Source organism: Butyricicoccus sp. AF18-9LB, from assembly GCF_027684505.1.
In the GTDB taxonomy this organism is placed as follows: domain Bacteria; phylum Bacillota; class Clostridia; order Oscillospirales; family Butyricicoccaceae; genus Agathobaculum; species Agathobaculum butyriciproducens.
The window spans coordinates 1-42,461 of record NZ_JAQCWA010000022.1 but is presented as its reverse complement, the minus strand read 5'-3'; the positions used below and the strand labels follow the sequence as shown (position 1 = coordinate 42,461).

The window sequence follows — 42,461 nt, the reverse complement described above, 5'->3', positions numbered from 1 at the left end:
TAACCGCAGGGTCGTTGGTTCGAGTCCAACTTGAGGAGCCATTCAGACAATGCTTTGCCGTCACTTTATCGTGACGGCAGGGTAAAGTCGATTCCCTATATGGGCCTTTAGCTCAGTTGGTTAGAGCAACCGGCTCATAACCGGTCGGTCCCGGGTTCAAGTCCCCGAAGGCCCACCAAATTAAGTTAATATGGCCCGGTAGCTCAGTTGGTTAGAGCGCTAGCCTGTCACGCTAGAGGCCGTGGGTTCAAGTCCCATCCGGGTCGCCAAAAAACGGTACCGTAATCGTGCCGTTTTTTCTTTCGCTGCTATAGCTCAGTCGGTAGAGTGCATCCTTGGTAAGGATGAGGTCACCAGTTCAAATCTGGTTAGCAGCTCCATACAAACGTCTGATCATTTGATCAGGCGTTTTTCTTTTACTGCAAAACGCGATCTTTGTCGAGAAATGACGATAGAAAACTATTTTCACCTCTTGCTAGTCGATTTTTGAAATGATAGAATATCTGTAGGGAGATGTCGATATGTCTCTGTATAAATTTTATCGAGCGATAGATGGAGATTTTGAAGCAGCCTGCCGTCGCTTTTACAACGAGAATATGCTACAGAAATTCCTGATCCGATTTTTGGACGAGCCCTGCTGCGCGGAATTGAACGATGCCCTGGGTCGGCACGATCGCGATGCGGCAATCAAAGCGGTACACACGCTGACCGGACAGGCACGCAGCTTTGGCTTTATACGGCTGGAAAAGAAGAGCGCAGCACTGTTGCAAGCGCTGCGCGGCAATCGGGATGAGGAAATCACGGAACTGCGATACGAAGTCACGGCCGAATACATCGGCATTGTGCAGGCAATTCGCTCTCTGGCCTCTGAGCTGGGCATTTTTATGTAAGCTGCGTGTTAAACGCCCAATGCGTCCTCAATCACATCGATCAAATGGATGGGCGACACCTGAAGCGTATTCAGGCGTTCTGTAAAGGCGCGTGCTTCCGGCTCACCGATGAACACATCGGGGACGAAGCAGGTTTGTCCGTGCTGTGGATCGTGAGCACTGATACCGAAAGATATATAAGCTCCGGTCTCAGGCGAATAGTGATTTTTTTTGATTACTTTGTAGACAAACATGATGCTTCCTCCGTCGATATTTGCTGATGTTCCCACTTCATTTGGGAACATGTTTATTTTATCAGAAGAATCACGCGGTTTTTGCTATTCTGTGAAATTGGAACAGAATCTTGTGAAATCGGCAGAACATGTTTAGAAACCGTTAAGAAATTCGACAAAAACTGACGAGAAAGGACTGTCAATAACCATGCTGCGGGTCGCAATTTGTGATGATTCGGCGTTAGAACGGGATATCCTTGCGGATTTTCTCAGTCATTACTGCAATGCACATGCGATTGACTATTCCTGCAAAATGTACGACAGCGGTGAACCGCTCTATTATGAGCTTGGGGACGGCGGATGGTTTGATATTATTCTGCTGGATATTCTGATGGACCCGCCGCTCGGCATTGATGTAGCACGCCGTCTGCGTGAGATCGGATACAAGGGCACGATCGTATTTTGTACCGCTGCGCTGGATTTTGCACCGGACAGCTTTGAAGTCGGTGCATCCGGTTATCTGCTCAAGCCATATACCCCGGAGACGTTCGAGCGAACCATGCACCGCGTACTGTCCGATATCGTCGAGAATACATACGCGATCAAGAATCGTTTGCAGGTGCTACACATTCCGCGCGAAGAGATTATGTATGTGGAAAGCCATAACTCACAGTGCATTCTGCATCAGGCGGGCGAAAAGACATACACAATATATAAAAAACTCAGCGAGATTGAGCAGGAACTGACGGCTCCGTGTTTTCTGCGGTGCCACCAGAGCTTCCTTGTGAATATGAACTACGTCAAAGCTGTGGATAAGGACTTTATCCTTACAAACGACGATGTGGTGCTCATTCGCAAGAAAAATCTGAAGGAATTGCGGCAAGTCTATTTTGATTACTGCAAACAGATTCATAATAGATATTGAGGATAATCTGTATTAGGCAAAGTTAAAACACGGATTATTTGAAAAACGAAAAGCGTCCCATTGGGACGCTTTTCGTTTTTGGGGAAGGAGAAAGAAAACTTCATTTTCCATTCTCAATTCTCCATTTTCAATTATCCCAAAGCTGTATCCAACACCATCATCACCAGAAAACCCGCCATCACACCAAGCGTGCCCGGATGTGAATGCTCGCCGAGATGTGCCTCGGGAATCAGCTCCTCGACCACGACGTACAGCATCGCGCCTGCGGCAGCGGACAGCAGCCACGGCATGAACGGTGTCAGCGCGGACGCGCACAGCACGACAAGCACGCCGAAAATCGGCTCAACGATGCCGGACAGCGAACCGTAAACGAATGAGCGTGCGCGGCTCAGCCCCTCCTGATGGAGCGGAAGCGCGACTGCGGCTCCCTCCGGGAAATTTTGAATGCCGATGCCGATGGCAAGCGCGCCTGCCGCTGCAAACAATCCTGCGTTGCCGGTGTGCTGCGCGGCGCGAGCGAATGACAGACCGACAGCCATGCCTTCCGGAATGTTGTGCAGCGTCACTGCAAGAACAAGCAGCGTGGTTCGCCGAAAGGAGGATGGCAGACCTTCGGCCTGCTCTGCGCCGCTGTGCAGGTGTGGCATTAATCCGTCCAGCGCAAGCATAAGCACCAGACCGAGGATAAAGCCGCCTGCAGCGGGTATCCAGCCCGGCTGGCCGTTCTGCGCGGCCTCGTCAATCGCGGGAATGAGCAGACTCCAGATGGACGCGGCGATCATCACACCGGACGCGAATCCGAGGAAAATCTGCTGCATCAGAGCGCTGGACTGTCGTTTCATAAAGAATACCATGGCGGCGCCGAGCGTGGTCATCAGGAAGGTGAAGCCTGTGCCTGCGGCCGCCCAAAGCAATGTCTGCTGTATCATACGCACCTCTCTTTTTAGTTGGTTAGTTATTGCTAACTATGAGCATAGCACCGAACACACTTTCTGTCAATAGGGGACTTGACAGAAATGATATAATATTAGTATACAATCTTATGAGAATAAAACAGGAGGGTTCCACTATGGCGGTATCCCGTGAAAAAGTGTTATATTTCGAGCCGCAGCCGAGCGAACAGACTGCGGCGCTCAAGACCGTGCTCGTTCGCATGGGCGTGCGGATTCAGAACGTCGAAGCGGTCTCTGCCGGTCAGACTGTCGGCTTTCTGCTGAACCGCAAGGGCTTTGAGCCGACTGACGCGACTGCAGATGCGCCTTCCGCACCGATGATGGTGCTGGACGGCTTTACTGAAAAGAGACTGGACATTCTGCTCCGTGAAATGAAGGCGCATGGTGTTTCTGTGCCGTACAAGGCCATGGTCACCGAGCACAATATCGGCTGGACGCTGAGCGACCTGTTTACCGAGCTGGTGCGCGAGCATGAGGCTATGCACCAATGATCGAGCGCGTACTGAACGATTTCGACGTTGACCAGATCGCAAACTCCGGTCAGTGCTTCCGCTTCCACAGGGTTGGGGATAAGTCGTACGATTTGATTGCGGGCACACACCTGCTGAATATTCAGCAGAACGGCCGGACCGTACGGTTCGACTGCGATGAAGACGAGTTTAACGCCATCTGGCGGCCGTATTTCGATCTGGATACGGACTACGGTCGCTGCAAAGCCGCAGTTGCCAAACGCGACATCTATCTGCAGAACGCCGTTGCATACGGCGGCGGACTGCGTATTCTGCGGCAGGATCTGTGGGAAACTATTCTATGCTTTATCATCTCGCAGCAGAACAATATCGCGCGGATTACCAAGTGTGTCGAAAATTTGTGTTCCCTTTTCGGGGAAACCTGTTATAATAAGAGTGAACAGGTATACAATAGCATTCCCACGGCAGAGCGTCTGGCGGCGTGCACGCCCGAGGACCTTGCGCCGGTGCGCCTCGGCTACCGCGCCAAATACATTTGCGCCGCGGCACGGCAGGTCGCGTCCGGTGAGGTCGATCTGGAAGCTATCCGGCACATGGATTACGCCCGCGCCAAAGCCGAGCTGCTGCGCCTGACCGGTGTCGGCATCAAGGTTGCGGAGTGTATCTGTCTGTTTGCGCTGCATCACATCGACGCATTTCCGGTCGATACGCATATCCGGCAAATGCTGGACACACACTATCCGAAAGGGTTTCCGCTGAAACGATATAAAGGCTTTGCGGGTGTCATGCAGCAGTATGCATTTTATTATGAATTATCACTGAAAGGTTAAGGAGTGTTTAATATGGCAGTAGTAACCATTACGAAGGAAAATTTCGAGAACGAAGTGCTGAAGTCGGACAAGCCGGTCCTGCTGGACTTCTGGGCAACGTGGTGCGGTCCCTGCCGCATGGTTTCACCGATTGTGGACGAGATCGCAAACGAGCGTGACGATATCAAGGTCGGTAAGATCAATGTAGACGAGCAGGGTGAGTTGTCCATGCAGTTCCGCATTGTCTCCATCCCGACCCTGATCGTGATGAAGAACGGCGAGGTTGCCAATAAGGCTGTCGGCGCTATGCCGAAGGAAGAAATCCTGAATCTGCTTGGCTAAAATCAAAACCGAATCAAAAGAGCTGACTCCGTTGGAGCCAGCTCTTTGCTTTGCGTCTAAAAGGTTTGTATTGAGCCGGTTTTCTTTTCTTTCGTGCGACAGCTTTTGTTTACCGTTTTGCGGTTTTGTGCTATACTAAAAATACTACCGCCAATATTGCTGATATAATATAATGGTAAGGTATGATTTGGCAAGAGGATATATGTTTGGAGGAGCTTGCGTGAATCGCATTTCTGATAGTATGTTTCACTCCCGCAGCACTGCATGCAAGAAGCCGTATGGCGCGGTACCGGCAGGGCAGGCGGTCGAGTTTTCTGTTTATCCGCAGCGGGCACAGGGCGCGCTGCATGTTACCCTTTGGATTGAGGAAGACGGCTGTCAGGCCGAATCTCATCCGCTGCACTGGTGCGGCTATCAAGGCTCACATGATCGGTATACGGTAACCTATACGCCGCCGCATCCCGGTCTGTACTGGTATTATTTTTCGGTGGAGCTGGCGGATGGTCTGCACTACTGTGCACGCGGCTACGGCGGTCAGGCGGAGCTGCTCGAGGCGGTCGGCGATAAGTACCAGCTGACCGTGTACGACGGCGAGTACCATACGCCGCGCTGGTTCGGTGAGGGCATCACCTACAACATTTTTCCGGACCGGTTCTGCCGCGACAAGGCGCCCGAGCAGCCGGAGAGTGAAGGCGTGGTCGAGCGTGTGCTGCACCAGAACTGGGACGATATTCCGGTCTATCTGCCGGATGAGCACGGCGAAATCCTCAACAACGACTTTTTCGGCGGCACGCTGCGCGGCGTATACGCCAAGCTGGATTATCTGGAGAGCCTGCACGTTACCACCATTTATTTCAATCCGATCTTTCAGGCGTATTCCAATCACCGCTACGATACCGGCGATTACAAGCGCATCGACCCACTGCTCGGCTGTGAGGAGGACTTCCGGGCGCTGTGCAGCGAGGCCGCCAGACGCGGCATGCGCGTTGTACTGGATGGCGTATTCAATCACACCGGCTATGACAGCCGTTACTTCAACGCTCGCGGTCACTACGACAGCGTAGGCGCGTTCCAGTCCAAGGAATCGCCGTATTTCAGCTGGTTCGACTTTCATAACTGGCCGAACGAGTACGGCTCGTGGTGGGGCATCTACACGCTCCCGCAGGTCAATGAGACCGACGGCAGTTATCAGAATTACATCATCGAGGACGAGGACAGCGTGGTCCGCCACTGGCTGCGGCTGGGCGCGTCCGGCTGGCGGCTGGATGTTGCCGACGAGCTGCCGGACAGCTTCATCCAGAAGCTGAACGCTGCCGCCCGCAGGGAGAAATCCGATGCGTTCATCATCGGTGAGGTGTGGGAGGATGCGTCCAACAAAATCTCGTACTCCGAGCGCCGACGCTATTTCCAGGGCGGCGAACTGGATTCGGTTATGAACTACCCGCTGCGAGACGCTATTTTCGGCTTTTTGAACGGCGGCACGGCCGAGCATTTCGCGGAGAGCATGGAGTGCATCCGCGAAAACTACCCGCGGGACGTGTTCTACAACCTAATGAACGTTGTAGGTACGCATGACACCGCGCGTGCGCTCACCCTTCTCGGCGTAACCGAGAACGAGTGGAAGCTGGACAGAAACGGCCGCGCACACTATCAGCTGCCGCCGGACCGTCTGGAAATCGCCTTGCGCCGCCTGCGGATGGCGGCGGTCATCCAGTTCACCATGCCGGGTTCGCCGACCATTTACTACGGTGATGAGGCAGGTCAGCAGGGCTTCGAGGACCCGTTCAACCGCCGGACCTACCCGTGGGGACACGAAAACCAGGAGCTGCTTGCGTTCTATCGTAAGCTGTGCGAAATCCGTGCCGAGGAACAGACGCTTGCGGACGGCGACCTGCAGTTCAGCGACACGACAGCCGGCGCACTGCTGCGCTATGAGCGCACGAGCGGTGACTCGCGTCTGGTGATTGCGGTCAACCGCGGACACCAGCATGTGGAAACAAAAATTGATGCGCTGTATGCGCTCGACCTGCTCAGCGGCGAGGGCTTCGCGTACGCCGACCCGGACGGTCTGATCGTATCCGTCCCGCCGGAGACCGCCTATATCCTGCGCTGTGTAAATGCAGCCGATTAAGGAGGATTTTCTATGGATATGACAGAAAAACAGCTTTCCAGCGAATATAAGTTCAGAGGCAGGATCATGACCGCTCGTGTGGACGAGGTATCGCTGCCGAACGGCAAGACCGCGCCGCGAGAGGTCTGTGAGCACGTCGGCGGTGTCGGCGTGCTGCCGATCGACAAGGACGGCAACGTTATTCTTGTGCGGCAGTTCCGCTATGCGTTCGATACCGAGCTGCTCGAAATGCCCGCCGGCAAGATGGATCACGGTCCGGAGGACGCCGAGGAATGCGGCATCCGCGAGCTGAAGGAGGAGACCGGCTGTACCGCCGGACGCATCGTGCCGCTCGGCGCAATCTATCCGTCTCCCGGCTTTCTGACCGAGGTGACCTACCTGTTTGCCGCGCTTGACCTGACCGAAGGCGAAATGCAGCCGGATGAGGACGAATTTGTCGAGGTCGTGCGACTGCCGATCGCAGAGGTAGAGAAAATGATCGAGCGGGACGAGATCCGCGATGCAAAAACGGTGGCGGCTATGTATAGAGCAAAGCTGAAAAATCTTTACTAAGATAAGAGTGGAGATTGGAGAGTGCAGAGGAGGAAAGGGTTTGGATAAGAAAAAAATCCTTGTGGTTGAGGACGAAAAGGCCATTTCAGACATTCTGGTATTCAATTTACAGCGTGAGGGCTACGACACACTCGCGGCGTATGACGGCGCGGAAGGTCTGCGCTGCGCGCTTGAGGAAGCGCCCGACCTGATTCTGCTGGACGTGATGCTGCCCGAGATGGACGGCTTCGAGGTCTGCAGGCGGGTGCGCACGGAAAAGGACACACCGATCATCATGCTGACCGCCCGTGAGGAAGAGACCGACAAGGTCATGGGTCTCGAACTGGGTGCAGACGATTATATCACCAAGCCGTTCTCTATGCGTGAGCTGATGGCGCGCGTCAAGGCGAACATGCGCCGTACCTACGCAGGAGAGGACAGGGAAAAGGCGGAAGCGCCGTCCGGCGGCGGTCTGCGTGTATCCAAGGACAACGGCATGGTGTACAAAAACGGCCATCCGCTCGAGCTTTCCGCGCGGGAATTTGATATTCTGTGCTTTCTGTCCGCTGCTCCGGGACGGGTTTTCTCCCGTGAGGAGCTGATGGAGCAGGTCTGGGGCTATGACTACTACGGCGACCTGCGTGCGGTGGACGTGGCGATCCGCCGTCTGCGCGAGAAGATCGAGGATGAACCGGCAAGTCCCAGATACATCATCACAAAAAGAGGCATGGGATATTACTTTGCTGACGGGGAGTAAGCTATGTTCCGTTCACTACACAGAAAACTGGTGCTGATTCTGGTGCTGCTGATCGTATCCGTTATGGCGGTGGTCGGCACGTTTCTGATCAACAGTATCAACACCTTCTATCTGAACAGCTTTTATGAGCAGATGCAGGCGGTGTTCACGACCGACACCATCCGCTCCATGCAGGAGGCGGCTGCCGAACCCGGCACGGATGGTCTGAAAACTATCATAGATGCACACAAGAGCCGACTCGGCATTGACGATTACCGCAACTATGCCATTCTCGACAGTGAGGGCGGCTTCCTGGACGGCTCCAACCCGAATGTATCCGTCACCCGCACGAGCAACGTCATTGCCGCAATGGCAGGAGAGACCGGAACGCGCTCGGCGGTGTCCGACAGCATTATGGACATTGCGGTGCCGCTGGACAAGAACGGCGACGGTGCGGTGGACTACATCGTGTATATCGCGGACAACAAGCGGGAGATTTCCGACCTGTCGTGGCGGTTCTTCCAGATTGTCATGCAGGCGATGATGTTCGGTCTGCTGGCGGCTATCCTGCTGTCCTTCCTGCTCAGCAAGACCATCACCACGCCGATTGAGCGCATCACCGAGGGTGCGCGGTCGATCGCGGAAGGCAACTTTGATCAGGACCTCGGTGTGCAGTCGTCGGATGAGATCGGCGAGCTGACCCGTTCGTTCAATTACATGGCGCACCGTTTGAAAAACACGGTTGGCGAGGTGCAGGGCGAGCGCGACAAGCTGAACACGCTGTTCCTGCACATGACCGACGGCGTAGCCGCCTTTACGACCGACGGCACGCTCATCCACATGAATCCGGCAACCGAAAATCTGCTGGGTGTGCGTGTGGAGCAGAAGCTGAGCTTTGATGAGATGTTCGCCGATCTGGACATGCCGGATACGGACGAAACCGTCTCGCGCAGCTTCCTTACGAACGAGATTACGCGATTTGGGCGCGTGCTGTCCGTCACGCTGGCGCCTTACGGCGCACTGGACGGCGAGGGCGGTGTCATCGCGGTCATTCACGATGTCACCGAGCAGCGCCGTCTGGATGACGCACGCCGCGAGTTTGTGGCAAACGTGTCGCACGAGCTGCGCACGCCGCTGACGAATATCCGCTCGTACACTGAAACGCTGCTCGATGCCGCCGGAGAGCTGCCGCTTGACACGGAAAAGCAGTTTCTGGGCGTTATTTCGAGCGAGAGCGAGCGCATGGCGCGTATTGTCACCGATCTGCTGACACTTTCCAAGCTGGATTACGGACGGATGGAGCTGCGTATGACGCGGTTCTCGGTGTCCGATCTGCTGAAAAAGGTGACGAATGCCATGAAGCTGACCGCCGAGGACAGCGGTCACATGATCCTCGTTGAGACCGAGCCGAACCTGCCGCCGATGGTCGGCGACAGGGAACGCATCGAGCAGGTTGTGGTAAATATTCTGTCCAACGCGGTCAAGTACACGCCTTCGGGCGGCAGGATCCGTCTGGCGGCAAAGCGCGCAGGCGCAAACCATGTGCGCATCACAGTTGAGGACAATGGTGTCGGCATTCCGGCGGACGATGTGCCGCGCCTGTTTGAGCGATTCTACCGCGTGGACAAGGCACGCTCGCGTGCCGCAGGCGGCACCGGACTGGGTCTGGCGATCGCCAAGGAGATCGTTGAGCAGCACGAGGGCAAGATCGCTCTGACCAGTGAATACGGCAAGGGCACGACCGTGACGATCACGCTTCCGACCGACCTCAAGCCGCACGGCAGGGAGGATAAGGTATGAGAGGTGCGAAACGCTCAGCGAAGAACACCGCAAAGAATATCTCGCTTTTGGTGCTGTGCGGACTGATGGGCGTGCTGTGCGAGGTCAACTGGCTGATGGGCCTGAACATTGCGCAAATGCCCGCAGACAGCGCACTTCGCCGTCTGCACGACCGCTTTGTAGGCGGTGCGGTGGGCTATGAGATACGGTCCTCCGGTGTTTCGGCGGCAGATCCGGCGCAGATGGCGCTGACTGTTGCCGGCAAGCTGTACGGCGTGCAGTACAATCTGACCGATATCGACGCCGGCATCACGGCAACGCGCTCGCTGTGGTCGCAGGCGCTCACAGGTGAGGGACTGCGGCCGGCTGATGAGAGTGAGCTGTGCACGGCGCTGCGGTCGGGCAGTTGTGCGCTGCTGCGCTACCACGGTGCGATCCCGATGCAGTCTATTGAGGGCTGGCTGGGCGGCTCGTGGAAGGATAACGACCGCCTGCAGGTTGAAACACTGGTGTATGCCGCCGGTGTGCAGCGGCTGTTTGTCCGCATGGCAGACGGCAGGCTGTATGCTGCAAATGCAGCGGTCTCGCAGAATGCACTCGAGGAGGCACAGAAGAATTTCCGCGGTCTGTCGTGCAGCTTTGCGGGAGATGCGTATGCGGTCTATCCGGAAACGCTGCTGTTTGACAGCGAGGCGCTGTCGCTTCCGGTGCTGAAACCGGCGCAGATCAACCTGTTTGCCGCACAGAGCGGCACCGGACTGGAGGATTTGCTCGGTGCATTCGGCTACACGGCCTACACGGATTTTTACAATGAGCAGGACGGAACTGTCCGCGTGTTCCTCGATGATACGAGCACGCTGCGGCTGAATGCGTCCGGTCTGGTGCAGTACGCGTCCACGGACGGCTCGGCAACGGTGAGCGCTTATGACGAAAGCGATATCACGGATGCGGCGGCGCTGGATGCACAACTGGACTGCGCCCGACTGATTCTTGATGCGGCGCAGCGAGCGGGCGATACGGATACGCATGCGTCGCTGTACGCGGTGGAGCGCAGCGAAGATCAAACCACGCTGATTTTTCTGCAGATGTACAGCGGCGTGCCGGTGCTTGGTGACGCGGACTTTGCTACCTTCGTATTCAACGGCAGTGCGCTGCGCACGGCAACGATTCGGCTGCAGAAATTTCAGCCGACCGGCGGCAAACGCACGGTCATGCCCGCAAAACAGGCGACAGCCGGAGCCTCCGGCGCGGAACGCGGTCTGATGGCAGCCTACCGGGCACAGGACGGACAGTATGTACCGAGCCGGTTCTATCTGAAAAATGCGGCAGAGTGACCGCAGAAGGGAGATGAGAGCGCTTGCAATGGGATAAAGTCAAAAATATACTGATCGCAATACTGCTTACAATCAACCTGTTTCTGCTGGGCAATCTGGCGGTACGCGGCTGGCAAAGCCACCGGAGAACGAGTGAGCTTGAGGCCAATCTGCGCACGCTGGTGAGCGCCAGAGGAATGCAGCTGGATACGGCGTTCTCGTTTCCGGAGGACATCACGCTGCCCGAGCTGTCGCTCGACCGCAGCCGCGCAGATGAGGAAAAGATCGCAGCCGCCATGCTGGGCGAACACGCTGAACGCACCGAGCAGGAGGACGGCACGGTGCGCTTTGAGAGCGACAGGGGCACGCTCGAGTGGCAGGCGGACGGCAATGTGCAGGCGGACTATACGCTGACTGAATCTGCGCCGACTTCCGCATCGGAAGCGCTCGAGCAGGCGCGCCGACTGTGCAGCCGGTGGGGCTTTCAGGCCGAGCAGGCCAACTGGACGGCGAATGACATGGCAGTTACGCTGACCGGCTCGGTCGCCGGACTGCCGGTGCACAACCGGCGGCTGACACTGGACTTTTCCGCCGGCGACGGCACAGTGTCGCTCGTCGGACTGTGGAGCCTTGGTACGCCGTATACCACTGCGAACGGCATCAGCATTACCTGCAGCGCAGCGGATGCTCTGCTGCAGTTTGCCGCAGAAAGCGGTGAAACCGGTACGATCGAGTCGATGACGGCCGGTTATCGTATGCAAACCGACAGCAGCCGCCGTATTCGTCTTACACCTACTTGGAAGATTGACACCGAAACAGGCGAATATTTGGTGGATTGTGACAAAAAGACGATTATCGGTGAAGAAAACTGAAAAACTGCTTTTCTTTATCTGAAATTGTGGTAAAATGTATTAGTGAGATTTTACGCGAATGGGTTTAGCCGCTGTCGGAGCTGCCTGCAAAGAGGATCGGCACGGACAGTCATTCGCTGACATAAGATACAGTATTCGGAGAAAAACGCGGAGATTTCCGCGCCAAGGCTTAGTGAGGAGTAGGTAGATTGACAAAGTATGTAATCAACGGCGGCAAGACGCTGAATGGTGAGGTGACCATCTCCGGCGCAAAGAATGCAGCGGTCGCAATCGTTCCGGCGGCTCTGCTGGCAGATGGCCCGGTTCGTCTTGAAAACGTGCCCAAGATCATTGATGTAACGCTGCAGATGGAGATCATGCGTGAGCTGGGCGCGCAGATCCGCCAGATCAACGCCACTACGGTGGAAATCCAGAATACGCAGAACCCGAGTCTCAAGCCGCACGAGCTGGAGCGCAAGCTGCGCGCATCCTACTATCTGCTCGGCGTGCTGCTCGGCAAGTACGGCTTTGCCGAGGTAGCAATGCCCGGCGGCTGCAACTTCGGCGGCGTCCGTCCGATCGACCAGCACATCAAGGGTTTTGAAGCTCTGGGCGCAAAGGTAACGCTGCCCAAGGGCGGTTACATCCGGGTCGAGGCACCCGAGGACGGTCTGCACGGCGCACATATTTATTTTGACGTTGTTACGGTCGGCGCGACCATGAACATCATGCTCGCAGCCGTTCTGGCCAAGGGTCAGACGATTATGGAGAACTGCGCGAAGGAGCCGCACATTGTCGATCTGGCGAACTTCCTGAATGCAATGGGCGCGGATGTTAAGGGCGCCGGCACCGATGTGATCAAGATCCGCGGTGTAGAGAGCCTGCACGGCGGCAGTTATTCCATCATTCCGGATCAGATCGAGGCGGGCACCTTCATGGCAGCCGTTGCAGCCTGCGGCGGTTCGGTTCTGGTGAAGAATGTTATTCCGCGTCATCTGGAGTGCATCACCGCAAAGCTGCGCGAGATGAGCGTTGAGGTCACCGAGTTTGACGATGCGGTGCTCGTTCGCCGCGAGGGCAAGCTGACCAAGACTAACATCAAGACCCTGCCGTACCCGGGCTTCCCGACCGACATGCAGCCGCAGATGACGACGGCGCTGTGTCTGGCAGAGGGCACCAGCATCATCACCGAGGGGATCTGGGGCAGCCGCTACCGCTATACCGAGGAGCTGACCCGCATGGGTGCGAACATTCATGTGGACGGTGCGATCGCGGTTGTTGAGGGTGTCAGGGAGCTGAATGGTGCTCCGGTCCGTGCACACGACCTGCGTGCAGGCGCGGCGATGGTCATCGCCGGTCTGGCAGCCAAGGGTGTTACCGAGGTCGAGCAGGTGCAGAACATCGAGCGCGGCTATGAGACGCTCGTAGAGAAGTTTGTTGCTCTGGGTGCGGATATGTATCGCTCCGAGATTCCGGAAAGCGCCGAGAACAAGTAATTTCTAATTGTAATGAGGAAAAAAGGCGGAGGGAGCATCCTTTCGCCTTTTTTGCAGAATATAAGGCAGATGAGCAGAATGAAAGCAGAGTGTATGGTTCGGCGTGCGTCTGATGCGGACATGGATGCGGTTCTCGCTTTTGCCGCGCAGATTTTCGCGGACGAGCAGGACATTCCGAAGGAGCTGAACTTCATTCCGGCGGATAAGCAGCCGCAGTGGTGGTGCATGGAGCATGACGGCGAACTCGTCGGCACAGCGGCCATCTACCGCGAGGGCGGGCAGTGTCACATGGGCCGTATCACGGTCGCGCGCGGGCTGCGCGGACAGCACAAGGGAACCTTTCTGCTGAAATGTGTGCTGGAAGATGTTTTTGCACAGGATGTGGATAACATTTTCCTCGAAGCGAGAGACGCAACGGTGCACATTCTTACCGGATTCGGCGCAGAGATTGCCGGGGAACCGTTCGCATTCTACTGCGGAAACGTCACACCGATGATTCTAACACGAACTGCCTTTCTGCAGCACACAAACGGATGAAAACAACTGCTGAAGGAGTACCATGGCAGAGCATTATTATTACAGTATCGCCAGCGGTTCGAGCGGCAACTGCGGCTTATATATGGCGGACGGCACCGCGATCCTGATCGATCTCGGTGTGTCGCTGCGCAGGATTACGACTGCGCTGAAGGCACTGTCGCTCACGCTGGAGGATATTTCGGCGGTGGTGCTGACGCATGAGCACATCGATCATGTGAAGGGACTGCCGATGTTTCTTAAAAAAGCGAAGGCGCCGGTGTTTGCTACTCGCGGCACAGCCGAGGCTTTCGAGGAAAAGAATCCGGAGTACGCCGACCGTCTGAACGTATTCGACAGCGGCGAGCGCTTCTGGGTCAGGGATGTGGACGTTGTGCCGTTCCCGACGCCGCATGACGCGGCAGAGAGCACGGGCTACATATTCGAGCACGGCGGCAGCCGGTTCGGCTTTGCCACCGACCTCGGCTTTGTGCCGCGCGATGCGGCCGAGCTTATGCGCGGCTGCGAAATGGTCGTGCTGGAGAGCAACCACGATCCGCATATGCTGCAGGCCGGTCCGTACCCGTATTCGCTCAAGATGCGCGTTGCCGGACCGAGCGGGCACCTGTCCAATCCGGACTGCGCCGTATTTGCAGCGGATCTGGTGAAAAGCGGCACGCGAACGCTTGTGCTGGCGCACCTGAGTGAGAAAAACAACATGCCGGAGCTGGCGCGGCAGCAAACGCTGTCGGCGCTGCGCGGACTGCCCGCGTGCGAGGTGCTCGTTGCGCCGAAGGAGCACATGGAGCATCCGGTATCATTTGGGGAGGAAAGGCTATGCTCTCTGTCCGGCTGATCTGCGTCGGAAAGCTCGGAGAAAAATTCTGGGCAGACGCTGTAAAGGAATATACCAAGCGCCTCGGCGCATATTGTAAATTAGAGATCATCGAGCTGCCCGAGCAGCGTCTGCCGCAGACGCCCTCTGAGGGCGAGATCGCGCAGGCGCTCGAAAAGGAAGCCGCGCTCATCGAGAGCAAGCTGCTGCCCGGCGCGTCTGTGATTGCGATGTGTGTCGAAGGCAAGCCGATGTCCTCTGAGCAGCTGGCGGACTATTTCGGCAAGCTGACCGTATCGGGGACAAGCAAGATCTGCGTACTCATTGGCGGCTCGTGCGGCCTGTCCGAGCGTGTGAAAAAGAAGGCGGCGCTGCGGCTGTCCATGTCACCGATGACGTTTCCGCATCATTTGGCAAGAGTGATGGTGCTCGAGCAGATTTATCGCGCGCTCAATATCGCGGCAGGCGGCAAGTACCACAAGTGAGAAGAGGGACAGCATGACAAAAGAACAGCTCGCGGCGATCGCCGTGGTGCTGCTGCTCGGCGTAGTCTTTTTTGCGCGGCTGTACCGTCGGCAGCAGGAACCGCCGAAAGAGCCGCCAAAGCCGAAACCGCTGCCGAAAACCGGTAAAATGCGCTGTCCGATGTGCGGCGCGGAAGCAAAAGTCACGGGCAAACAGTGGGAGTGTCCGTGGTGCGGTGACTCCGGCTGGCTCAAATAAAGTTTGGGTATAAAAACAACTCGGTTAAATGTGGCTAACATCAAGAAAAACCATTTACTTTATTCATAAGATTTTGTAAAATGTAATATAGATGAGAACGCGGTTATTCGCACGGGACAAATGCGAAGCCGCGATGAGGGAAATTATATTTCAGGAGGGGCGTCCCATGATTATCACGATAACGCTTAACGCTGCACTGGACCGTACGCAGCGTATCGAGCACCCGCTGCAGGTGGGCAAGCTTAATCGCGCGGTGTCCAGTCATCTGGAACCGGGCGGCAAGGGCATCAACGTGTCGCGCGCGATCAAGGCGTTGGGCGGCAGCAGTATTGCGCTTGGCTTCAGTGCAGGCACGAACGGCCGCATTATGAAGGACATGCTGACAGCAGCGGACATTCACCACGATTTTGTTGATATTGCGGGACAGCTCCGTATCAATACACAGATCATTGATGCGCAGGGCGGCCATACCGAGGTAAATGAGCCGGGCAACAAGCTGGATGATTCGGATTTCCTGCGTTTGCTCGACCGCATGGAGAACTATCTGGACGAGGGCAATATCTTCGTTCTGGCGGGTTCTACGCCGCCGGAGTTCCCGCTGAAGAACTACCGTAAGCTGTGCAAGACCATCAAGAAGCACGGCTGCAAGCTGATCATCGACGCACAGGGCGAGCTGCTGCTGGAGGCACTGGGGTGTGAGCCGGACTTTGTAAAGCCGAACATCTTCGAGCTGGCTGAGGCTGTCGGCGACAAGCCGTCCGCCGATCCCGAGGTCGTTGTACATTCCGCACGCAAGATGCTGGATATGGGCGCAAAGGCTGTCTGCGTTTCCATGGGTCAGGAGGGCGCTCTGCTCACCGCAAAGGACGAGCCGGAGTCGCTGTACGTTACCACCAACCCGAAGATCTATGACGAAGGTGCGGTCGGTACCGGCGATGCAATGGTCGGCGCGATTGCAAACGCTATGCACGCGGGCATGAAGTTTGACGAGGTGGCACGCTACGCTGTTGCGATGGGCCGTGCATGTGCCCGTCTGGCCGGCACCGAGATGGCCTCTCTCAAGAAGGTTTACGAGGTGTACGAGACCACACAGGTTTACGTTCTCTGAGCTGTCGCGGAATCACGGTTCCGCCGACAAGCAGGAACGGACCGCAGGCCGTTCCAAAGTCGTCCGAAAGTTCCTGTATAGAAACTTTCTTCCTCTTAAAGTCAAAAAAGAGTGATATATGCTCCCTCTTTTTGGCATTTGCAATGCAAATGCTATTTTATACGCGCTGCCGCGCGGGACGATGAAATCTGGTAGTTAGTTGAGAAATGGAGAGAACAACAGATTGTTGTTCTCTCTTTTACGCTTTTCGCAATTACTTTAAGGAGTTAACAAATATGGATAAAAAACAATTACAGCAGCGCGTCACGGAGCAGCGCCGCCGCGTACGCCGCAGACTGACCATTCGCGGCGTACTGTCGCTTCTGGTCGTGCTGACATTCATCCGCTGTGCGTTCATGCAGCGGTATGAGAATATGTTCGTGTGCGTGCTGTCGCTTGTGCTGCTGGCGATGCCGACGCTGATTGAAAAACAGCTGGCCATCGACATCCCGCCGATGATGGAAGCTATCATCTACTGCTTCATCTATGCCGCCGAGATCCTGGGTGAGATCAATTCGTTCTACACCATCATTCCCGGATGGGACACCATGCTGCACACGATAAACGGATTTCTGGTCGCGGCGGTCGGCTTCTGTCTGGTTGACCTGTTTAACCGAAGCGAACGATTTACCTTCAAGCTGTCGCCGCTGTTCCTGGCTATCGTGGCGTTCTGCTTCTCCATGACGGTCGGCGTGCTGTGGGAATTTTTCGAGTTCACCGCCGATCAGGTGATGCACACGGACATGCAGAAGGACTATGTCGTGCACGAGATCAACACGGTGTCGCTCAACCCGGACGGCCTGAATGTGCCGGTGCATGTGCAGATTGAGTCGGTCAGCGTTAACGGTGAGGACTGGACGGAGCAGCTTGGCGGCTATCTGGATATTGGCCTGATCGACACGATGAAGGATCTGCAGGTCAACTGCATCGGTGCGATCGCGTTTTCCATCATCGGCTTCTTCTACGTCAAGCACCGCGGCAAGGGCAAGCTGGCGGCAGCGCTCATTCCGGTCGTGCTCGATCCCGAAAAAGAAAAAAGTAAAAAAGATGAGCGAAACAGGGAACCAAATGACGAGTGATTCCGTCTAATTCAATACTATCCCCGAAAACGATCTGAAGGAGAGTATGGAAGTATGATGAAAAAACGAATGACCGCAGGTGCGCTTGCGGCTTTGATGGCGGCAACTCTGCCGATTTCCGCGTGCGCGGCTCAGAATTCGGCACCGCAGCCGCAGCTGAATACCGCAGAGCATATGCAGTATATGAACGGCTACACGGACGGCACCTTCCGTCCGGATGCATCCATCACCCGTGCAGAGGCGAGCAAGCTGCTGGCCTCTCTGCTGGTGAACAAGGTCAAGAATGAGGACCATCTGTTTAATGACGTTTCGGTTTCCGCGTGGTATGCGGATGCTGTTCGTCAAATGACCGGTTTCGGTCTGGTGAACGGTTATACGGACGGCACGTTCAAGCCGAACGCTAAGATTACCCGTGCGGAGTTTGTAGCGATTCTGTCGCGCTTCCCGCACACCGACATCGGCACGGACAAGTCGTTCGCTGATGTACCCAAGACCAACTGGGCGTACAATGCGGTGCAGACTGCTCTGGCGCAGGGCTGGATTTCGGCAGGCACGAATTTCCGCCCGAATGCGCCGATTACCCGTGCGGAGACGGTAACTATCCTCAACCGTGTGCTCGGCCGTCAGGCGGATGAGTTTACGATCAATACGAGTGAGGGCATCCGTATTATGCCGGACGTGCCGAACACGCACTGGGCATACTGGGATATGCTTGAGGCAACTACCGACCATAAGTTTAACAAGTCGAGCGGCACCGAACAGTGGACCTCATTCGATAAGGAGACCACCGATTTGACGCCGGGCTGGCATAACATTGGCGGCAAGCTGTTCCATGTCAATGAGGACAAGCAGTTTGACCATGACAAGTTCATCGGCTCGCTCGAGCTTGACCACAACGGCTACTACATCACCGGCTCGACCGAACTGGACGCGCTGCTGGCTTCGGCAGTAAAGAGTGTTGTCAAGGACAGCATGACCCAGCAGCAGAAGCTGCGTGCGGTGTATGATTACGCGAAGAATACGTTCGGTTACCTCGGCATCGGCGCGGCTGACACTTCGAAGAGCGACTGGGCGCTGACCTCCGCGACCGATATGCTTAAGACCCACAAGGGCAACTGCTACTCGTGGGCGGCAGGCTTTACTTATCTCGCCCGTCAGGTCGGCTTTGATGCACAGGCGATTCCGGGCACCGGCGTTTCGCCCAAGGGCAGTGAGTCGGTTCACGCGTGGACCGAGATTACCATCGACGGCACGGCTTACACCTTCGACCCGCAGATCGAAAGCGTGTATAAGAAGCGCTACAACGAGAATTACGACCTGTTCATGAAGAAGTACGGCGAGGCTGTCTGGGGCTATAAAAAGCCGGAGGTGAGCGAGCCGGAGCAGCCGGAGACCGTCAAGGTGGACGAGAAGCTTTCTGCGCTGGTGAGCAAGATTTACGGTGCGCATCCGTTCGGCGGCATGGGCGTTGCTGAGGAGGCGCTCTACAACGGCATGGGTGAGGACGGCATGAGCCGCGGTCTGTTCTGGTACCTTGGCACGGATGATATCAAGTTTGAGGCAGGCGTGGCCTCCGAGTCTATGATTACCTCGCAGGCACATTCCATCGTTGTTCTGCGCTTTGCGGATGAAAAGCAGGCGGCAGACGCGGCGGCTAAACTCAAGACCACGGTTGACCCGCGCAAGTGGATCTGCGTAGGCGTGGATGAGGCCAAGGTTGTCGCTAAGGGCAAGATGGTCTGCGTTGTGATGGACGACGAAAACGGCGATTACTACATCAATAATTTCAAGGCGAATGCCTGAAACTGACCTTGTGAAACTTGTTTGAACTGACACTTTCCCAAAGCCACGATATCGCATACAATAGTCTTACAGACAGAATTACTGGAAAAGAAGGTATGCGATATGACAGGAAAAAACATCAGAAAGCTTGTGCTGGCAGCACTGCTGGCGGCACTGACGGCAGTTGCTACGATGATCATCCGCATTCCAACACCGACACAGGGTTATATTCATCTCGGTGACGGCATGGTGCTGATCTGCGGCATTCTGCTCGGTCCCGGTCTGGGCGCACTGGCAGCCGGTATCGGCTCGATGATGGCAGATCTTATCGGCGGCTACATGGCATGGGTGCCCGGTACGTTTGCCATCAAGGCGCTGACCGCTCTGCTCGGCGGCTGGCTGTACCACCGCATGGCAGGCAAGGGCATGAATACGATTACCCGTGTGGTTCTGTGCGGCATTCCGGCAGAGATCGTCATGGTTCTGGGCTACTTTGTGTACGAGGTCGGCATGGAAGTCGTGATGGGCAGCAGCATGGGCGCTGCGGCAGCCGCGGTTGTTCTCGGCGTGCCGATGAATATCGTGCAGGGCATTGCGGGCATTATCGTTGGTGCGGTGCTGCTTCCGGTGCTCAGTCACGCAAGCGCGGAGATGGGCGAGAAGATTCGCGCATGATAAATGGATAGGAAAAACGGTTCCGGAGACGGAACCGTTTTTTTATGCGAATTTTGATTTGTTATCGTGTGATTCTCTTTGGAACGGCGGGGGGATCTCACCCCGCTGTTTCTACTTGAATTGCACCAATCAACGTCGATGATATAAATGGATTTGACAAACGGTTTCACACCATACGGTTACGCAATTATCCCCAACCTGTGGATAAGGAAAAAGGACAGGAAATTTTCCTGTCCTTTTGGTCTATATGCGGTTACTCTTCCGAAGCAAATACGCCGTAAATCGCGCTTACGAGCTTCTTGAAGATATTCACGATACGCGCGAGAACGCCTTCGTCGGCAGCATCCTGATCCGAGGTGACAGCCTCATCGTCATCGTCGGTCGAAATCTCCTGCGTGCGCAGGATGAACTGCAGACTGCTCGGTGTCGGGTTCATACTGCTTGTGACAGACTGCAGGTCGGCCGAGGAGTCGATATTGAGGATGTTGGTATCGTCCTCAAGGTCGGTCTTAGCGTCGTCGATGGCATTATGAATATCATTGGTCGCGTTCTGCAGCTTATTCGAGCTGTTCGAGCGGGAAGCCTTATCAAGCACATCGAGCAGGCCGTCGAGCGTGGTCTGTGTGCTGGCATCCGCGTCGCTGCGAACCGAACGCAGTATGCTGTTGACCGTGTCGAGCAGCTGGTGGGAGGCGGTGAGCGTTTTGGTGGTGGTGTCGAGCAACTCGGTGCCCTTGTCGATGGAGGACGAGGTGATCGAGGTCAGCTGGTTGAGCGACTTGGTCAGTGCCGGAATCTCGGTCAGCTGCTGGTTGACGCGGTCGAGTGTGGTGTTGGCGAGTTCGGTCAGCTTTTTGCCCTCGGCGGTGAAGTCCTGTCCCAGACCCTTGTAATCGTCGAGAATGTCGCAGATGTCATCCAGATTGTCGAGCACATCACTGGTGGTTCCCAGGAAATTGTTAAGGGAGCCGCTCAGGCTGGACAAATCGCTGCTCACATCCTGCAAAGAATCACCGAGATTAGAGCTGTTATTCTTCATGGTGTCCAGTGTGCCGTTAATACTGTTATAGCGGTCATCGGAAATGAGGCCGTAGCCTTTCAGGTCTTTCAATACATCCTGTACATTACTGATTGCAGACACAACATCGGACGAAATACTGCCGACAGGGTCGCTGAGGTCATCCAAATCGTTGCGCAGTGCCTTGAGGTCTTTCTGCATATCGGAGATATTTTTCTTCAGGCTGTCGATATACAGCCACTCCGAACCCGTCTTATCGTCCAGATCGTCCATCAGGTTTTCAAGGTTGCCCAGCGAGGTCTTGATGTTCTTGAGAAGTGTCTGATACTCAGTGATGTCCGCGCCGGACTCCTCAAGCGTATTGAGAATGCTGTTCGTAGTCGCGTTCAGCTTAACGAGCGTGTCCTTGGTGTTGTTCAGTTCCGGAATCAGCGAATCGCTTTCGCCAGTCAGCTTTTCCAGAGCGGTCAGCGCGGCATCCGTCTTGGGATCAATGGTGCCGCGGTCCTTGATCAGCTGCTGGCGCACGGCGTTGATGCCCGAAATACCGCTCGACATCGTACCCATGCCGTTCTGCATGGACTGCATGGTGTCGAGCATGCTGCTCATGCCGGAGTACAGGCTGTCGCTGGAATTGCTCAGGCGGTCCTTGACGTCCTTCAGGTCGGAGATGATATCCAGCGAGGACAGGGTAGCCGGCGTCATAAACATGAACATACCCATGTTCTCAAAGTTATCCGAGCCGATACGCACGGTAAACGTGCTTTCCTCGCCCGGCATACCCATGAATACGACCAGCTTGTAGGTGCCTACGGACTGAACCTGTGCACCCGGTGCATCAATGGAAAGCGCCTTGCTCATGTCGATACCGGTGCCGCAGACGAGCATCATATTGTTTTTGTAGTAGTCGCTTGCGTAGCTGTTCGGCACCGCGTGAATGGTGATCTCCACCAGACCGTTTGCGCCTGCACAGTCCTCCGCCTTGACCGAAACACCGTTCAGCTTGTAGGAAACATCAAAGTTCCACGGCATCTGGATATTGACCTTGTCGGTCGGGATGCACTCGTAGTAGAAGCGCTGCTTGCTGGTGTCGGACAGCTTCCAGTACACCGAATTGTCCTTGATGACCGGCTCGTCGTAGGTGCTCATGTTGTACACATCTGCGTAGCTGCCGAAATCGGTGAACTCGGTGTGGCCGTTCAGGCTGACACCCTTTACGATGCGCGTATTGGTCGGCGCACCGTAGTAATCCATGTTGATATATACCGATTCGTCGGTTTCTACCGTGGGCGCGGCGGCCTGTGCCGCCTGCGGCAGCGTGAACGCAAGAACAAGCGAGGCTGCGGTCAGTCGGCGCAGCTTATCTGTTTTCATGGTCGTTCTCCTCCGTATTATCGTTCTGGTTGTCATTCTGGCTGTCGTTCGGCTTATTCTTGTCGCTGCCGAGACGCTGGGCCAGCTGTTCAAGCTGCTCCTTGCGCATCTCAATGCGGTTATGGATACGCATACGCAGTTTTTTGCCGATCATGCGCTTGTGTGCGGATTCTTCGGTCTGCTGCTGTTTGGACGGCTCCTGCGTCGGCGGCGTGTAGTTCTGCGGCAGCTTGAAGCCATCGCCGTTCATCAGGTTCTTGAGTTTGAGGCGCAGCTCCTTGTTGCGTGCCTTGCGGTTTTCGCGGATCTGGTTCTGCAGGTTGACGCGCTGCTGGTGCAGCTCGCTCAGGATCGGCAGCTTGATCTTGGTCGCGCGGATCTTGTTCATCTTGGCGTGCTTCTTTTCTGCGTAATCCGACTTGACGATCCAGCGGTCGAACAGCATCAGGCACATCGGCAGGAAGAACAGTACGAGAATGACCGAGATCAGCGCACCGCGGCCGATCAGCTGGCCCAGACCGGAAATCGCTTCGACCGAGGTCATGAAGTACAGGCCGTAGGCAACCGTCATAACGATCAGACCGGAGGTCATAACCGATTCGGCGCTGACCGATACCGCCCGTATTGCGGCTTCCTTTTTATCCCCTTGTGAGCGGGCATCCAGATAGTTGCCGGTCATCAATATTGAATAGTCAACCGTCGCGCCCAGCTGGATACAGCCGACGATGATAAAGCCGAGGTACATGGTTCGCTGACCGTAAATGTACGGCAGAGCGGTGTTGATGAAGATCGCGCATTCAATCGGGATGAGCACGACGATCGGCAGAATCAGTGCCTTGTAGGTGATCGCGATAACGAGTGCTACACCCAGCAGGGAAACGATGTTGACGCGGTTGTAGTCCGGCACAATAATATCCTTAATATCCTGCGTGGACGGCGTTACGCCGACAAGGTAGGTCGTTTCGTTCGGATAATACTTATCAATGATCGCGCGGATGTTGTCCGAGAATTTGAAGGCATCGTCACTTTCACCGGCGGAACGCACGTTGATAATCACGCGTGCCCAGTTTTTCGAGTGCATCAGGCTGGTGATGTTCTCCGGCAGGAAATCCTCGGGAATGCCTTCCGGCAGAACGGACGACAGGCTGAGCGCGTACTTGACGTAGGACAGGTCGTTGATCTCCTCGGTCATCTTTTTCTCGGTGATGTTGCTGTCGGGCGGGACAAGCGCGATCATCATGTTGCTCTTGCCGAACTTGGCATTCATCTGCTGCTCGGCCTCGTAAACCGGTGTACCGGGTGAGTTTGCAACGGCCTCGTTGCCGTAAGAGAAATTCGCCATACCCTGTGCAATGTAGCACGGAATGATGATGATAAGAACCACAAGAAATACGATGCGACGGATTTTGTACGCAAATTCACCGATGCCGCGGCCCTGTTTGGGGATAAACGGACGGTGCTGCGTCTTGGCAATGATGTTCTGCGAACGCAGGATGAGCGCCGGCATGAGCAGCAGCACGGTCAGCAGACTGAGCGCGATGCCCTTTGCCAGTACGAAGCCCATATCCGGGCCGATGCCGAAGTTCATCAGCGCCATGGCGGCAAAGCCGACGATGGTCGTCATGCCGGAAGCGCCGATGGACGAAAAGGCGGTTCGCCAGGCGTTCGCCATCGCCTGTTCGGGTTCTGCACCGGTTGCGCGCTCCTGCGTGAAGGCGTGCAGCAGGAAGATGGAGTAGTCCATCGAGCAGGCCAGCTGCAGCACCGCACCAACGGCGTTGGACAGGAACGAAATCTCGCCGAAGATGATGTTCGTGCCCATGTTGATGAGGATTGCAATGCCGAGCACGGACAGGAACAGCACCGGCTCAAACCACGAGGTGGTCGTGATCGTCAGAATGATGTAAATAATGACGACGGCCAGAGCCATAACACGGGCGACCTCTTTGTTAATGGTCGGGCCGAGGTTGGTATCCGATACAGCGGAGCCTGCTACCAGACCTTTGTCACCGACGATGTTTTCAATCTCATGCACCGCCTTGTGGGTCTGGTTGGACGAGTCCTTGTCGGTGAAGATAACATCCATGTAGGCGGTGTTATCCTTGTAGTAGTCGTCGATATTGTCGTAGTTGATGAATTCGCTCGAGCCGTAGATATTGGTGGCCATATCGCACCACATGACCATGTCCACACCGTCAACGTCCGCGATACGGTCCTTTATGTTTTTGGCTTCGTACAGCGTCACATCCTCGAGCATGACGCGTCCCATGCCGGGATAGGTAAATTCGTCCTCCATGATGTCCAGCGCCTGTGCGGACGGAGACGAATCCGGCAGGTATTTTGTTAAATCGTAGTTGATCCCAACCATTGGCACACAGATTAAACTGAAGATGATCAGTACGATATAGATCTTTTCAATCAGTTTTCGATTGTTAATGATCAGGTCAACAGGGCTATGTCCTTTAAGTTTCACAAAGAAAACACCATCTTTCTCAGAAATAGATATTGTGTAGGATTTCTTTTCGTGTTATAGTATAGTACATAAGGATAACGAACGCAATAATCAAATATGATAAGAGTGGATGATAACGCACAAAAATATTGTATATGTTCGTTAAAATGCGAATTACGGAAATGGAACGGAAAAAGCAATATGAATGGAGTGAAATACCATGGCAGAAGTGGAGGATAAGCGCATCCGACGAACGAAAAAGCTGCTGCGGCAGGCACTGACGCGGCTGATGCAGCAGAAGGACTTCCAGAGCATCACCGTGACCGACGTAGTGCGCGAAGCGGATATCAACCGCGGCACATTTTATGCGCATTATCGGGATGTGTATGACCTGCGCGATAAGATCGAGACAGGGATGATCGAGGATTTCCGCGGGATGATCGCAGCCATCCGTCCGAGTGAGACGGTAACGCTCAAGCTGGTGCTCAGCCGTCTGATGGATTATCTGGAGGAGAATCGTGAGATCGTCACCGCACTCATCAAGGTCAATGCGCCGGATGGTTTCGGCAAAAAGATGATCGGCGTTATCGAGGAATGCCGCATGGAGCTGCTGCCGTACCGCAGTGTCGAGGATGCGTATGCTGCACGCTTCCTTGCGACCGGTGTCATCGGCATGACCGAAAAGTGGATCACTGAGTCGCAGCCTATCCCGAAGACCGAGATGGTCAGCCTGATCACTAAGCTGCTGACACCGCTGACACCGCTGGTGCCGCAGTCGGATGCAGTGCAGAACTGAGTAAATCAGTAGGAATTTAACGGCACGAAAGGGAGTACCCGCAGGCGGGTACTCCCTTTCACTGTATTATCGTTTACGCAGGACAAATTCAGCCAGCCGTTCGGTGGCATCCGGATGGGCAATCTCGCTCATGGTTCTCCGCACGGTCTCCAGCCGCACCGGATTGCAGAACAGCTCGTACACCGCCTCGTCGATCGGGAAGTGCTTGGTAATGAGCGCCGCCATGCCGTTGTTGACCAGAAAATCAACATTGCGCTCCTCGTGACCGGGGATCGGATCGAACAGCAGCATCGGCAGGTTTTTCGCCAGAGCCTCGGACACGGTAAGACCGCCCGGCTTGGATACAATGCAGTCGGACGCGCTCATCATCACCTCTACGTTGTGTACAAAGCCGTAGGGATAGATCTTGCAGCTGCCCTGATAGTGTGAGGCAAACTGCTCTACATGGTAGAGCATCTTTTTGTTGTTGCCGCATACCACAAGAAACTGGAACGGCGTACCGATCTGCGACAGGCTTTCGATGTTCTTCACATGGTCGGCGTGGCCCATGCTGCCGCCCATCAGCAGGATGGTTTTCTTATTCGGGTCAATGCCGAGCTGTGCCGCCGCGTCCTCGCGGGACAGCTTTTCGTTGAATTTCGGGTGCACCGGAATGCCGAACGGCAGGATGCGGTCCTCCGGAAGGCCGCGCTGCACACAGCGGTAGGTGAGCAGTTCACTCGCAGTGACGATGTACTGCACGCGCGGCACATCCTCCCAGTATGGGTGGAGCGTGTAGTCGGTAACAATGCCGATGGTCTCGATATCGGCGAGTTTTTTGCGTTTTTTCAGTTCATCGACCATCTGTGCGGCAAAAACGTGCGTACAGATGATAACATCGGGCACATGGTTCGCAATGACCTTGGCAAACTTGGACGCACCGAGTGCGTTGATGATATTGATAATGCTCGGCGCAGAGTTAAAATAGCTTGCGCCGTTGTTCTCGGCCAGCTGGTAGACCAGACGGTACAGCGTCTGCATGTGCTTGGAGGAGAACAGATAGCCCTTGTCGATGGTGGTTTTGATCAGGTTGCTGATATAGGCGTAAACATCCAGTGTGTGAACTTCCGCGCCCTTGGATTCCAGCATGTCGCCGATGGCCTTTGCGGTGGCATGGTGGCCGAATCCGGCGGTGACGGATAAAATCAGTACTCTCATACAATGCCTCTCCTTATATTGCGGCGTTTGTGCTGACCAGACCGGACAGCACGCCTAAAGATATTTTATCGTAAACATGTGAAAAAATCAAACTACACTTTAGTTAAATGTATGCGGATAAGCGATATGCAGCGGTATTTCCGGTATCATATATTCCTTTTTTTCAGGTCCGGCAGGAGTTTTTCTCGGTTAGCTATTTTATTCCGGGCGATTTTGTACTATAATAAATCTGATAAACAAAAATACAGGAGGCTTAGGGAAATGGCTCTGTCTATTAAGCCCTACATTGAAAATAAGGAACGCATCCACCTGATCGGCATCGGCGGCGTATCCATGAATTCGCTTGGCGAGCTGCTGCTCAGCCGCGGTGTGCCGATTTCCGGCTCCGACCGTCTGCGTACGGATGTTACCGCACGGTTGGAGGCTCTGGGTGCAAAGATTACCTACGAGCACAAGCCGGAGAACGTCGAGGGTGCGTCGCTCATCGTGCGCACCGCTGCTGTGCATGACGAAAATCCGGAGATTGTCCGCGCCCATGAGCTGGGCATTCCGGTCATGGAGCGTGCCGAGGCATGGGGACACCTCATGCGCGATTATGACAACGTGGTTTGTCTGGCAGGCACGCACGGCAAGACAACTTCCACCTCGATGATGACGCTCATGACCATGGAAGCGCAGATGGACCCGACCGTTATGGTCGGCAGCAACCTGCCTGCCATCGGCGGTACGCTCCGTATCGGCGGCAAGGGCTGTTTTGTGGCTGAAAGCTGCGAATACTGCAATTCGTTCCTGCGCTTTGCACCGACCGTTGCGGTTATCCTCAATGTGGAGGAGGATCATCTCGATTTCTTCAAGGATATCAACGATATCATCCACTCGTTCCATGAGTTTGCCGAGCTGACCCCGATGAACGGTCTTGTTGTCGTCAACGGCGATGACCCGCATGCAATGCGCAGTGTGGCAGGCATCAACCGCAAGGTCCGTACCTTCGGCACGAGCGCAACCTCGGACGTTTACCCGACTGACGTGCGCGATGAGAACGGCTACTACCGCTTTACCGTTATGGTAGAGGGGAAGGAGTACGCTAAGGTGGCGCTGTCCGTTCCGGGCCGTCATAACATGCTGAACGCTCTGGCGTGCTGCGCCGCTGCCGAGTTTCTCGGTGTGCCGGGTGACGCTGCCGAGTGCGGTCTGAACAAGTTCACCGGTTCGTCCCGCCGTTTCCAGTTGGTCGGCAAAATGCCGAACGGCGCAACCGTCGTAGACGATTACGCGCATCATCCGAGCGAGATGAAGGCCACGCTGAACACCGCGAAGGAAATGCACTTCGACCGTATCCTGTGTGCATTCCAGCCGCACACCTATACCCGCACCAAGGCGCTGTTCCACGAGTTTGTGGACGCGCTCAAGCTGTGCGATCAGGCGGTTCTTGCTCCGATCTATGCCGCCCGCGAGAAGAATACCATCGGCATTTATTCCTCGGATATCGCCAGGGAGGTGCCGGGCGCGGTATCGTTTGACAGCTTTGACGAGATTGCAGATTATCTCCGTAAGGAGGCAGGCCCGAATGATCTGGTGCTCACCATGGGCGCCGGCAATATCAATGAAGTCGGACCGATGCTGATCAAGAATAAGTAAAGAGATAACGAGAAAACCCGCTTTCGAGCGGGTTTTCTTTTGTCAAAATAGATACGGTGTGCCGAGTCGTACCCGGGGCACCTTCTCTTGCCCTTCGGGCAATTCACCTTGTGCCCCTGCCAGGCAGGCAAGGCGCGTTCGCTTTGAAGCGAAAACCAATCAAATTTACAGAATGAAAAAATTTTTGAATCCTACTTGACAAAAACGCATAAATGGTTCATACTACAGATATAGAGAATTGTACAATTTGTATAATTCCGGTTGGTAAGGAGGGTGCGTTATGAATAACAACTTGATTATTACTATTGGTCGTGAATATGGTACCGGTGGTCGTGAGATCGGTCAGAAGCTGGCGCTCCGTCTGGGCGTTCCGTTCTATGACCGGGAACTTATTACCCGTGCGGCTAAAAAGACCGGATTTGACGAAAAACTGTTTGAGCAGCTCGACAAGCGTGCCACCAATAGCTTCCTGTACTCGCTGACGATGTTCGGTTCGGTTGGTCTGAACGGCATGAGCCTGACCGATCAGCTGTATCTGGCTCAGTCCAATATCATCCGCGAGATGGCAGAGGATTCCTCGTGTGTTATCGTTGGCCGCTGTGCAGACCATGTACTGCGTGACTTCCCGAATAAGTTCGATTTCTTCATCCATGGCTCGATTGAGGACCGTGTAAAGCGTGTTCAGACCTGCGGTGATTACGTCATCGAGGGCAAGACGCCCGAGGCTGCTCTCGAGAAGATGGATAAGCAGCGTTCTACCTATTACAATTACTATACCGGCAAGGTATGGGGCAAGTGCGACCATTACGACCTCTGCATTAACGCAGGCCGTCTGGGCGTTGAATATTCCACCGATATTATTCTGGAGTACATCAATCGCCTGAAGAAGTAACTGCTGTATAGGGAAAAGAGAAAAGAGAGAGTGCGGAAAGGTCGTCCCTTGCGGACGGCCTTTCGCATTTTTACAGATAAAAGGATAGGAGAAAAACGATGAAAATACGAAGAATTATTGCTGTATTCGCAGCGGTTTTTGTGCCGTTTCTGCTATTTCGTGTGGGATCAGGATTGACCGAGCAGCAGAATGTCACACTGCGCGATTATACGGTTTCCGAGGACGGGAAAACACTGACACTCCATGCAGCTGTCTTTCCGCCGATTGAGGATATCCGGAATTATAAGGACGAGCCGAAGAACGGCGAACATTATCTCACGTTTTACAACGCATTCGGCAGTGCAAACACGATGAGTGCGGGATATACCGTTGTCCTGCCGATTGAGGATATGGATAAGGCGGTTTATTTTAATGATGCCGACGGCTTCCATCTGGTTCTGCAGAAGAATGAGCTGACCGGTGAGTGGGTACGACCGTAAATTTCCGCAGAATAGGGAACCAAACCGCCCCGATTTCGTCTAACCGAACAAAGGAGGAATCGCTATGAAAAGATTGCTTGCAGGAACACTTGCGGCGGCGCTGGCTTTCGGTCTGGCGGGTTGCGTCAGCGATGAAGAATGTGCTGAAAAGCCGGTCATCTACCTATATCCCGAACAGGAAACAGCGGTTTCGGTGTCGCTCAATTATGACGGCACGCTGACCGCGACCTATCCGGCGTATGAGAACGGCTGGCACATCACCGCCGAACCGGACGGCACGCTGTACGATGAAACCGGCGCGGAATACTCCTATCTGTTCTGGGAGGGTGAGAACAAGACCGACTACGACTTCTCCACCGGCTTCTGCGTCGCGGGAGCGGACACGGCAGACTTCCTCCGCGAAACACTGGCTGAGATCGGCCTTACCCCGAAGGAGTACAACGAATTTATCGTGTACTGGCTGCCGAAAATGCAGGAAAACCCGTACAATCTCATCTCGTTCCAGTCGGAACGCTACACCGACACCGCAAAGCTGGATATCGACCCGGAACCGGACAGTGTGCTCCGCGTATTCATGGCGTGGAAGCCACTGCACAGGGCGCAGACCATCGAGCCGCAGACGTTCACGCCGTTTGCAAGAGACGGCTTCACCGTGGTAGAATGGGGCGGCTGCGAGGTGAAATAAGAAAAGAAAAACACCCGTCATTGACGGGTGTTTTTGCAGTTTACGAAACTCTGCTAGTGCGCATCGTGCCGCTGACCGGACGCCAGATCAGCAGAGACAGCGCATAGTCGATCATCGAATGAATGAACGAGCCGAGCAGCACCAGACCGAGCAGAATGCGAACGGTTTCCGCGCCGGACAGGCCCTGACCGAAGTAAACCGGTACGCAGACTAGGGTTTCCAGTGCCGCGTGGATGATGCTGAGTACCGCACCAAGACCAAACAGCTTTGCGTTGCGGTTTTCAACCTGCTGACGGAAGTCAATCAGCTCCGGGTGCTTCTGCAGATAGTATGCACCGAGCGCAACCCAGACAACGTGGGTCAGCGCACGCAGGACGACCGGCATGGTGAAGCCGCCGACCAGAAAGCCAAGCGTCGTGCCGACTGAAACGGCCACGCCGACAGCCGGAGAAATGAACATCGCCAGAAAAATAGCAACGTGGCTTGCCAGCGTGAAGCTCATCGGGTCGAGTCGAATCTTTACAGGAGAAAAAATCGGGATGATGATGCCGATCGCACACAGTACGCCGGCCAGCGCCAAATGATACAAACTTTTACTCTTAACCATGGGAACAGGTCCTTTCCAATATTTGAGTTGTGAACAGATAGAAGTATACAACATAAAACAACACATGTCAAGACACCTTGTTCACAAAAAGTTTGGTTGCCTGTAAAAACAGGTTATGCTATAGTAATGGCAGACAAGCAGTAAGGTCAGAAAGGAAGACAGGCATGATCTCGATCGACCGATTTGAAGAAATATTATCCGATCTCGCGGAGGAGATTCCGCAGTCGTTTTACGAGGAACTGAACGGTGGTATCGTCGTGGAACCCGGGTATCTTCTGCACCCGGAGGACCGCAACGGCACCCTGTATGTGATGGGGCAGTACCGCATTGATCCGGCGATGGGCAAATATATTGTAATGTACTACGGCTCGTTCAAGCGGGCGTACCGCCATTTGGATGAGGATGAGCTGACCGAAGAAATGCGAAAAGTTCTGCGGCATGAATTCCGTCATCACGTCGAGGGACGCGCCGGTGTGCGTGATCTGGAGGTATGGGACGCGGAGCAGATCGCCATGTATAAGGAACAGCAGGCAGAAAACGAGTAAAAGAAAACCACCCGAACGAAATCTATCGTTCGGGTGGTTGCGGCTGTCGCGAAACTACAGTTTCGCCGACAAGCAGGAACGGACCGCAGACCGTTCCAAAGTCGTCCGAAAGTTCCTCCCGATGGTCGAAACTCTCTTCCTCCAGAAGTGTAAAAAGCCAGATACATGCTCCGGCTTTTTTACGAATTTGCACAGCAAATTCTATTTCATGCGCGCTGCCGCGCGGCAGCGTCAGCATCGCGAAAACGGACTTTATTGATGGACTGAACCACCCGAACGAAATCTATCGTTCGGGTGGTTTTTAGTTATCCTCGAGCAGCAGAAAGCCTTTGTCCTTGAGTCCCTGAATTACGCGTTCGAGCGTTTTCTCATCCGTAGCGCGGATGGTGTGCAGGTGGATGCCGCCGGTCAGGTTGGACAGCGGCCGGGAACCGGACTGCTGAATCTTCTCGTTAAACGCGTCGGCGTCATACCGCGAGAAAATATGCAGCGGTGCACAGATCTGACCGTATACAGCGTGCTCGACCGTCACATCAATCACGGCTCCGCCGAGATCGACGACCGTGTATAGCTCCTCAAGCATGCGGCTGTTGTCGTGGTGGCTGACAATGTGCCGCTCCGCACAGGCCGGCGCCGAGGTGTTCTCCAGAATATATCCGCGCGGCGTAGCGAGCACGGCCAATCCGCCTGCACGTAGGAGCGCAACATCGCCTACAATAATCTGGCGGCTGACACCGCATTGCGTGGCCAGCGCGGTCGCCGATAACGGCCCATTCGCCTGTGCAAGCAGGTGGGTGATTTTAGTGCGTCGTTCCGCAGCGTTCATGGTTAGTCACTCCTTACATCCTTATATGATAGCAAAAGTTGACGGAGTATGCAAGTGTCAAGATGGGAGAGATTACGCAAGGTAGGAGTTAGGCGTGAGGAGGTAGGAGTTTTGTAATGATTGGGCGTTGCGTGGGCGGCCACTGGCCGCCCCTGCGGTTAGGCAATGTGCAGATGGTTGAAAAACGGTGCGCCGAGGTCGCACCCCAGGGCACCTTCTCTTGCCCTTCGGGCAATTCACCTTGCCGCACCCTACGGTAAAATTGGTTAATAATTGTAATTCGTAGGTGCCGTCTGCAGTCCCTACAGACGAACGAGTTGTGCGGTGCGGGTATCCCACAGAGGACCTTCTCTTGACCTTCGGGCAATTCACCCTGTGTCGCGCCTGCGGAGAGTAGCCGATATGTGTAGCAGTAAGGTATCTGTGAACTGCGAATATTTTACGAAACAAACGCAAGAGTAACCCGACTGCCGTTCCCCTTTTCGAAGCGGTCGCCGGTCTCTGGTATGCGCCAGACTAACAAACAAAAGGAAACTGGAGTCCCAAGAGGATAGAAACCTTGGTGTCTATCCTTTTGGAACCCCAGCTAAGGGTTAGCACCTATTCCTAATTCGTTAGGCAAACAGCGCAAATAAAAATTATCTGCGCTGCACAATCTCATGCGGTCTCCCGCCCTCATACAGCTGCTGTCGAATCGCGGCAAACATCCGCTCTGCCATATCCAGATACCGGCGGACCTCCAGCTCATCAATCTCAAACGGCAGGTCGGTTGGATACCGCGTCTCAATATATAAATCGTTGAGCGCCGCACTCTCGTCCAGATATTCGGAGAACGCCTTCGAGTCCAGCTGGATCGCCTGACGGCACAGGTACGTCAGGTTGTGTCCGTCAAAATGCCGTCCGGTGCGGAACAGCAGATAGCCTTTCAGCGCCTTTTCAATCGCCTGCTGGCAGTGGAACGCGATGTTGTAATGATCGCCGCCGTAGGTCAGCAGCAGACGTGCGGCCTGCAGGTCGCACAGCGCCTTGTCCAGCCATTTGTAGTAAAAACAACTGTCGGATGCACCTTTACGCCGTCTGGTCATAAATCACCTTGCCTTTCCGGGCGATCCATGCGGCATACGAGGTACTGTCCGTGCAAAGCTCCGCCCATTCCTCGGTGGTGTAAACGCTCAGACTGACGGGTACGGAAACCGTAATCGCCAGGTGCAGGTGTGTGCGCAGTGTGCGGCAGTTGGCGCTCTCCGGCACGATAATGCAAAGGCTGAATGCCTTGAGCTTGTCGGTTGCCATCGTACGCTTTTCCGCATACAGGATGATTTTGACCGGCTGGCACGCGCCCAAAATATCGCATACAGCCTGCTCGATCGCTTGCGTCATACCAATCCCTCCTTCGGGTCGGGCAGCGGCGAAAGCGTGGCAAGCGCCTCGAAGCGGGTTCTGCCATCGGCTTCACCGCGAATGTAACGTGCGCTGTCCGCCGTGCCGGTCAGCAGCGAAAGCGATTCGCCGCAGGCGGTTTCGGCGGTGTAGTTGACCTGCAGCTCGGAGACAAAACCCGGCTGCTTGTACAGGTCGAGCGCGTCCGAGATCAGCTCGACTGCACGCACGTTGTTGACATGATTGTTGACATCCAGATCCGAATAACGGACCTCGTGAACATGATGCAGGCGCACGTTGTCACACGACAGCTTGGGCAGCGGCGCAAACAGCTCTCCGCGGGAGGTGTGCAGGTACTGCTCGGCTTCGGGAAATGCGCTCGGACGCACAATGCGGTGAGTCTCCGGGTCGAGCGTTACCCACATGGACTGTGCGTCACCAACCGGCTTGTTATCCACAAAGAACGAGAAACTGCGGTACCAGCTTGCACCTTTAATGCCCGGACACCACGTTTCGCACCGCAGCCGCTCATACGGCAGCAGCGGACGCGTCAGCCGCGCTTTCATGCGCGAGAGCACCCACACGATCCGCAGATCGAGCGGACCGATGTGCAGCGCTTCTGCGTGGACGGTCGCCGCGTCCTGCATGATATTCCACAGGAAGGACGGCCTGGCAATGCCGCGGTTGTCAATGTGGCTGTAATTCACCTCATATTCACGGGTGAGTAGATCGACCATGGGAATGCACCTCCGAAAAATGTGCGGTTAGCGGAACAGGGAAACGATAAAGCGGGAAAGCATATCCAGCAGGGTAGCCTGCTGCTGTGCTTCCTCCTGGGTGATAGTGCCGGAATTGTCGGTATCCGGCTTGGTGACCGGCTTATCCGCCGCGTAGTGCGCGGTCAGGAAGGCCGGACAGCCGTCGATGGACTCAAGGGAGGCATAGCTGAAAAATACCTCGCCCTGAATATCTATGCTGTCATCGAGCAGAGTAAGCTGACGCTCGATTTCATCCGTGCCGTACCAGGTATCACCGGGCTGCGCTTCTGCCGAGCGGTATGCGCCGATGCCGATGTACAGCGCCACATCGCTGGTGGAAACCGCCTTCTGCCACCACTTGACAAGCGTCTGGAAGTCAGCAGGCTCAAAGCCGATCGACCAGTACAGCTGCGGACAGATATAGTCTACTGTGCCGGCGTTGATCCACTGCAGGGAATCGCAGTACAGTTCGCTGAACGAGGACTGCCCCTGCGTGTTGCTGCCCTTGGAGTTTGCGCTCTTGTTTTCCCAGATACCGGCGGGACTGACACCGAACGAGAGGTTCTTATCCAGCGTATGCAGTGTCTCATTCAGAGCAGCGATGAGTGTGTTGACGTTGTCGCGTCTCCAGTCGCCGATCTTGCTGAAATCCTGACCGTAGCGCTCATAAGTCGCCTCATCGGCAAAATCCGTACCCGGATAGAAATAGTCGTCCAGATGAATGCCGTCCACATCGTAATTCTTGACGATCTCAGCCGCACCGTCTACGACAAGCTGCTGCACTGCCGGAATACCGGGATCGAAGTAGTAGTTATCGTTGTACTTGACTACCCACTCCGGGTGCTGCTTGGCCGGACTGGAATCCGGGATTGCGTTCCATTCGGCTTCGCCGTCAATCGTAATGCGGTATGGGTTGATCCATGCGTGCAGCTGCAGACCGCGCTCATGCGCTGCGGTTACCCAGTAGCCGAGGACGTCAAAGCTGCCATCCGGTGCCTGACCGGCCGTGCCGCTGACGTAGCGGCTCCACGGAAACAGCTCGGACGGATACAGCGCATCGGCGGAAGGCCGAACCTGAAGGAATACCGTGTTCAGGCCCATTGCGGCAATATTGTCCAGCTCGGTATCGGCCTCGGCCTTGAGCTGGTCGGCGGTCATGCCCTGCTCGGAGGGAAAATCAATATTATGTACGGACGCGACCCAGACACCGTGCATATTGTCCTTTGCGGGCTGAGCGGCGTAAGCGCCCGGTATCATCAGCATGGTCAGTACCAGCACGATGGATAGAATGCGTTTTTTCAGCATGAAGAATCTCCTTTTATCCGGAAGCTGCTTTCATAACCATTGCATACCCTGCTTGTGAAAGCAACTTCGCCAATTTGTTACCCTATATTATACCACAACCGATCGGGAAATTTAAGTACATAATGTGAATTCTGGCAGACAGGTGCGTTGACAGAAAAGGTTTTTCATTGTATGCTGAAATACAGACAGGGCAATACCGAATAATTGAACAAGAGCGATTTGTGAGTAAATTTTGCGTACTGACAAGACGCGGTTTCTTGCAATACTTGCCGTATTGCAAGAAATCTCGGCAGCGCGGACGGAACTCGCGCAAGGAACCGAAGCCAAAATCAGAACACAAAATTTTCGCAAAGCGCCGCGGCAGCGCGACCGGAGCCTGCGCAAGAAGCCGCGGCTTTAATTATGTGGTGCTGCCATAGAGTAAGAAGGAGAGCAAATCCATGCAGAAAAAGGTTTTAGCGCTGCACGATCTGTCGGGTTTCGGACGTTCGTCGCTTGTGCCGATCATTGCAGCGATTTCGGCGGCAGGACACCAGTGCGTGCCGCTGCCGACCGCATATTTTTCCACGCACATGGCCATTCCCGGCTGGGAAACGGTCGATCTGACCGGTGTTATGCCGCGTGTCATCGACCAGTACGACCGGTTAGGGTTACGGTTTGAGTCGGTGTACGCGGGCTTTCTCGGCTCGGCAGATCAGATCGACTGCGTGCGGGATGCCGTACTGCGGCTGAAATCCGAAAACGGTACGGCGTTCATCGACCCGGTGATGGGCGACAACGGTGAGGTCTACGCCACCTATACACCCGAAATGTGCACGCGTATGCGCGAGTTGTGCGAAATTGCGGATATCATCACGCCGAATACGACCGAAGCGGCTATCCTGCTCGACCGCGACCCGGCCTCCGCACCGCAGAACGAAACGGAAGCACAGGAGTGGCTGCATGCACTTCACAGCCGCTACGGCGCACAGGTTGTGCTGACCGGTCTGGATTACGAGCCGGGGAAGGTCGGTTCCGGCTGTTTGTCTGCGGACGGCGGCACCATCAGCCTGCACGAGAGGATCGCGCAGTATTATCCCGGCACCGGAGACCTGTTTGCGGCGGTCGTGCTCGGCGCGCTGCTGAACGGCAGGGGGCTTGCCGATGCCTGTGCACTTGCCGGCGAGTTCGTCAAGGACTGCATCGCCTACACTGCCGCGCAGCATACCGACCCTATGCATGGCGTGCAATTTGAGAAGCTGCTGCCGCGCCTTTTTTCTTGCCACGAGAACCGGACTGAGGTATAATATAGATAGATTCTCAGATATTCCTCGATAGGGGTGCGCTGTAAGAAAGGTGGTTTTTGTATGAAGCAGTCGATCCGCATCACCTCCCGTGTGAACAAACGGCTTTACGCGGACGCGATACCGGGGCATTTTGCCACGAATCATTCGCACATCAACTACTATATTGATATGTCCGAGATCAAGCACAGCATGGCAATGTCCAGAGAAGCCGCACGCAGCATTGCATACCAGTTCTCGTCCACCAGCATTGATACACTGCTGTGCATGGAAGGCACGGAGTACATCGGCGCGTATCTCGCCGGTGAGCTGTCGAGCGTGGGCATGGGCAATGTCAACAGCGGCAAGGATATTTACCTTGTCGAGCCGGACAGCAACGTCAACGGTCAGTTTGTGTTCTCGGATAACCTGCGCCATATGATCGAGCACCGTAATGTGCTTGTGCTGGTCAATTCCGCATCCACCGGTCAGACCTTCTCGCAGGCGAAGGAGTGCGTTGAGTATTACGGCGGCCGCGTTTCCGGCTTTGCGGCGTTGTTCTCCAATATCAGCGAGCTGAGCGGAAAAAAGGTTGTCAGCCTGTTCTCCGGCGCGGATTTCCCGCATTACCAGAACTTTGTGCGCGGCAAAGCCTGCCCGGACTGTGCCGCAGGCACTCCACTGGATGCAATCGTCACCCCGAGAGGGTACAATAAGCTGTAACGAGCAAGAGGAAAGCGTGTGCTTTCCTCTTTTTTCGTGTGCAGAGATTCCACAAGGTAGGAGTTAGGAGTTGACGAATAGGTGAAATTCGTAGGTGCCGTCCGTAACAACGCGCAAACGAGTTGCGCGACGCTGTCATCCTCCAAGGGACTCTCTCTTGCCCTTCGGGCAATTCACCTTGTTGTCGCGTCTGCAGAGATGAAATGGTATGTGTAGCAGTATGGAATCTGACACTGCGAATAGGTAGAGAAATGGGCGCACTCTGTGCGCCCCTACGGAAGAAAAAATCCTCTGCCGTTCCCCATTTTCGAAGCGGTCGCCGGTCTCTGGTCTGCGCCAGACTATCTTAGGAAAGGGGTGATTCACAAGAGGGTGGAAACCTTGGTGTCTACCCTCTTGTGCCCCTGCCGGGCAGGCAAGATTTCGTTCGCTTCGCAAGCGCTCAACCACCGTCTGGCAGAGACTAACAAACAATACTGATAACCGGAACTTTGAAAAAGCAAAAGAGGAAGGTAAAAACCTTCCTCTTTCGTTTACTTTTTCAGAAATTCCGGCAGACGGCGGCGCGCCTCCAGACGATAAATCCGGTAACCCTCCGCGGAGAACTTCTCCTCATACTCGGTCATGACATTGCCCTCAAAGTCCGAGTTATGCAGATCGAGCGAGATATTCTGAATCAGCCAGCCAAACTGGCAGATCTCCTGCAGACTCCACTCGAAAAAGCGCTGATTATCCGTCTTGAAGCACAGATCACCCTGCTGACGCAGGATTTCATCATATACTTCCAGGTACGCACGCCAGGTCAGCCGGCGCTTGCGCTGACGGTTGGGCGGCCATGGATCGGAGAAATTCAGGTAAATGCGGTCTACCTCACCGGGCGCGAATACCTCGCGCAGCTCGGCTGCGTCGAAGGATACGAACCGCAGATTGGGCAGCGGCTGCTGCTGGCAGCGCTCGGCTGCCATAATGAGCGCGCCTTCCTCGCGCTCGACCGCGATAAAGTTTACATCCGGGTGCTGCTCAGCCATGCCGATGGCAAAACGGCCCTTGCCGCAGCCGATCTCCAGATGGATCGGATTGTCGTTGCCGAACAGGGCGCGCCACTTGCCGCGTTTTTCCTTCGGCTCGAACGCCATAACGTCCGCACAGGCGGCAAATCGAACGTCCAAGTTTTTCTTTTTGCGCATTCTCATGCGTGATAAACCCCTTACATCAGTGTTATAGTACGGAAAACTGTCCTCAAACAGGACGAAAAAAGAGTAAGCTGCCGCAGAATACTTCGGTCTGCGGCACATCTTCTGCAATAATAGACATAATATTATACCACAGAGAGATAGCCGGGCACAACCGTTATCTCAGTTAAATTTACAGAAAGACCACAACTTTCACAAAAAATATGCAAATTTGTAGATAGTTCTTGGTTAAATGCTACATCTGTGCTATAATAACAACAGATCCACTGACAGAGGGAGAGAAGGATATGTTTAAGCGTTCCAGCGGCGTGCTTGCGCACGTCACTTCACTGCCTTCGCCGCACGGCGTGGGCACCATGGGCAAGACCGCCCGTGATTTTGTAGATTTTCTGGCGGCGGCGCACCAGACCTACTGGCAGGTGCTTCCGCTCGGTCATACCGGCTTTGGCGATTCGCCGTACCAGTGCTTTTCGGCAGCGGCAGGCAATCCGTATCTGATCGACATGGATCTGCTCGTTGAGGACGGTCTGCTCACCGCGGATGAGGTTCGTCAGGGCGACTTCAACGCTTCGGCGGATACCGCGGATTTCGAGCAGCTGGCCGATACCCGCTGGCCGCTGTTCCGCAAGGCATACAGCCGCGTGACACCGGAAATGCGTGAGAAAATTGCCGTCTTCACTGAAAAGAACAGTGAATGGCTGCCGGATTACGCGCTGTTTATGGCGCTCAAGGAGGAGAAATACCATCACATGCCGGTCTACATGTGGCCGGACAAGGATGTGCGCGACCGCAAGCCTGCAGCACTCGAAAAAGTGACCGCAGAGCTGCGTGACGAGGTGGATTTCCGGATTTTTCTGCAGTATATCTTCTTCAAGCAGTGGACGGCACTGCGCGAGTATGCCAACGAAAAGGGCATTCAGATCATCGGTGACATCCCGATTTACGTTTCCGCCGACTCGTCCGATGTATGGACGCACCCGAAGCTGTTCAAGTTGAAGCCCGACCGCAGTCCCAAGCTGGTAGCAGGCGTACCGCCCGATTACTATTCTGCAACCGGTCAGCTGTGGGGCAACCCCGTGTACAACTGGACGGCGCACAAGGCGGAAAACTACGCGTGGTGGATCTGGCGCATGAAGAGCAACATGGCGCTGTTCGACGTGGTGCGTCTCGACCATTTCCGCGGTTTTGCCGCTTACTGGGAGGTCGGCGCGGACGAGGAGACCGCCATCAACGGAAAGTGGCGCAAGGGTCCGGGCATGGAACTGTTTAACGCCATCGAGAAGGCACTCGGTCCGGTGCCGCTCATCGCGGAGGACCTCGGCGTGCAGACCGATGAGGTCAAGAAGCTGCTCGAAGAAAGCGGTTTCCCGGGCATGCGCGTGCTGATTTTCGGCTTTACGCCGGATTACGACAACGAGCATCTGCCGCACAACTATAAGCCGAACAGCATCGTCTACACCTCGACCCATGACTCGCAGACCGTGTGCGAGCAGATCATGGACATCTGCTCCGAGCCGGAAAAGCAGTTTGCATACCGCTATCTGCGTACCTCGCACGCCGAGGCCATGGGCTGGAGTGCCATCAAGTGCGTATGGGCGTCCTCGGCGAACATCGCTATGACGACCCTGCAGGATCTGCTCTCGCTCGGTGCGGATTCCCGCATGAATACGCCTGCCACTATCGGCGGCAAAAACTGGCGCTGGCGCGTGCGCGCGGAAGCGCTCAACCCGACGGTTTCGTCCATGCTCGGTGAAATTACCAAGACGTATATGCGCGGGTAAGAAAATGTGCTATAATGATACCGCATCACGGGATTCTGTGGTGCGGTATTCTATTTTCACGGACAAGAAAAGGACGAATATGTATGAAAATGACAACTGCCATTTTTGATTTAGACGGTACGCTGCTCAACTCGCTCGGTGATCTGTGCGACAGCGTAACCTATGCCGTGGAGAAGCACGGCTTTCCGCCGGTGAGCATGGAGCAGACGCGCATCCGCATCGGCAACGGCGTACGCAAGCTAGTCGAGCGCAGCATTCCCGAGGAGAGCCGCACGGACGAGATGATCGACACCTGTCTGGCGGATTTCCGCGCGTTCTACGGCGAGCACATGATGAACCGCACGCATCCGTATGAGGGCATTGTTTCGGTGCTCGAAACGCTCAAGGAGAACGGCGTGACGGTCGGTGTGCTGTCGAACAAGTACGATTCCGCCGCGAAAGCGCTGATTGAGCACTATTTCGGCGATCTGGTGTGCATTACCTATGGCGAACGCCCGAATATCCCGCGCAAGCCGGATCCGACAAGCGTGCTGCAGCTGCTGGACGAGCTGGGCGGCGACAAGGAAACGACCCTCTACATCGGCGACAGCGCGACCGATATGCAGACCGCAGTAAACGCAGGACTGACCGCCATCGGTGTTGCCTGGGGATTTCGCTCGACGGAGGAGCTGCGTGCATCCGGTGCGGACGCGCTTGCGTATGAGCCGAGCGATCTGCTGCCGCTGTTCGAGTACGGCGTGCCCGATGTGAGCAAGGTGGAGAAGGCTCTGACCGGTTACGGCTTTGGTTTCCGCTACTTTGAAACGAAAGATGAGGCAGTTTCCTACTTGAGAGACACCTGTGCAGGCAAATCCGTGTCGATGGGCGGCTCAATGACGATGAAGCAGCTTGGTTTTCCGGAGAACTTTGCGGACAGCACGGACGTGCACTGGCATTGGATCGACAAGGGCGTGTACTGCCAGACGCCGGACGTTTACCTGTCTTCAGCGAACGGACTGAGCGAGACTGGCGAGATCGTCAACATCGACGGCAAGTGCAACCGCGTGGCGGCCACGCTGTTCGGACCGAAGCGCTGCATTTTCGTGTGCGGCGTGAACAAGCTGCGTCCCGACCTGCAGAGCGCCATCGAGCGGGCAAGAAATATTGCCGCTCCGCTCAATGCCAAGCGGCTGAATAAAAAAACACCGTGTGCGGTTGACGGCAGGTGTCACAACTGCGAAAGTCCGGAGCGCATCTGCCGCGCCATGGTCATTCATATGGGCGTGCCGAGCGGATTTGAAAGCTGTGAGGTCGTGCTCATCGGCGAAAAACTGGGATATTAAGGCAATACCGCATAATTGAACAAGAGTGATTTGCGA

The 42,461-nt window shown here is 55.2% G+C and carries 42 protein-coding genes and 3 tRNA genes; 33 read left to right on the top strand and 12 right to left on the bottom strand.

Features of this window, described 5'->3' with window-relative positions; all coding sequences use genetic code 11:
* Positions 1-101: 101 nt before the first annotated feature.
* From PGY33_RS11465 to PGY33_RS11450, 4 genes are all read left to right on the top strand, one after another.
* Positions 102-178, top strand: a tRNA-Ile gene (locus PGY33_RS11465).
* Positions 179-192: 14 nt separating this feature from the next.
* Positions 193-269 (top strand) — tRNA-Asp (locus PGY33_RS11460).
* 35 nt (positions 270-304) lie between these two features.
* A tRNA-Thr gene (locus PGY33_RS11455) sits at positions 305-380 on the top strand.
* A 141-nt stretch (positions 381-521) separates the two neighbouring features.
* Entirely contained in the window at positions 522-890 is a 369-nt protein-coding gene (locus PGY33_RS11450) for an Hpt domain-containing protein (RefSeq protein ID WP_118360649.1), read from the top strand.
* 8 nt (positions 891-898) lie between these two features.
* Here PGY33_RS11450 and PGY33_RS11445 read toward each other — a convergent pair whose 3' ends face one another.
* On the bottom strand, positions 899-1,123 hold the full coding sequence (locus tag PGY33_RS11445; RefSeq protein WP_118478804.1) for a DUF6514 family protein: 225 nt from the start codon (positions 1,121-1,123) through the stop codon (positions 899-901).
* A gap of 187 nt (positions 1,124-1,310) precedes the next feature.
* Between PGY33_RS11445 and PGY33_RS11440 the strand changes: the two genes are divergently transcribed.
* Positions 1,311-2,027: a LytR/AlgR family response regulator transcription factor gene (locus PGY33_RS11440; RefSeq protein ID WP_118478806.1), complete on the top strand. Its 717-nt coding sequence runs from the start codon at positions 1,311-1,313 to the stop codon at positions 2,025-2,027.
* A 131-nt stretch (positions 2,028-2,158) separates the two neighbouring features.
* On the opposite strand, the gene PGY33_RS11435 is transcribed toward PGY33_RS11440, so the two are convergent.
* Positions 2,159-2,956: a ZIP family metal transporter gene (locus PGY33_RS11435; RefSeq protein ID WP_207663669.1), complete on the bottom strand. Its 798-nt coding sequence runs from the start codon at positions 2,954-2,956 to the stop codon at positions 2,159-2,161.
* Positions 2,957-3,096: 140 nt separating this feature from the next.
* On the opposite strand from PGY33_RS11435, the gene PGY33_RS11430 reads away from it, so the two are divergent.
* The 18 genes from PGY33_RS11430 to PGY33_RS11345 all read left to right on the top strand — a co-directional run bounded on the left by PGY33_RS11430 (position 3,097) and on the right by PGY33_RS11345 (position 20,192).
* A complete protein-coding gene (locus PGY33_RS11430) occupies positions 3,097-3,471 on the top strand; it encodes a DUF3783 domain-containing protein (RefSeq protein ID WP_158575068.1) in 375 nt (124 codons plus the stop codon).
* Positions 3,468-4,280, top strand: a complete 813-nt coding sequence (locus tag PGY33_RS11425) for a DNA-3-methyladenine glycosylase family protein (protein WP_118478810.1) — start codon at positions 3,468-3,470, stop codon at positions 4,278-4,280. Before PGY33_RS11430 ends, PGY33_RS11425 begins: the two co-directional genes overlap by 4 nt.
* A gap of 12 nt (positions 4,281-4,292) precedes the next feature.
* Positions 4,293-4,601: a thioredoxin gene (gene trxA / locus PGY33_RS11420; protein WP_116705145.1), complete on the top strand. Its 309-nt coding sequence runs from the start codon at positions 4,293-4,295 to the stop codon at positions 4,599-4,601.
* 220 nt (positions 4,602-4,821) lie between these two features.
* Positions 4,822-6,732, top strand: coding sequence for a glycoside hydrolase family 13 protein (locus PGY33_RS11415; RefSeq protein ID WP_158575069.1), 1,911 nt, complete (start codon positions 4,822-4,824; stop codon positions 6,730-6,732).
* 12 nt (positions 6,733-6,744) lie between these two features.
* Complete coding sequence (locus PGY33_RS11410) at positions 6,745-7,284, top strand: NUDIX hydrolase (RefSeq protein WP_118285006.1); 540 nt, start codon at positions 6,745-6,747, stop codon at positions 7,282-7,284.
* 40 nt (positions 7,285-7,324) lie between these two features.
* Entirely contained in the window at positions 7,325-8,020 is a 696-nt protein-coding gene (locus PGY33_RS11405; protein WP_118478814.1) for a response regulator, read from the top strand.
* 3 nt (positions 8,021-8,023) lie between these two features.
* Positions 8,024-9,799, top strand: coding sequence for an ATP-binding protein (locus PGY33_RS11400; protein WP_270478721.1), 1,776 nt, complete (start codon positions 8,024-8,026; stop codon positions 9,797-9,799).
* Positions 9,796-11,112: a hypothetical protein gene (locus PGY33_RS11395; RefSeq protein WP_270478719.1), complete on the top strand. Its 1,317-nt coding sequence runs from the start codon at positions 9,796-9,798 to the stop codon at positions 11,110-11,112. Before PGY33_RS11400 ends, PGY33_RS11395 begins: the two co-directional genes overlap by 4 nt.
* A gap of 23 nt (positions 11,113-11,135) precedes the next feature.
* Positions 11,136-11,963: a hypothetical protein gene (locus PGY33_RS11390; protein ID WP_270478717.1), complete on the top strand. Its 828-nt coding sequence runs from the start codon at positions 11,136-11,138 to the stop codon at positions 11,961-11,963.
* Positions 11,964-12,151: 188 nt separating this feature from the next.
* On the top strand, positions 12,152-13,438 hold the full coding sequence (locus tag PGY33_RS11385) for a UDP-N-acetylglucosamine 1-carboxyvinyltransferase (protein ID WP_110436087.1): 1,287 nt from the start codon (positions 12,152-12,154) through the stop codon (positions 13,436-13,438).
* Between the two features lie 69 nt (positions 13,439-13,507).
* Complete coding sequence (locus PGY33_RS11380) at positions 13,508-13,975, top strand: GNAT family N-acetyltransferase (RefSeq protein WP_158578139.1); 468 nt, start codon at positions 13,508-13,510, stop codon at positions 13,973-13,975.
* Positions 13,976-13,997: 22 nt separating this feature from the next.
* Positions 13,998-14,807 carry an MBL fold metallo-hydrolase gene (locus tag PGY33_RS11375; RefSeq protein ID WP_118360657.1) on the top strand — a complete coding sequence of 270 codons (810 nt, stop codon included), beginning with the start codon at positions 13,998-14,000 and terminating at the stop codon, positions 14,805-14,807.
* Positions 14,789-15,271 carry a 23S rRNA (pseudouridine(1915)-N(3))-methyltransferase RlmH gene (gene rlmH / locus PGY33_RS11370; protein WP_110436090.1) on the top strand — a complete coding sequence of 161 codons (483 nt, stop codon included), beginning with the start codon at positions 14,789-14,791 and terminating at the stop codon, positions 15,269-15,271. Before PGY33_RS11375 ends, rlmH begins: the two co-directional genes overlap by 19 nt.
* Before the next feature lie 13 nt (positions 15,272-15,284).
* Positions 15,285-15,509 carry a hypothetical protein gene (locus PGY33_RS11365; RefSeq protein ID WP_270478716.1) on the top strand — a complete coding sequence of 75 codons (225 nt, stop codon included), beginning with the start codon at positions 15,285-15,287 and terminating at the stop codon, positions 15,507-15,509.
* 166 nt (positions 15,510-15,675) lie between these two features.
* A complete protein-coding gene (locus PGY33_RS11360) occupies positions 15,676-16,617 on the top strand; it encodes a 1-phosphofructokinase family hexose kinase (RefSeq protein ID WP_161274655.1) in 942 nt (313 codons plus the stop codon).
* Between the two features lie 275 nt (positions 16,618-16,892).
* Positions 16,893-17,735, top strand: a complete 843-nt coding sequence (locus PGY33_RS11355; protein WP_270478715.1) for a hypothetical protein — start codon at positions 16,893-16,895, stop codon at positions 17,733-17,735.
* A 54-nt stretch (positions 17,736-17,789) separates the two neighbouring features.
* The gene (locus tag PGY33_RS11350; RefSeq protein WP_270478714.1) at positions 17,790-19,538 is read left to right on the top strand and encodes an S-layer homology domain-containing protein; all 1,749 of its coding nucleotides are present in this window, start codon (positions 17,790-17,792) and stop codon (positions 19,536-19,538) included.
* A gap of 102 nt (positions 19,539-19,640) precedes the next feature.
* Entirely contained in the window at positions 19,641-20,192 is a 552-nt protein-coding gene (locus PGY33_RS11345) for an ECF transporter S component (protein ID WP_118360663.1), read from the top strand.
* A gap of 253 nt (positions 20,193-20,445) precedes the next feature.
* On the opposite strand, the gene PGY33_RS11340 is transcribed toward PGY33_RS11345, so the two are convergent.
* Both PGY33_RS11340 and PGY33_RS11335 read right to left on the bottom strand, forming a co-directional pair.
* Complete coding sequence (locus PGY33_RS11340) at positions 20,446-22,584, bottom strand: hypothetical protein (RefSeq protein ID WP_270478713.1); 2,139 nt, start codon at positions 22,582-22,584, stop codon at positions 20,446-20,448.
* Entirely contained in the window at positions 22,571-25,057 is a 2,487-nt protein-coding gene (locus PGY33_RS11335) for an efflux RND transporter permease subunit (protein WP_243022620.1), read from the bottom strand. Before PGY33_RS11335 ends, PGY33_RS11340 begins: the two co-directional genes overlap by 14 nt.
* A gap of 199 nt (positions 25,058-25,256) precedes the next feature.
* Here PGY33_RS11335 and PGY33_RS11330 point away from each other — a divergent pair, with 199 nt between their 5' ends.
* Positions 25,257-25,832 carry a TetR/AcrR family transcriptional regulator gene (locus PGY33_RS11330; RefSeq protein ID WP_118478834.1) on the top strand — a complete coding sequence of 192 codons (576 nt, stop codon included), beginning with the start codon at positions 25,257-25,259 and terminating at the stop codon, positions 25,830-25,832.
* Between the two features lie 66 nt (positions 25,833-25,898).
* On the opposite strand, the gene PGY33_RS11325 is transcribed toward PGY33_RS11330, so the two are convergent.
* Positions 25,899-27,029, bottom strand: coding sequence for an MGDG synthase family glycosyltransferase (locus PGY33_RS11325; RefSeq protein ID WP_118478836.1), 1,131 nt, complete (start codon positions 27,027-27,029; stop codon positions 25,899-25,901).
* Between the two features lie 261 nt (positions 27,030-27,290).
* Between PGY33_RS11325 and murC the strand changes: the two genes are divergently transcribed.
* From murC to PGY33_RS11305, 4 genes are all read left to right on the top strand, one after another.
* Positions 27,291-28,667 carry a UDP-N-acetylmuramate--L-alanine ligase gene (murC, locus tag PGY33_RS11320; protein ID WP_118360666.1) on the top strand — a complete coding sequence of 459 codons (1,377 nt, stop codon included), beginning with the start codon at positions 27,291-27,293 and terminating at the stop codon, positions 28,665-28,667.
* A gap of 280 nt (positions 28,668-28,947) precedes the next feature.
* On the top strand, positions 28,948-29,559 hold the full coding sequence (locus PGY33_RS11315) for a cytidylate kinase-like family protein (protein ID WP_110436100.1): 612 nt from the start codon (positions 28,948-28,950) through the stop codon (positions 29,557-29,559).
* Between the two features lie 98 nt (positions 29,560-29,657).
* Positions 29,658-30,038, top strand: a complete 381-nt coding sequence (locus PGY33_RS11310) for a hypothetical protein (protein ID WP_118478838.1) — start codon at positions 29,658-29,660, stop codon at positions 30,036-30,038.
* 64 nt (positions 30,039-30,102) lie between these two features.
* Positions 30,103-30,723 (top strand): hypothetical protein, encoded by a 621-nt coding sequence (locus PGY33_RS11305; protein WP_270478712.1) that lies wholly within the window; start codon positions 30,103-30,105, stop codon positions 30,721-30,723.
* Between the two features lie 40 nt (positions 30,724-30,763).
* On the opposite strand, the gene PGY33_RS11300 is transcribed toward PGY33_RS11305, so the two are convergent.
* Complete coding sequence (locus PGY33_RS11300) at positions 30,764-31,330, bottom strand: hypothetical protein (protein WP_117489964.1); 567 nt, start codon at positions 31,328-31,330, stop codon at positions 30,764-30,766.
* 164 nt (positions 31,331-31,494) lie between these two features.
* Here PGY33_RS11300 and PGY33_RS11295 point away from each other — a divergent pair, with 164 nt between their 5' ends.
* Positions 31,495-31,875 carry a metallopeptidase family protein gene (locus PGY33_RS11295; RefSeq protein WP_270383467.1) on the top strand — a complete coding sequence of 127 codons (381 nt, stop codon included), beginning with the start codon at positions 31,495-31,497 and terminating at the stop codon, positions 31,873-31,875.
* A gap of 301 nt (positions 31,876-32,176) precedes the next feature.
* On the opposite strand, the gene PGY33_RS11290 is transcribed toward PGY33_RS11295, so the two are convergent.
* The 5 genes from PGY33_RS11290 to PGY33_RS11270 all read right to left on the bottom strand — a co-directional run bounded on the left by PGY33_RS11290 (position 32,177) and on the right by PGY33_RS11270 (position 36,144).
* Positions 32,177-32,701, bottom strand: coding sequence for a transcription repressor NadR (locus PGY33_RS11290; protein ID WP_117489959.1), 525 nt, complete (start codon positions 32,699-32,701; stop codon positions 32,177-32,179).
* A 638-nt stretch (positions 32,702-33,339) separates the two neighbouring features.
* Complete coding sequence (locus PGY33_RS11285; protein ID WP_117489955.1) at positions 33,340-33,786, bottom strand: HEPN domain-containing protein; 447 nt, start codon at positions 33,784-33,786, stop codon at positions 33,340-33,342.
* Complete coding sequence (locus PGY33_RS11280; RefSeq protein ID WP_118478842.1) at positions 33,770-34,081, bottom strand: hypothetical protein; 312 nt, start codon at positions 34,079-34,081, stop codon at positions 33,770-33,772. Before PGY33_RS11280 ends, PGY33_RS11285 begins: the two co-directional genes overlap by 17 nt.
* Positions 34,078-34,818 (bottom strand): acyl-[acyl-carrier-protein] thioesterase, encoded by a 741-nt coding sequence (locus PGY33_RS11275; RefSeq protein ID WP_118478844.1) that lies wholly within the window; start codon positions 34,816-34,818, stop codon positions 34,078-34,080. Before PGY33_RS11275 ends, PGY33_RS11280 begins: the two co-directional genes overlap by 4 nt.
* Before the next feature lie 27 nt (positions 34,819-34,845).
* Positions 34,846-36,144 (bottom strand): glycoside hydrolase family 10 protein, encoded by a 1,299-nt coding sequence (locus tag PGY33_RS11270; RefSeq protein WP_118478846.1) that lies wholly within the window; start codon positions 36,142-36,144, stop codon positions 34,846-34,848.
* A 440-nt stretch (positions 36,145-36,584) separates the two neighbouring features.
* On the opposite strand from PGY33_RS11270, the gene PGY33_RS11265 reads away from it, so the two are divergent.
* Positions 36,585-37,430 carry a PfkB family carbohydrate kinase gene (locus PGY33_RS11265; RefSeq protein WP_118478848.1) on the top strand — a complete coding sequence of 282 codons (846 nt, stop codon included), beginning with the start codon at positions 36,585-36,587 and terminating at the stop codon, positions 37,428-37,430.
* A 60-nt stretch (positions 37,431-37,490) separates the two neighbouring features.
* Positions 37,491-38,129 (top strand): phosphoribosyltransferase, encoded by a 639-nt coding sequence (locus PGY33_RS11260; protein WP_110436111.1) that lies wholly within the window; start codon positions 37,491-37,493, stop codon positions 38,127-38,129.
* Between the two features lie 533 nt (positions 38,130-38,662).
* Here PGY33_RS11260 and trmB read toward each other — a convergent pair.
* Positions 38,663-39,322 (bottom strand): tRNA (guanosine(46)-N7)-methyltransferase TrmB, encoded by a 660-nt coding sequence (gene trmB / locus PGY33_RS11255; protein ID WP_110436112.1) that lies wholly within the window; start codon positions 39,320-39,322, stop codon positions 38,663-38,665.
* A 287-nt stretch (positions 39,323-39,609) separates the two neighbouring features.
* Here trmB and malQ point away from each other — a divergent pair, with 287 nt between their 5' ends.
* Both malQ and PGY33_RS11245 read left to right on the top strand, forming a co-directional pair.
* Positions 39,610-41,103, top strand: coding sequence for a 4-alpha-glucanotransferase (gene malQ / locus PGY33_RS11250; protein ID WP_118478850.1), 1,494 nt, complete (start codon positions 39,610-39,612; stop codon positions 41,101-41,103).
* An 83-nt stretch (positions 41,104-41,186) separates the two neighbouring features.
* Positions 41,187-42,425, top strand: coding sequence for an HAD-IA family hydrolase (locus PGY33_RS11245; RefSeq protein WP_243022877.1), 1,239 nt, complete (start codon positions 41,187-41,189; stop codon positions 42,423-42,425).
* The last annotated feature ends 36 nt before the right edge of the window (positions 42,426-42,461 follow it).

Coding starts and splice junctions, on each gene's coding strand:
- PGY33_RS11375 (WP_118360657.1), top strand. CDS start 13,998: ATGGCAGAGCATTATTATTACAGTATCGCCAGCGGTTCGAGCGGCAAC.
- PGY33_RS11315 (WP_110436100.1), top strand. CDS start 28,948: ATGAATAACAACTTGATTATTACTATTGGTCGTGAATATGGTACCGGT.
- PGY33_RS11325 (WP_118478836.1), bottom strand. CDS start 27,029: ATGAGAGTACTGATTTTATCCGTCACCGCCGGATTCGGCCACCATGCC.
- PGY33_RS11285 (WP_117489955.1), bottom strand. CDS start 33,786: ATGACCAGACGGCGTAAAGGTGCATCCGACAGTTGTTTTTACTACAAA.
- PGY33_RS11355 (WP_270478715.1), top strand. CDS start 16,893: ATGGATAAAAAACAATTACAGCAGCGCGTCACGGAGCAGCGCCGCCGC.
- trmB (WP_110436112.1), bottom strand. CDS start 39,322: ATGAGAATGCGCAAAAAGAAAAACTTGGACGTTCGATTTGCCGCCTGT.
- PGY33_RS11410 (WP_118285006.1), top strand. CDS start 6,745: ATGGATATGACAGAAAAACAGCTTTCCAGCGAATATAAGTTCAGAGGC.
- PGY33_RS11340 (WP_270478713.1), bottom strand. CDS start 22,584: ATGAAAACAGATAAGCTGCGCCGACTGACCGCAGCCTCGCTTGTTCTT.
- PGY33_RS11275 (WP_118478844.1), bottom strand. CDS start 34,818: ATGGTCGATCTACTCACCCGTGAATATGAGGTGAATTACAGCCACATT.
- PGY33_RS11345 (WP_118360663.1), top strand. CDS start 19,641: ATGACAGGAAAAAACATCAGAAAGCTTGTGCTGGCAGCACTGCTGGCG.
- PGY33_RS11395 (WP_270478719.1), top strand. CDS start 9,796: ATGAGAGGTGCGAAACGCTCAGCGAAGAACACCGCAAAGAATATCTCG.
- trxA (WP_116705145.1), top strand. CDS start 4,293: ATGGCAGTAGTAACCATTACGAAGGAAAATTTCGAGAACGAAGTGCTG.
- PGY33_RS11360 (WP_161274655.1), top strand. CDS start 15,676: ATGATTATCACGATAACGCTTAACGCTGCACTGGACCGTACGCAGCGT.
- PGY33_RS11365 (WP_270478716.1), top strand. CDS start 15,285: ATGACAAAAGAACAGCTCGCGGCGATCGCCGTGGTGCTGCTGCTCGGC.
- PGY33_RS11425 (WP_118478810.1), top strand. CDS start 3,468: ATGATCGAGCGCGTACTGAACGATTTCGACGTTGACCAGATCGCAAAC.
- PGY33_RS11295 (WP_270383467.1), top strand. CDS start 31,495: ATGATCTCGATCGACCGATTTGAAGAAATATTATCCGATCTCGCGGAG.
- PGY33_RS11280 (WP_118478842.1), bottom strand. CDS start 34,081: ATGACGCAAGCGATCGAGCAGGCTGTATGCGATATTTTGGGCGCGTGC.
- PGY33_RS11430 (WP_158575068.1), top strand. CDS start 3,097: ATGGCGGTATCCCGTGAAAAAGTGTTATATTTCGAGCCGCAGCCGAGC.
- murC (WP_118360666.1), top strand. CDS start 27,291: ATGGCTCTGTCTATTAAGCCCTACATTGAAAATAAGGAACGCATCCAC.
- PGY33_RS11260 (WP_110436111.1), top strand. CDS start 37,491: ATGAAGCAGTCGATCCGCATCACCTCCCGTGTGAACAAACGGCTTTAC.
- PGY33_RS11310 (WP_118478838.1), top strand. CDS start 29,658: ATGAAAATACGAAGAATTATTGCTGTATTCGCAGCGGTTTTTGTGCCG.
- PGY33_RS11400 (WP_270478721.1), top strand. CDS start 8,024: ATGTTCCGTTCACTACACAGAAAACTGGTGCTGATTCTGGTGCTGCTG.
- PGY33_RS11450 (WP_118360649.1), top strand. CDS start 522: ATGTCTCTGTATAAATTTTATCGAGCGATAGATGGAGATTTTGAAGCA.
- PGY33_RS11290 (WP_117489959.1), bottom strand. CDS start 32,701: ATGAACGCTGCGGAACGACGCACTAAAATCACCCACCTGCTTGCACAG.
- PGY33_RS11435 (WP_207663669.1), bottom strand. CDS start 2,956: ATGATACAGCAGACATTGCTTTGGGCGGCCGCAGGCACAGGCTTCACC.
- PGY33_RS11330 (WP_118478834.1), top strand. CDS start 25,257: ATGGCAGAAGTGGAGGATAAGCGCATCCGACGAACGAAAAAGCTGCTG.
- PGY33_RS11300 (WP_117489964.1), bottom strand. CDS start 31,330: ATGGTTAAGAGTAAAAGTTTGTATCATTTGGCGCTGGCCGGCGTACTG.
- PGY33_RS11270 (WP_118478846.1), bottom strand. CDS start 36,144: ATGCTGAAAAAACGCATTCTATCCATCGTGCTGGTACTGACCATGCTG.
- PGY33_RS11350 (WP_270478714.1), top strand. CDS start 17,790: ATGATGAAAAAACGAATGACCGCAGGTGCGCTTGCGGCTTTGATGGCG.
- malQ (WP_118478850.1), top strand. CDS start 39,610: ATGTTTAAGCGTTCCAGCGGCGTGCTTGCGCACGTCACTTCACTGCCT.
- rlmH (WP_110436090.1), top strand. CDS start 14,789: ATGCTCTCTGTCCGGCTGATCTGCGTCGGAAAGCTCGGAGAAAAATTC.
- PGY33_RS11380 (WP_158578139.1), top strand. CDS start 13,508: ATGAGCAGAATGAAAGCAGAGTGTATGGTTCGGCGTGCGTCTGATGCG.
- PGY33_RS11440 (WP_118478806.1), top strand. CDS start 1,311: ATGCTGCGGGTCGCAATTTGTGATGATTCGGCGTTAGAACGGGATATC.
- PGY33_RS11265 (WP_118478848.1), top strand. CDS start 36,585: ATGCAGAAAAAGGTTTTAGCGCTGCACGATCTGTCGGGTTTCGGACGT.
- PGY33_RS11245 (WP_243022877.1), top strand. CDS start 41,187: ATGAAAATGACAACTGCCATTTTTGATTTAGACGGTACGCTGCTCAAC.
- PGY33_RS11305 (WP_270478712.1), top strand. CDS start 30,103: ATGAAAAGATTGCTTGCAGGAACACTTGCGGCGGCGCTGGCTTTCGGT.
- PGY33_RS11445 (WP_118478804.1), bottom strand. CDS start 1,123: ATGTTTGTCTACAAAGTAATCAAAAAAAATCACTATTCGCCTGAGACC.